Source organism: Streptosporangium sp. NPDC002524 (assembly GCF_040295985.1).
In the GTDB taxonomy this organism is placed as follows: domain Bacteria; phylum Actinomycetota; class Actinomycetes; order Streptosporangiales; family Streptosporangiaceae; genus Streptosporangium.
The window spans coordinates 56749-113674 of the sequence record NZ_JBEOWK010000027.1; the positions used below are offsets into that span (position 1 = coordinate 56749).

General features: G+C 71.9%; 51 protein-coding genes (2 of these 51 running past the window's edge). 18 read left to right on the top strand and 33 right to left on the bottom strand.

Going from position 1 to position 56926, the window contains the following annotated elements:
- Positions 1–53, top strand: partial view of a helix-turn-helix domain-containing protein gene (locus ABT053_RS35020; RefSeq protein WP_350975089.1) — the end only. Its footprint begins 331 nt before the window's first position; only the last 53 of its 384 coding nucleotides appear in the window; the start codon falls outside the window, past its left edge; it ends in the stop codon at positions 51–53.
- A 292-nt stretch (positions 54–345) separates the two neighbouring features.
- On the opposite strand, the gene ABT053_RS35025 is transcribed toward ABT053_RS35020, so the two are convergent.
- From ABT053_RS35025 to ABT053_RS35040, 4 genes are all read right to left on the bottom strand, one after another.
- Positions 346–786, bottom strand: a complete 441-nt coding sequence (locus ABT053_RS35025) for a hypothetical protein (protein WP_350975090.1) — start codon at positions 784–786, stop codon at positions 346–348.
- A 140-nt stretch (positions 787–926) separates the two neighbouring features.
- A complete protein-coding gene (locus tag ABT053_RS35030) occupies positions 927–1085 on the bottom strand; it encodes a hypothetical protein (protein ID WP_350975091.1) in 159 nt (52 codons plus the stop codon).
- Between the two features lie 125 nt (positions 1086–1210).
- The gene (locus ABT053_RS35035) at positions 1211–2233 is read right to left on the bottom strand and encodes a zinc-dependent alcohol dehydrogenase family protein (protein WP_350975093.1); all 1023 of its coding nucleotides are present in this window, start codon (positions 2231–2233) and stop codon (positions 1211–1213) included.
- Positions 2234–2245: 12 nt separating this feature from the next.
- Complete coding sequence (locus ABT053_RS35040; RefSeq protein ID WP_350975095.1) at positions 2246–2401, bottom strand: cupin domain-containing protein; 156 nt, start codon at positions 2399–2401, stop codon at positions 2246–2248.
- Between the two features lie 1041 nt (positions 2402–3442).
- Between ABT053_RS35040 and ABT053_RS35045 the strand changes: the two genes are divergently transcribed.
- The gene (locus ABT053_RS35045) at positions 3443–3907 is read left to right on the top strand and encodes a hypothetical protein (protein ID WP_350975096.1); all 465 of its coding nucleotides are present in this window, start codon (positions 3443–3445) and stop codon (positions 3905–3907) included.
- Positions 3904–6489 carry a M48 family metalloprotease gene (locus ABT053_RS35050; RefSeq protein ID WP_350975098.1) on the top strand — a complete coding sequence of 862 codons (2586 nt, stop codon included), beginning with the start codon at positions 3904–3906 and terminating at the stop codon, positions 6487–6489. Before ABT053_RS35045 ends, ABT053_RS35050 begins: the two co-directional genes overlap by 4 nt.
- Positions 6490–6671: 182 nt before the next feature.
- On the opposite strand, the gene ABT053_RS35055 is transcribed toward ABT053_RS35050, so the two are convergent.
- Positions 6672–7226, bottom strand: a complete 555-nt coding sequence (locus ABT053_RS35055; protein ID WP_350975099.1) for a GNAT family N-acetyltransferase — start codon at positions 7224–7226, stop codon at positions 6672–6674.
- A 181-nt stretch (positions 7227–7407) separates the two neighbouring features.
- Positions 7408–8637 (bottom strand): isochorismate synthase, encoded by a 1230-nt coding sequence (locus ABT053_RS35060; protein WP_502991944.1) that lies wholly within the window; start codon positions 8635–8637, stop codon positions 7408–7410.
- Positions 8638–8816: 179 nt separating this feature from the next.
- On the opposite strand from ABT053_RS35060, the gene ABT053_RS35065 reads away from it, so the two are divergent.
- The gene (locus tag ABT053_RS35065) at positions 8817–9725 is read left to right on the top strand and encodes a GDSL-type esterase/lipase family protein (protein WP_350975102.1); all 909 of its coding nucleotides are present in this window, start codon (positions 8817–8819) and stop codon (positions 9723–9725) included.
- 30 nt (positions 9726–9755) lie between these two features.
- On the opposite strand, the gene ABT053_RS35070 is transcribed toward ABT053_RS35065, so the two are convergent.
- The 5 genes from ABT053_RS35070 to ABT053_RS35090 all read right to left on the bottom strand — a co-directional run bounded on the left by ABT053_RS35070 (position 9756) and on the right by ABT053_RS35090 (position 14399).
- On the bottom strand, positions 9756–10361 hold the full coding sequence (locus tag ABT053_RS35070; protein ID WP_350975192.1) for a response regulator: 606 nt from the start codon (positions 10359–10361) through the stop codon (positions 9756–9758).
- 20 nt (positions 10362–10381) lie between these two features.
- Positions 10382–11539, bottom strand: coding sequence for a sensor histidine kinase (locus ABT053_RS35075; RefSeq protein ID WP_350975104.1), 1158 nt, complete (start codon positions 11537–11539; stop codon positions 10382–10384).
- Between the two features lie 70 nt (positions 11540–11609).
- Entirely contained in the window at positions 11610–12335 is a 726-nt protein-coding gene (locus ABT053_RS35080) for an ABC transporter permease (protein ID WP_350975106.1), read from the bottom strand.
- A complete protein-coding gene (locus ABT053_RS35085; RefSeq protein ID WP_350975108.1) occupies positions 12335–13321 on the bottom strand; it encodes an ABC transporter ATP-binding protein in 987 nt (328 codons plus the stop codon). Before ABT053_RS35085 ends, ABT053_RS35080 begins: the two co-directional genes overlap by 1 nt.
- Positions 13322–13655: 334 nt before the next feature.
- Positions 13656–14399 carry an alpha/beta hydrolase gene (locus ABT053_RS35090; RefSeq protein WP_350975109.1) on the bottom strand — a complete coding sequence of 248 codons (744 nt, stop codon included), beginning with the start codon at positions 14397–14399 and terminating at the stop codon, positions 13656–13658.
- A gap of 80 nt (positions 14400–14479) precedes the next feature.
- On the opposite strand from ABT053_RS35090, the gene ABT053_RS35095 reads away from it, so the two are divergent.
- The 3 genes from ABT053_RS35095 (at position 14480) to ABT053_RS35105 (ending at position 18008) form a co-directional block, all read left to right on the top strand.
- Positions 14480–15439 (top strand): helix-turn-helix transcriptional regulator, encoded by a 960-nt coding sequence (locus ABT053_RS35095; protein WP_350975110.1) that lies wholly within the window; start codon positions 14480–14482, stop codon positions 15437–15439.
- 194 nt (positions 15440–15633) lie between these two features.
- Positions 15634–16437, top strand: a complete 804-nt coding sequence (locus ABT053_RS35100) for an inositol monophosphatase family protein (protein WP_350975111.1) — start codon at positions 15634–15636, stop codon at positions 16435–16437.
- A gap of 332 nt (positions 16438–16769) precedes the next feature.
- Positions 16770–18008: a glycosyltransferase 87 family protein gene (locus tag ABT053_RS35105; RefSeq protein WP_350975112.1), complete on the top strand. Its 1239-nt coding sequence runs from the start codon at positions 16770–16772 to the stop codon at positions 18006–18008.
- A gap of 221 nt (positions 18009–18229) precedes the next feature.
- On the opposite strand, the gene ABT053_RS35110 is transcribed toward ABT053_RS35105, so the two are convergent.
- Complete coding sequence (locus ABT053_RS35110) at positions 18230–18355, bottom strand: MFS transporter small subunit (RefSeq protein ID WP_350975114.1); 126 nt, start codon at positions 18353–18355, stop codon at positions 18230–18232.
- A complete protein-coding gene (locus ABT053_RS35115; protein WP_350975116.1) occupies positions 18355–19884 on the bottom strand; it encodes an L-lactate MFS transporter in 1530 nt (509 codons plus the stop codon). Before ABT053_RS35115 ends, ABT053_RS35110 begins: the two co-directional genes overlap by 1 nt.
- Before the next feature lie 345 nt (positions 19885–20229).
- Here ABT053_RS35115 and ABT053_RS35120 point away from each other — a divergent pair, with 345 nt between their 5' ends.
- On the top strand, positions 20230–20628 hold the full coding sequence (locus tag ABT053_RS35120) for a VOC family protein (RefSeq protein WP_350975118.1): 399 nt from the start codon (positions 20230–20232) through the stop codon (positions 20626–20628).
- A gap of 143 nt (positions 20629–20771) precedes the next feature.
- Here the strand turns inward: ABT053_RS35120 and ABT053_RS35125 are convergent, their stop codons facing one another.
- Together ABT053_RS35125 and ABT053_RS35130 are read right to left on the bottom strand one after the other, a co-directional pair.
- Positions 20772–21626: an alpha/beta fold hydrolase gene (locus ABT053_RS35125; protein ID WP_350975120.1), complete on the bottom strand. Its 855-nt coding sequence runs from the start codon at positions 21624–21626 to the stop codon at positions 20772–20774.
- Positions 21623–22186, bottom strand: a complete 564-nt coding sequence (locus tag ABT053_RS35130; RefSeq protein ID WP_350975121.1) for a hypothetical protein — start codon at positions 22184–22186, stop codon at positions 21623–21625. Before ABT053_RS35130 ends, ABT053_RS35125 begins: the two co-directional genes overlap by 4 nt.
- On the opposite strand from ABT053_RS35130, the gene ABT053_RS35135 reads away from it, so the two are divergent.
- On the top strand, positions 22163–23101 hold the full coding sequence (locus ABT053_RS35135) for a sigma-70 family RNA polymerase sigma factor (protein WP_502991946.1): 939 nt from the start codon (positions 22163–22165) through the stop codon (positions 23099–23101). The genes ABT053_RS35130 and ABT053_RS35135 overlap by 24 nt on opposite strands.
- Before the next feature lie 217 nt (positions 23102–23318).
- Here ABT053_RS35135 and ABT053_RS35140 read toward each other — a convergent pair whose 3' ends face one another.
- From ABT053_RS35140 to ABT053_RS35165, 6 genes are all read right to left on the bottom strand, one after another.
- The gene (locus ABT053_RS35140) at positions 23319–23609 is read right to left on the bottom strand and encodes a DUF1905 domain-containing protein (protein WP_350975124.1); all 291 of its coding nucleotides are present in this window, start codon (positions 23607–23609) and stop codon (positions 23319–23321) included.
- Between the two features lie 462 nt (positions 23610–24071).
- A complete protein-coding gene (locus ABT053_RS35145; protein WP_350975125.1) occupies positions 24072–25904 on the bottom strand; it encodes an ABC transporter ATP-binding protein in 1833 nt (610 codons plus the stop codon).
- Positions 25905–26109: 205 nt separating this feature from the next.
- Entirely contained in the window at positions 26110–28245 is a 2136-nt protein-coding gene (locus tag ABT053_RS35150; RefSeq protein WP_350975127.1) for an ABC transporter ATP-binding protein, read from the bottom strand.
- A 195-nt stretch (positions 28246–28440) separates the two neighbouring features.
- Positions 28441–31752 carry a S41 family peptidase gene (locus ABT053_RS35155; RefSeq protein ID WP_350975129.1) on the bottom strand — a complete coding sequence of 1104 codons (3312 nt, stop codon included), beginning with the start codon at positions 31750–31752 and terminating at the stop codon, positions 28441–28443.
- Positions 31753–31822: 70 nt separating this feature from the next.
- Positions 31823–32002, bottom strand: a complete 180-nt coding sequence (locus tag ABT053_RS35160; RefSeq protein WP_350975131.1) for a hypothetical protein — start codon at positions 32000–32002, stop codon at positions 31823–31825.
- A 134-nt stretch (positions 32003–32136) separates the two neighbouring features.
- Positions 32137–33003, bottom strand: a complete 867-nt coding sequence (locus ABT053_RS35165) for a helix-turn-helix transcriptional regulator (protein WP_350975132.1) — start codon at positions 33001–33003, stop codon at positions 32137–32139.
- 159 nt (positions 33004–33162) lie between these two features.
- On the opposite strand from ABT053_RS35165, the gene ABT053_RS35170 reads away from it, so the two are divergent.
- Complete coding sequence (locus ABT053_RS35170; RefSeq protein WP_350975134.1) at positions 33163–34164, top strand: aldo/keto reductase; 1002 nt, start codon at positions 33163–33165, stop codon at positions 34162–34164.
- A gap of 317 nt (positions 34165–34481) precedes the next feature.
- Here the strand turns inward: ABT053_RS35170 and ABT053_RS35175 are convergent, their stop codons facing one another.
- On the bottom strand, positions 34482–34934 hold the full coding sequence (locus ABT053_RS35175) for a hypothetical protein (protein WP_350975136.1): 453 nt from the start codon (positions 34932–34934) through the stop codon (positions 34482–34484).
- A 307-nt stretch (positions 34935–35241) separates the two neighbouring features.
- Between ABT053_RS35175 and ABT053_RS35180 the strand changes: the two genes are divergently transcribed.
- Positions 35242–35529 carry a DUF3040 domain-containing protein gene (locus tag ABT053_RS35180; protein WP_350975138.1) on the top strand — a complete coding sequence of 96 codons (288 nt, stop codon included), beginning with the start codon at positions 35242–35244 and terminating at the stop codon, positions 35527–35529.
- Between the two features lie 126 nt (positions 35530–35655).
- On the opposite strand, the gene ABT053_RS35185 is transcribed toward ABT053_RS35180, so the two are convergent.
- The 3 genes from ABT053_RS35185 to ABT053_RS35195 all read right to left on the bottom strand — a co-directional run bounded on the left by ABT053_RS35185 (position 35656) and on the right by ABT053_RS35195 (position 39274).
- On the bottom strand, positions 35656–36486 hold the full coding sequence (locus ABT053_RS35185) for a F0F1 ATP synthase subunit A (protein WP_350975139.1): 831 nt from the start codon (positions 36484–36486) through the stop codon (positions 35656–35658).
- A gap of 433 nt (positions 36487–36919) precedes the next feature.
- Entirely contained in the window at positions 36920–38551 is a 1632-nt protein-coding gene (locus ABT053_RS35190; protein WP_350975141.1) for a penicillin-binding transpeptidase domain-containing protein, read from the bottom strand.
- 72 nt (positions 38552–38623) lie between these two features.
- The gene (locus tag ABT053_RS35195) at positions 38624–39274 is read right to left on the bottom strand and encodes a lysophospholipid acyltransferase family protein (RefSeq protein ID WP_350975143.1); all 651 of its coding nucleotides are present in this window, start codon (positions 39272–39274) and stop codon (positions 38624–38626) included.
- A 979-nt stretch (positions 39275–40253) separates the two neighbouring features.
- Here ABT053_RS35195 and ABT053_RS35200 point away from each other — a divergent pair.
- The 3 genes from ABT053_RS35200 to ABT053_RS35210 all read left to right on the top strand — a co-directional run bounded on the left by ABT053_RS35200 (position 40254) and on the right by ABT053_RS35210 (position 43894).
- The gene (locus ABT053_RS35200) at positions 40254–41717 is read left to right on the top strand and encodes a sugar ABC transporter ATP-binding protein (protein ID WP_350975194.1); all 1464 of its coding nucleotides are present in this window, start codon (positions 40254–40256) and stop codon (positions 41715–41717) included.
- A 97-nt stretch (positions 41718–41814) separates the two neighbouring features.
- Positions 41815–42837: an ABC transporter permease gene (locus ABT053_RS35205; protein ID WP_350975144.1), complete on the top strand. Its 1023-nt coding sequence runs from the start codon at positions 41815–41817 to the stop codon at positions 42835–42837.
- On the top strand, positions 42827–43894 hold the full coding sequence (locus ABT053_RS35210) for an ABC transporter permease (protein ID WP_350975146.1): 1068 nt from the start codon (positions 42827–42829) through the stop codon (positions 43892–43894). The genes ABT053_RS35205 and ABT053_RS35210 overlap by 11 nt, the downstream gene beginning before the upstream one ends.
- A gap of 8 nt (positions 43895–43902) precedes the next feature.
- Here the strand turns inward: ABT053_RS35210 and ABT053_RS35215 are convergent, their stop codons facing one another.
- The 5 genes from ABT053_RS35215 to ABT053_RS35235 all read right to left on the bottom strand — a co-directional run bounded on the left by ABT053_RS35215 (position 43903) and on the right by ABT053_RS35235 (position 47968).
- A complete protein-coding gene (locus ABT053_RS35215; protein ID WP_350975148.1) occupies positions 43903–44604 on the bottom strand; it encodes a hypothetical protein in 702 nt (233 codons plus the stop codon).
- Between the two features lie 4 nt (positions 44605–44608).
- The gene (locus ABT053_RS35220; protein WP_350975150.1) at positions 44609–44989 is read right to left on the bottom strand and encodes a DUF302 domain-containing protein; all 381 of its coding nucleotides are present in this window, start codon (positions 44987–44989) and stop codon (positions 44609–44611) included.
- Positions 44990–45268: 279 nt separating this feature from the next.
- Positions 45269–46549, bottom strand: a complete 1281-nt coding sequence (locus ABT053_RS35225) for an Nramp family divalent metal transporter (RefSeq protein WP_350975152.1) — start codon at positions 46547–46549, stop codon at positions 45269–45271.
- Positions 46550–46935: 386 nt separating this feature from the next.
- Entirely contained in the window at positions 46936–47355 is a 420-nt protein-coding gene (locus tag ABT053_RS35230) for a GNAT family N-acetyltransferase (protein ID WP_350975154.1), read from the bottom strand.
- Positions 47356–47413: 58 nt separating this feature from the next.
- A complete protein-coding gene (locus tag ABT053_RS35235; protein WP_350975156.1) occupies positions 47414–47968 on the bottom strand; it encodes a hypothetical protein in 555 nt (184 codons plus the stop codon).
- Positions 47969–48490: 522 nt separating this feature from the next.
- On the opposite strand from ABT053_RS35235, the gene ABT053_RS35240 reads away from it, so the two are divergent.
- Positions 48491–49288 (top strand): GNAT family N-acetyltransferase, encoded by a 798-nt coding sequence (locus ABT053_RS35240; protein WP_350975157.1) that lies wholly within the window; start codon positions 48491–48493, stop codon positions 49286–49288.
- A gap of 126 nt (positions 49289–49414) precedes the next feature.
- On the opposite strand, the gene ABT053_RS35245 is transcribed toward ABT053_RS35240, so the two are convergent.
- A complete protein-coding gene (locus ABT053_RS35245; RefSeq protein WP_350975159.1) occupies positions 49415–50092 on the bottom strand; it encodes a zinc-binding dehydrogenase in 678 nt (225 codons plus the stop codon).
- Positions 50093–50358: 266 nt separating this feature from the next.
- Between ABT053_RS35245 and ABT053_RS35250 the strand changes: the two genes are divergently transcribed.
- Together ABT053_RS35250 and ABT053_RS35255 are read left to right on the top strand one after the other, a co-directional pair.
- Entirely contained in the window at positions 50359–51471 is a 1113-nt protein-coding gene (locus ABT053_RS35250; protein ID WP_350975161.1) for a winged helix DNA-binding domain-containing protein, read from the top strand.
- A gap of 593 nt (positions 51472–52064) precedes the next feature.
- Positions 52065–54815, top strand: coding sequence for a glycosyl hydrolase family 95 catalytic domain-containing protein (locus tag ABT053_RS35255; protein ID WP_350975163.1), 2751 nt, complete (start codon positions 52065–52067; stop codon positions 54813–54815).
- Between the two features lie 76 nt (positions 54816–54891).
- On the opposite strand, the gene ABT053_RS35260 is transcribed toward ABT053_RS35255, so the two are convergent.
- Positions 54892–55458 carry a TetR/AcrR family transcriptional regulator gene (locus ABT053_RS35260; protein ID WP_350975164.1) on the bottom strand — a complete coding sequence of 189 codons (567 nt, stop codon included), beginning with the start codon at positions 55456–55458 and terminating at the stop codon, positions 54892–54894.
- On the bottom strand, positions 55451–56296 hold the full coding sequence (locus ABT053_RS35265) for an alpha/beta fold hydrolase (protein WP_350975165.1): 846 nt from the start codon (positions 56294–56296) through the stop codon (positions 55451–55453). Before ABT053_RS35265 ends, ABT053_RS35260 begins: the two co-directional genes overlap by 8 nt.
- Positions 56297–56603: 307 nt before the next feature.
- On the opposite strand from ABT053_RS35265, the gene ABT053_RS35270 reads away from it, so the two are divergent.
- Positions 56604–56926, top strand: partial view of a LysE family translocator gene (locus ABT053_RS35270; RefSeq protein ID WP_350975167.1) — the 5' portion only. The gene runs 322 nt beyond the window's last position; 323 of the gene's 645 nt are visible here — the first part of the coding sequence; it begins with the start codon at positions 56604–56606; its stop codon lies off the right edge, out of view.

Consider the following 56926-nt stretch of genomic DNA (forward strand, 5'->3'; position numbering starts at 1 on the left):
CGCACGACCCGGGTGTGGCCGCGGGCCGTGTCGCCGTGGACGGGGATGATTGATCACGGTTTCGTGCTCGCGCAGCAGCCGTGTTTAAAGACGCGGCACTCGCGATGGCGCTGCCTCGCATACCACCCGGAGACCCCCGCACCCGGAGACCCCCGCACCTGGAGGGCCCTGCACCCGGAGGCGCGCGATGAGGCCCCGGGGGAGCCGCGTGCGACGGTGCCCACTCTTCGTGCTCCCGGACATGGCCCGGTTCTGTGAGAGCCGGGCCATGTCCGGGCGTGGCACCCCTCCGGCCTGCCGAAGCAGGCCGGAGGGGTGCCACGCGAGAACGACGGGAACGGCGGATCAGGCGACGGCCCCGATCCGGTAGCGGCCGCCACCGCCGCAGCAGAACTCGTAGTCCCGGGTCACGTCCCCGCCGATGGTCTGGCCGCCGATGGTGTCGTTGGGGTCGAGGTCGTCGTACTCCATGAGGCGCAGCTGGGCGCCGACGGGGACGCACTTGTCGACCTCGACCCGCTGGCCCGCGGCCACCGACACGTAAGCCGCGCCGGCCGGCCAGATCTTCACGCCGTTGCTCGTGAGGAACACCTCGTCACGGCCGCTCTCGCTGATCGCGAGGGCCCGGAGGCCGTCAAGGAACACGCCGCTGCCGCAGGTGAGCAGGGCGGCGTTCTCCAAGGCCGAACGCTCGTCGGCGGCCGCCGACGGCGTTCCGGTGAACGCGAGACCTCCGGCCACCGTGGCCGCGGCCGCGAGCTTCGACAGTTTCCGCCAAGTGCGCATGTTGGATCCTCTCTGAAACCGGGATTGCCTATGCCAACCGTCGCGCGTTCCGCGGTGCCGATCGAGGACAGCCGGAGGACATTCACCGGCCAGAGCACGGGGACCCTGCGGTCGTCGAGATCAACCGGAGGCCGGCCTGGTCAGGCCGCGCCCCGGCCCAGCCGGTGCCGTACGAAGTTCGGATGGGGATCGCCGACATCGATGCCGTTCTCATCGAGGGCGTTGGCGATGTGGAAGCGGCCCGTGCCGAGGACGAACTCCACAGCGATGGTGCCGCCCGCCACGTCATGACGCGACAACGGACGCCACTCGAGCAGAGCGACCTCGCGGAGTTCCTGGCCGACGAACGACTCGAGGCGCTCGTCCGCGTCGGACCACGCCGGTGTCTGCTCGACGTCCTCGCCGAGGCCACCGCCGAATTCGGTTACGGCTGCAGGAGCACCTTGACGGCGCGGCGCTCGTCCATGGCCCGGTATGCCTCGGCCGCCTGCGCCAGCGGGAGGGTCAGGTCGAAGACCTCGCCCGGGTCGATCTCGCGGTTACAGATCAGCTCGATCAGCTCGGGCAGGTACTCGCGCACGGGCGCGGGCCCGCCGTGCAGGTGGACCAGGGAGAAGAACAACTCGTCACCCGGCAGGGAGACGTCGTGGGAGACGCCGACGAAGCCCAGGTGCCCGCCGGGGCGGGTGGAGCCGATGGCCTGCGTCATCGATTCCTGGGTGCCGACCGCCTCCACGACGCTGTGCGCGCCGAGGCCGTCGGTCAGCTCTTTGATCCTGGCCACGCCCTCGTCGCCGCGCTCGGTGACGATGTCGGTGGCGCCGAACCGGCGGGCGAGTTCCTGGCGCGGCGCGTGCCGGCTCATCGCGATGACGCGCTCGGCGCCGAGCCGTCTGGCGGCCAGCACCGCGCACAACCCGACCGCGCCGTCACCGATCACGGCCACCGTCCCTCCCGGCCGAGCCTGGGCGGCGACGGCGCCGAACCAGCCGGTGCCCAGCACGTCGGAGGCGGTGAGCAGGCTCGGGATCAGGTCCGCGTCCGGCATGCCGGGGGTGGCGACCAGCGTGCCGTCGGCCAGCGGGATCCGGGCCCGTTCGGCCTGCGTGCCGATCGACCCCATCGGCACCCGGTGGACGCACCCGCTCTGGTAGCCCGACCGGCAGATCTCGCAGGTGTTGTCCGAGGCCCAGAACGAGCCGACCACGAACTGGCCCGGCTCGATCGTGGTGACCTCGCCGCCGACCTCCTCCACGACTCCGACGTACTCGTGCCCCATCGGGGCCGGCCCGTCGAGTTCTTCCACGCCCCGATAGGGCCACAGGTCCGACCCGCACACGCAGGCCGCCGTCACGCGGATGATCGCGTCCGTGGGCTCGGCGATCACCGGATCCGGCCGTTCCTCGACGCGTACGTCGCCGGGGGCGTGCAGCACTACTCCACGCATGTGGATCTCCTTTCAGGAAGGGGCGATGGTGCGCGCGGCCCCGTACCGGGCGTCGCCGACGTGCTCCGGCCAGGTGGTTCCGCCGCCCTCCCGCGGCGCCGGGCGGGCCATGAAGCGATCGGGGGCCGTGCCGTGCCGGTGCTTCTCGCCCCGGTAGATCACATCCACCGGACGTCCCCGGTGAACATCCCGGCCGGGGCCTCGCCGGTGGGCGGCCGGGTGATCGGCTGCATCCTGGACCCCTCTTCGACGATCCTCCTCAGCCGCGTGGCGGCGGCCGCTCCTCAGTCGCCCTGTTTCCTGTCGCGGGGCGGCCATTGCGCCTTCGACAGAAGATGACCCGCGCCACGGCGTTCCTTTACCGGGCGGGCCGCCGGTCGCGACCTCACGCTCGACCGCGAGGCGACGGATCCGCGCGCCGGTCCCCGGCTGAACTCGGCCGTCTACACCGCCGCACCCGATACAGCTCTGTGCCTGCTTGCGAGCCGGGCTGCCACCCTCGACCCCGCTTCCCGCCTCCCCTGGCAGGACACACCCCACCAAGCCCTGTCCCGGTTCGATGCCGAGGTGTGATCACCCCATCACCTACTAAACACCCCAGGGGATGACCTACTTCTCAAAAGCCCTTTAAGGCCATAATTATGAGTCAATCATCATTTAACGTAATCAACGGCAAGTGCTCTTCCCTTCCTTTCTCGGGATCGTTTAAATGGAGGCCCATCCCCTCTATGGGTATCGGCAGACCCTTATGCGCATCCGGTCGGCGGTTCTCGCCGTACTTCCGACGTCCTCCCTGATCATTGCCGCTCGGGCGACCACGGTGACCCGTAATTCGGACAATATCCGTAGCGATGTTTCGGCCGCGATAAACGTGGCGAACGCTTGCCGGGCTCGTGACCGGCGGAAATTCCTCACCGGAAAGTGCCGGCCGCCGCGGTGCCGTACAGCGCGGTGGCCCAGGGCGCGCCCACCTTCGAGCGCGGAGACGTCGCGGAGCCCCGCGCCGCCCTGTCCCGCGCCGTCCCGCCCTGCCCCGCCCTGCCCTGCCCTGCCCCGCGCCGCCCAGCCCAGCACCGCTTGGGCGACCGCGCTCCGTGGACCGACGTCGGCGGCCACGGGTCCGCCGCGCGGTGGACCTCCTTCCCAACCGCGGCGCCGAGAGAGGCGTACGCGGATGCCCGCCCACCTCGTGATCCGAGACGGAGAGCTGTGACCACCTCCTCGACCGGCGAGCGCCGCGCGCTGGTGCGCGCGCTCGTCGCGGAGTTCGCTCCCGAAGAGCTGCCCGACTTCGACACCATGACGGCCGCCTACTTCGCCGCACCGGCCGCCGCCCGGCGGGCCCGGCGCACCCGGGACGAACCCGGCGCGTTCGGCATCGACCTCGGCGATCCCACCTTCACCAACCTGATGTGGGGCGTGATCGGCGGCTTGACCACCGAGGCGATCGTGCTGGGAGTGCGCGGCGGCCGCGCGCGGCTCAGGCGGTGGTTCGGGAGCAGGCCCACGCCCGGCCCCCAAGACCCGCTGCCGGAGGCGCCGCCGGACAGCGGGCAGGCCGCGCGCGCCGAGATCGCCGACGTCCTGAAGCGGGCCGGGCGTGCCGACGCGGACGAGATCTCCGAGCGGGTGGTCGACCGGTGGTCGCGCCGGGACTGGACTCCTCCGGCATGACGACGGCTGTGCGCTCGCGCCGGGTCAATCCCTTCCTCCTTCCGGCCGCGACGACGTCACGGTTCGTCCTGCTGGTCACGATCATGCTGGCGGCCGCGGGCACCTCGGCGGACCTTGTCGCCGGCGGGCCGTCGCGATGGCTCGAGCCCTACATCGCCTGCGACCGGGCGGCCGACGCCGCGGCGTCGGCCGGAGGATCGGCCGACGCGCTGGCCGTGACGTACATGGACTGCCTGCGCGGCGTCGGGCTCGACCGCGCCCTGGTCGGGCTGTGCGCCATGGCGCTGGTGGCGGTCGCCGTCGGCGCGCTCTACTTCGCGCGCCCCCGGCTGACCATCAGGCGGCAGCACCTCGTGCCCGCCGACCCCGTCGTCCACGCCGAACTGTACGAGGCGGTCGCCAGGGCCGGGCTGCCCGGCCGGCAGCCGGCACTGCTGCTGGACGTCAACCGCAGGTCCTCCGGTGGCCGCGCCTTCGGGCACGTCGGCCGTCGCTACGTGCGGATCAACATCGGCACGCTCCACCAGGCCAGGCGCAGCGGCGACCGGGAGGAACTCGACGCCCTCGTCGCCCACGAGCTGGCGCACCTGCGCAACCGCGACCTGGACCTGACGAACCTCACACTGGCGACGTGCTGGGTGTTCGGCGGGCTGGTCGCCCTGCCCGTCCTGGTGTACACCGCGCTGTTCCAGCAGGACCGGCTGGTGGACCTGGGGCTGCGCACGCTGGGCACCGCCGTGGTGATCGCCGCGCTCACCACGGCGGTGCTGCGGCTGCGGGAGCACTACGCCGACGTGCGCGTGACCACGCCCGCCGACGACCCGCCGGGCGACGACCCGCTCGGCGGCGGCCCGCTCGGCGACGACTCGCCCGGCAGGCGCCCGCGCCGGCTACGGCCGCTGGCGCGGCACCCGTCCGACCAGGAGAGGGCGGAGATCGTCCGTGACCCCGGTGTGCTGATGCGCTGGATGCCCGCCGAGACGTTCGGCGCGGGGATCGCCGCCGGGCTCGGCACCTGCCACCTGTTCGAGACCACCCGGCTGTGGCTGGACGGGGTGGGCAACTGGGAGCGCACCGCACTGCAGCTGGCCGGGCTGGTGTACGGGGTGCCCGTCGCCGCCATCCTGGTGGCCGGGGCCTACCGGGCGGCGCTGCTCGCGCTGGCGGAAGGGCGGCGGCCACCGCGCGGTGGCCTGGCCGCGTGCGCCCTGGCGGCGGGCGTCATGGTCGGCCTGGTGGCCGCGCCGTCCAGGATGAGCCGGCCGTGGGCGGAGAGCGCCGCGGCCTCGCCCGGGGCCGCCCTGATCATGGCGGCCGTCCTGCTCGCGCTGTGCCTGTTGTTCTGCCGCTGGCTGGCGGCGACCGCGACGTCCTGGCTGCCGGTGGCCCGGGCCCGCACGCTGACACCGGTGTACCTGGGCGCCCTGGGGCCCGCCGCCCTCGCCTTCGGCCTCTGGCTCGGCGCCTGGATCGAGATGACCGTCATGGCGCTGGACACCCGGAACGTCGTGAACGGCCTCAGCGCGCTTTTCGCCGAGTTCTTCGACGCCGCGCTGCTCACCGGGCTCCTGGGCGCCCTGCTCTACCCGCTCGCCTCCTGGCTGAGGTATCGCGGTGACGAACCGGCCCGCGCGCTCCACCTGGACACGGACGTCGCGGCCGGTCTCCCCGCGGTCAGGATCCGGCCCCTGGTCGCGCTCGCGCCCGCGGGCCTGGTCCTGCTCGCGAGTGCGATCGTGGAGGCCGTCACCCCCCTGCCGGCGGTCTCCGCCCTGATCGCGGGCGCGGCCGACGGCACGACCGGCACGCAGTACGACGCGCTCCTCATGCGACTGGCCGCACTGGTCGGAGTCCTCGTCGGGGTGACGTTCATCGCGGCCGTCGTGGTGGCGGTGGCGGTCGGCGGGCGGGCCATGCTGGGCCCCTCGCACGCCGTGCTCGCCGCTCTGTCCAGCGCCGCCGCCGCGATCGGGGTGTTGGTGGCGCCGGTCGCGGTGGAGGTGTGCGCCACCACCCCCGGATGCGGTGCGATCACGCCGGCCAGGCAGGTCGGGATCGTGCTGCTGGTCATCCTGGCGATCGGCGTCCCGGTGAGCCTGGCGGGCGCGGGGCTCGTGGGCGCGGCGGGCGGCGTCGTCAGGATGGTCCGCCGGCGCGAGGTTTCCGTGGCCCCGCCACGACCACCCCGGCACTGGCTGCGCAGGGTGGCGGCGGGGGTGGCGGGCGTCTCGGTCGCGATGTGGCTGGTCTTCGCCGTGCTCTCCTGGCTGGGGCAGAACGGGTTCCTCGACGACTCCTCCGGCTCACCGACGACGAGCGCCGCGTCGAAGGTCCCGCCACCCGGTCCGGCGGGCGCCCGCACCGCCCGCGCCGCCTGCCCCGCGGTACGGACCCTGACCGTGCCGTCCATGGTGCGCGAGGACTACCGCCTCAACTGGGCGATCGACTTCGCGCGGATGGCGGAGAGCGATCGGCCCTTCCTGGTGGCCGTCGGCCGCGCCGGCTACCCGCGAAGCCGCGACCACCACGGGGAGATCGTCCACCTCACCCGTGCGGTCGGCCAGTACTGCGTACGGACGTGACCGGTGCCGCCCGGGGCCGGGCGCCCGGCGGTGCCGCCGTGGGCTTCACCGCCATGGGCTTTCACCGCCGTGGGCGGGCGCGGGCGGTGCGGGGACGGCCTCGGGTGCGGACCGGGTGCCCACCGCCGGAGCCGGAATCCCGGAGTCCCGGAGCCGGAGTCCCGGAATCCCCGGGGCCGGAGTCAGGAGCGGAGCGGGTCCTTGTCGGCGGGGGAGAGGTCGCTGGGCCAGAGGCGGTAGACGTTGAGGCGCGTCTCGTAGTACTTGTCCGTCTCCCCGACCCACTGCATGCCGATGCGCTTGGCCGTTCCCGCGCCGCGGTCGTTGTTCACCCGGACGACCGCGACGAGCTCGTGGGCGCCGATGGAGAACGCCCACCCGGCCAGGGCGCGGCCCGCCTCGGTCGCGTAGCCGTTCCCCCAGGCGTCGGGGGCGAGCTGCCAGCCGATCTCGATGTCCTCCTCGTCCGGCGGCAGGTACCTCAGGGAGAGGCCGCCGACGACCCGCTGGTCGGAGTTGCGGACGATCGCCCAGCGGCCCAGCGGGGGTGTCAGGGTGCTGCGGCTGCGGGTCCAGGACTCCAGGGTGGCGCGCATCGCCTGCTCGCCGTCGAGCCGCGTCATCGCGGGGGACAGCCACCGGGTGACCTCGGGGACGCCGTAGATGCCGAGGGCCTCGGCGGTGTCGTCGGGACTCCAGTCACGCACCGTGAGGCGAGTGGTGGTCAGTAGTGCCATGTTTTCCTCTCCCTGACGAGTTGGCCGGCCGTGCGGCGACGAGAGGACGCCGATCTAGAGGAAATATCGTTTTCTTGCCGGAAATGTCCGATGTATTGCCCTTGTGAGGGTACGCCCATTATCCGGCCGACGACCAGACCGGGCGGGAACCGCCTGGTCGGGGGCGTGCCCGTACGGAGGGTCAGCCCTCCAGGGCGTACTGCATCACGCGGAGCTTGGCCTGGGCCTCCGCGAGCTCGGAGGCGGGGTCGGAGTCGCCCATGATGCCGCAACCGGCGAACAGGCGGGCCCTGGGGCCCTCGATCTGGGCGCAGCGCAGCGCGATGCCCCACTCTCCGTCACCCCGCGCGTCGATCCAGCCGACCGGTCCGGCGTACCCGGCCCGGTCCATGCCCTCCAGCTCCCGGATGACGCCGAGCGCCGCCCCGGTCGGGGTGCCGCCGACGGCGGCGGTCGGGTGCATGGCCGCCACCACGTCCAGGACCGAGGCCCCGTCCGACAGCCGCCCGCTCACCGGGCTGGCCAGGTGCTGGACGTTGGAGAGCACCAGGAGCTCGGGCTCCTCGGGGATCTTCAGCTCGGCGCAGAGCGGGTCGAGCGCCTCGCGCACCGAGGCGACCGCGCAGGCGTGCTCGTGGCGGTTCTTCTCCGAGGTGAACAGGGCCGTGCCGCGCGCCATGTCGTCGGCCTGGTCGACGCCCCGCGGGATCGTACCGGCCAGCACCAGGGACTCGATGGTCTCCCCGGTGCGCCGGACCAGCAGCTCGGGGGTGGCGCCGACCAGCCCCGCGCAGGAGAAGGTGTAGCACTCCGGGTAGCGGTCGGCCAGGCGGGCCAGCAGCAGCCGGACGTCGATCGGCCGCTCCGCGACGGCGGTCAGGTCGCGGGCCAGCACGGTCTTCTCCAGGTGGCCCGCCCTGATCCGCCGGACGGCCCTGGCCACGGCGTGCTCCCACTCGGGGGCGGTCAGGCTGCCGTCGCCGTACCGGATCCTGCCCGGGGCGCGGAGCGGGGTGACCGCGTCGAGCCGCCGTTCGCCGACGGTGGTCAGCCAGGCGCGGCCGTCGCGGCGGGCCAGGATGGTCCGGGGGACGACGAGGACCGAGCCGGGTGCCTCCGGGTCGAAGGTGAACGAGCCGAAGGCGACGGGCCCCGAGCCGGGCGCCGTCACGTCGTCGTCGACGCGCGCCTCGCCGAAGAGGTCAGACAGCCGGTCGCGGGCCCAGTCGAAACGCCGGGGGCCGGGCGGCACGGCCAGGCGGATGGCCTCGCCCCAGGCGACCAGGCCCTCCCCGTGCCTGACCCAGGCGTAGGGGGCGGTCTCCGGCAGGCGCGCGAACAGGTCGCCGGGGTCGTCGACGGGGGTGGTCGTCACCGCGAGAGGACGGGTTGATCCGAGCGCTACACTCACCCCCGCCACTCTATGCGGGAAACTGAACGTGTTCGACGGTGGTTCTCCCGTCAGCACACGCGCCACGCGGTGTCAAGAAAACCAAGGTACTCGGTCAACGGGCCGTACTGTCCTGGCCTGCGGTGATACATCCGAAGCAGACGCGATCTCTCAGCGGAGGTGTCATGCTTCGCACGACTGTGACAGCACTCACAGGACTGGCCGCCCTCGCGACCGCCTGGACGGTCCCGGCCGGAGCCGCCCGGACGGAGCAACCCTGGCGGCCGGTGGTCATGGCCGCGCTCGGCGACTCCATCAGCGCGGGTTTCAACGCCTGCGGCTGGTACCTCACCTGCGTCTCGCGCTCCTGGTCCACCGGTGACCACCAGAGCGTCCGGAGCCAGTACGCGAGGTTGCGCGCCCTGGACACGGCGATCACCGGGCACAACGTGAACCTCGCCGTCCCCGGCTCCACCAGCGCCGACCTCGCCGGGCAGGTGACCCGGGCGGTCGGCAGGCGCGCCGACTACGTGACGGTGCTGATCGGCGCCCAGGACGCCTGCGTGTCCGAGGAACGGCTGATGACCCCGGTGGCCGTCTACGAGAGGCGGGTGGCCGAGGCCCTGGCGCTGTTCCGGGCCGGGCGGCCCGGCGGCCGGGTGTTCGTGGCGAGCGTCCCCGACATCAAGCGGCTGTGGCAGATCGGCAAGGGCAACCCGGTGGCGCGCGGCTTCTGGGCGGTAGGCCGGATCTGCCCCACCATGCTGGCGCGGCCCACCTCGACCTCGGCGGCCGACCGGGCGCGCCGCGACCGGGTGCGCGCCCGGGTGGCCGGCTACAACGCCGCGCTCGCCAGGGTCTGCGCGGCGTACGGCCCCGCCTGCCGGTTCGACGGCAACGAGGTGTTCAGGCAGCGGTTCACGGTCGGCCACCTCAGCCCGTGGGACTTCTTCCACCCCAACGCCGCGGGCCAGAAGCTGATCGCGGAGAAGACCTACGCGATGATGCGCGACTGGCTCACCGAGACCGAGACCGGGACCGGGACCGGGACCGAGGACGCCGCGGCACCCGTCCCCGCCCCCCTCCCGGCCCCCGCGCCCGTCCTCTGACTCCGTGCTCGTTACGGGACCCCGCGCCGCTCAGAGCCAGCCGTTGTGGCGGGCGGCGCGGGCGGCCTCGATGCGGTTGCGGGTGCCGGTCTTGCCGATCGCGGCGGACAGGTAGTTGCGTACCGTGCTCTCCGACAGGTGCAGCCGCCGGGAGATGTCGGAGATCGTCGCGCCGTCGGCCCCCGCGGCCAGCACGTCCCGCTCGCGGTCGGTGAGCGGGCTGGCACCGGCGCTCAGCGCGGCGGCGGCCAGCGCGGGGTCGATCACCTTCTCGCCCGCCAGGACCCGGCGGATCGCCGCGGCGAGCTCCTCCACGGGGCCGTCCTTGACCAGGAACCCCGCGGCGCCCGCCTCCATCGCCCGCCGCAGGTAGCCGGGCCTGCCGAACGTGGTCAGGATCAGCACCCGGCAGCCCGGCAGCCCGTCCCGCAGCCCGGCCGCGGCCTCCAGGCCGCTGCTCCCGGGCATCTCGACGTCCAGCAGGGCGACGTCGGGGCGCGCGGTGAGCGCCGCGGGCACGACCTCGTCGCCCCGGGTGACCGTGGCGACGACCTCGATGTCGTCCTCCAGGTCGAGGAGCAGGGCGAGCGCGCTGCGCATCATGCCCTGGTCCTCCGCCAGCAGCACCCTGATCACGGGAGTGCCCATGGGAGCGGTCACGGGAGCGTCACCCTCAGCAGGAAGCCGTCGCGGTCGCGGGTCTCCAGCGTCCCGCCGAGCGCGACGACCCGCTCGGTCAGGCCGCGCAGGCCGTTGCCCAGGGGCCTCCCGCCGCGCCCCCGGCCGTCGTCGCGGATCTCCAGCATCGTCCCCTCCAGGGTGATCTCGCAGGTGCGGGCGGCGCTGTGGCGGACCACGTTGGTCACCCCCTCCCGTACGGCCCAGCCCAGCAGGGCGTCGGCCTCCGGTGCCAGCCGGTCCTCGGTGACGGCGACGGTGGCGGCGATGTCCGCGTCGGCCAGGACCGTGCGCGCCGAGGCCAGCTCGGCGGCGAGCCCCCGGCCACGGTAGCCGGTGACCGCGGCCCGTACCTCGGTCAGCGCCTCCCTGCCGACGGCCTCGATGTCGGCGGCCTGCCGCGCCGCCGCCTCGCCGTCGCGGAGGGCCAGCCGCCGTACGGCCTCCGCCTTGACCACCATCACCGACAGGGTGTGCCCGAGCAGGTCGTGCAGGTCGCGGGAGAACCGCAGCCGCTCCTCGGCCACCGCGACGCGGGCCAGCTCCTCGCGGGTCTCCTGGAGCTCGTCGATCACGGAGAACAGCTTCATCACGATGCTGACCACCAGGCCGCCGATGGCCGTCCCCCACGTGGCCAGGGAGATGCTCGTCCAGCTCGCTCCCGCGCGCCACATCACCACGACCAGTACGAGCGTCAGCGTCGTGAGGAGGGGGTAGACGGACCTGCCGCGCAGCACGGCCCCGCAGGCGATGGTCATCAGCGGCGCGAGGTAGAACCAGTTGTGCGCGAACCCCGCCAGCAGCAGGAAGGCCACCACCAGCAGCGCGGCCAGCGCCACGATCGCCGCGCCCCGCCGGTCGCGGAAGGACAGCCCGATGCACAGCACGTACAGGGCGGCGAAGGCGGCGATGCCCAGCGCGGCGGGCAGCACCGGTCGCACGTGCCCCGCCGCGAGGTCGCTGATCGGAGGGTAGACGATCAGCAGCCACGGATAGAAGGCGAGCTCACCCGGGCCTCCCGCCCGCCGGCGCCTTCCCGGCCTTCCCCGCGTGGCCCTCTCCGGTTCTCCCCGGCCCGCCGGCTCCGGTACGTCAGGCTCCGTCGCCTCCGGCACCCCGGGGTCTGCCCGCCTCACCTGTCGCGTCTCCCGCGGCCCCTCCGGTTTCCCGCTCACCCGGCCACTCCTATCACGCGGTTCGTCCCACTCATCCCACGCGCCCGGACCGGCGGTAACCGTACACCGCCAGGATGCCGAAGGCGACCAGCCAGCCGGTCAGCGTCAGCGCCGTGGCCACCCCGGGCGCCTCCCCGAAGGCGACCTTCCGCGACAGGTCGGCGTAGCCGAAGCTCGGCGTCCACTCCGCGACGGCCCGCAACCAGGAGGGGAAGGCCTCCGTGGGCAGCCACAGCCCTCCGATGATCGCCATCGACATGTTGGCCGCGATGTTGAGCACGGAGGCGGTCTGGCCGCTGAACAGGTAGCCGAAGGCCAGGCCGAGCAGGGTGAAGGGCAGCGAGCCCGCCCAGAGCAGGAGCACGATCGAGATCCACTGCCAGGCCTCCATCCGTACCCCGTTGAGCAGCGCCGCCGCCAGGGACACGCCGATGATCACGGGAAGCACCACGAGCATGCCGGTGGCCGCCTTGCCCGCGACCACCCGCACCGGGGCCAGCGGGACGATCCGCAGCTGCCGCAACCAGCCCGCCGACCTGTCCTCGGCGATGCCGCCGCCGTTGTTGAAGGCCGAGCCGATCGCGCCGAAGGCGGCCATGTTGACCATCACGTAGAGGGCGGCCATGACGCGGTCGTCGCCCGTCACGCCGAGGTTGGTGAAGAGGAGGTACATCGTCACGGGCATCGCGAAACCCATGATCACGTACGCCGGGTCGCGGAGGGTCCTGGTGACCTCCAGGCGGATGTAGCCGAGCATCACACCTCCACCTCCGTCAGCGCCGCCGCCGATCCGGATACCGGCCCCGATGCCGGCCGGGGTGCCGGTCCCGCCGGCCCCGCCGGTTCTGTCAGTTCCGTCAGTTCTGTCAGCGCGATGAAGGCGTCCTCGAGCGCGGCGGGGACGACCTCGATGTCTCGTACGGCTCCCGCCGCCGCCAGGGCCATGACGGTGGCGTCGGCGTCGCGGGTACGCAGGTGGGCCCGGCCGCCCCGGATCTCGGCGGAGACGACCCCGGGCAGGCGTTCCAGCGGGGCGGCGTGCCCGGCGGCGGTGACGCTGACCGTGGACAGCGCGACGAGGCGCTTGATCTCCCTGCTGGTGCCGTCGGCCGCGATCCGGCCCCGATCGATCACCACCACCCGGTCGGCGTACTCGTCGGCCTCCTCCAGATAGTGGGTGGAGAACAGGATCGTCTTGCCGCGCGCGGCGAAGGCGCGCATGCTCTCCCAGAACTCCCGCCTGGCCCGCACGTCCAGCGCCGCGGTCGGCTCGTCCAGCAGGATCAGGTCGGGGTCCCCGGCCAGCGCCAGCGCGAAGCGGACCCGTTGCGCCTGGCCGCCCGACAGCCGTTCCATCCTGCGGCCGGCCAGTCCTTCCAGCCCGGCGGTGGCCAGCACCTCCTCCAGCGGGAGCGGCGACCGGTAGGTCCCGGAGACGAAGCCGACCAGCTCGCGGACCGTGGTCCGGGGGACGAGGCCGCCCTCCTGGGGCATCGCGGCCAGCCGCCCGCTCCGGATCGCGTTCTCGGGGGAGTCCCCGAAGACGCGCACCGTCCCGGAGCCGGGGGCCAGCAGCCCGAGCAGCAGCCCGATCGTGGTCGATTTCCCCGCGCCGTTGGGGCCGAGCAGGGCGACGGTCTGCCCGGCCGGGATGTCGAGGCTGAGGCCGTCCACGGCGCGCACCGCCCCGAAACGCTTGGTCACGTCCCTGAGAGACACCGCGTCGTTCGCGTCATTCGTCATGCGGACGACGCTACGGAGAGCGCGTCATCCGAGGCAGATGCATTGATCCGGAACCACCCATGACAAATGTCCTGCCGTCCCCGTCCCCGTCCCCGTCCCCGCCTCCGTCCCTGTCCCCGCGACGCCACCGCCGCCGCGACGCCCCGCCCTCCGATCCGCCGGAGTCCTCTCGGACCGAGGCTCCGGCCCGTGAGGACTCCGCGGTGCCCCGAACCCCTCGGCTCGCGAGGACTCGGCAGCGCCCCGAACCCTTCGGTCAATCAGGAGTTCGAACCCTTTGGTCGCGGGGGCCGCGCGGAGCCATGCCCCCCTCAGCCCGCCGGCGCGGCCGGCCTCAGCCCGCCAGCGCGGCCAGCGCGGCGGCGGTCTCCTCCGGCTTGGAGAACATCGGCCAGTGCCCGGTCGGCACCGCGGCGAAGCTCCACTCGGGCCCCGCGAGCTCCGCGAAGAACGGGTGACCCGAGGCGATCATGGCGTGCACCTGCTCCAGCGGGAACGAGCACGTGACGAGCGTCTTGGGCAGCGAGGCCGCGCCACCCTTGAGCATCAGGGGCTGGGTCAGCGTCCCGTACGGCTGCGGGGTCGCGCGGGAGGTGAACCACTCGCGCTCGGCCTCGCCCAGTCCCTCCAGGCTGGCCCCGGCCCGCTCGTGCTCCTCCCACGAGGGGAGCGGGTAGCTCGCCCCGCCTCCCTCGGCGACCCGTCCTTCGATGAACGCCCGCCAGTCGGGCTCGGTGAGGTCCAGCTGGGTCATGCCGTCGGCCGGCGGCCCGCTCTCGACGTAGACGACCCGGGCGACGCGCTCGGGAATCCGGTCGGCCGCGCCGGTGACCGGGGCCCCCGCCCCGCTGTGGGCGACGAGGATCACCTCGGTCAGGTCCGCGAAGACAATGGTGTTGACGATGTCCTGGATGTGGGTTTCCAGGTCGACCTCGGGACCCGCCAGGTGCACCCGGTCGCCGAGGCCGGTGAGCGTGACCGGGTGGACGTCGTGCCCGGCCTCGCGCAGCGGTCCGGTGACCTTCTCCCAGGCCCATCCACCGAGCCAGAAACCGGGGACCAGGACATATGCGCTCATCGTTTCTCTCCTCTGTTCGCCTGGTTTCACCCTAGAATCGAATCCGGACAGTATCGGTCCTGATTTTGAAGGGAATTCCGATGACCGCCGCCCGGGTGCTCGCGCTGCTGGAGCTGTTGCAGGCCGCCCCCGGCCTGACCGGCCCCGATCTCGCCGCGAGGCTGGAGGTGGACGAGCGCACGGTCCGCCGCTATGCGGTGAGGCTGTCGGAGCTCGGCGTGCCGGTCCAGGCCGAACGCGGCCGCCACGGCGGTTACCGCCTGCTGCCCGGCTACAAGCTCCCGCCGCTCATGCTCACCGACGACGAGGCCACCGCCGTGGTGCTGGGGCTGCTGGCCGGGCGGCGGACCGGGCTGGCTGTGGGGGAGGCCGCGACCGAGAGCGCGCTGGCCAAGATCCAGCGGGTGCTCCCGCGCCCGCTGCGCGAGCGCGTCGACGCGGTGTCGGAGACGCTGGGCCACACCGGGAGCGCGGCGCCGAGGGTGAGCACCCCGAGGGCCGGACCGCTGCTCGCCCTCGCCGACGCCGCCCGGCGCCGGGTCACCGTCCGGCTGGCCTACCGCTCCTGGCGCGGCGACGCCTCCGAGCGCGATCTGGACCCGTACGGCATCGTCTTCCACTCCGGCCGCTGGTACGTCGCCGGGCTCGACCACGGCAGCGGGGAGATCAGGACGTTCCGGGTGGACCGGGTGGCGGACGCCGTCCCCACCGAGCGAGGCTTCCTGGTGCCCGGCGGCTTCGACCCGGTGGCCCACGTGGTCGGGTCACTGTCGGCGGTGCCGTACCGGCACGAGGTCAGGGTGCTGCTGGAGACCACTCTGGAGGAGGCCGCCGCGCGGATCCCGGCCGCCACGGCGACGCTGGCCGAGACCTCCGGCGGGGTGCTGCTGGTCACCAGGGCCGAGCGGCTGGACGGGATGGCCCAGATGCTCGCCGGGCTCGGCTGGCCGTTCGCCGTGATCACTCCCGCCGAGCTGCGCGACGAGGTCAGGGCCCTCGCCGCCCGCCTCGTCGCCTCCGCCGACGTCACCCCGCCCTGACCTCGCTCTGACCCCGCTCTGCCCCCGCCCTCGCCGGCGTCTCGACCACGGGATCAGAGCGGGCGCCTGCGGCCGACAGTCACGCGTGGGCCTCGTGCTTCCCGCTCACGGCGAGTCGTGAAGTGGCCGGACAGGGGCCATGCGCTCGTCGATCCCGCCGATCAAGCAGCGGAGATCGCGCCTATCCTGTCCACATGCCGATCACGGACGAGGAAGTGGCTCTCGCGGCAGCGCGAGCAGGAGCCGCTGTGGTGAGAGCCATGTACGGTACGTCGCTGGAGCGCTTCGAGAAAACCGCGACTGACTTCGCCACCTCCGCCGACCTCGAAGCGGAGAGCGCCATCCTCGGCGTCGTTCGCGCCGCCCGGCCGGACGACGCCGTGACGGGCGAGGAGAGCGGACGCACCGGCTCGGCCGGAGCGGAGCGCATGTGGCTGGTCGACCCCCTGTGCGGCACGCTGAACTACGCCGCGCGCAACACGCTGGTCGCGGTGAACGTCGCCCTGCGCGTCGGCCCGGACATCACGGTGGCCGCCTCCGCCGACCCCTTCGCCGAAGAGGTGTTCTGGACGGACGGCGAGCGCGCCTACGTCCGCCGCGACGGCGAGGACGAGGAACTCGTGCCCTCGGCCGGGTCGCGACTGGTGGACGTCAACCTCGACCCGCCGTTCCCGAACGAGCCGGGTTTCCGGGCGGTCCGGTTGCTCGCCGACCCCGGGTTCGCCGAGCGCTTCCACGCGCGCGTCCTGTCCACCACCTTGGCGCTGGCCTGGGTCGCCGCCGGACGGCGGGCCGCGTACGTCACCGACGGGAACCTGCGGGACAACGTGCACTTCGCCGCCGGGATCGCGTTGTGCCAGGCCGCCGGGTGCGTGGTGACGGGCATCCACGGTCAGCCACCGCACACCGGCGTGGGCGGGCTCGTCGCGGCGGCCGACCACGAGACGCACGCCGCACTGCTCGAGATGATCGGCGATGGGTCCCCCGCGACTCCGTGACCACCGGATCGCGAAGATCACGGCATGACACCTCGGCGGATCGGATGCCGGTGATCGTCGGATCGAAGGCGGGGCGCCGCTCACGACGATGCGCGCCGCCGAGGGCCCGGTGATCTGCGAGGCACCGACAGATGGCCGGGTGGTCTGCGAGGCGTCGGCAGATGGCCGGGTGGTCTGCGAGGCACCGGTAGACGGCCGGGTGATCTGCGAGACGTCGGTAGACAGCCGGGTGGTCTGCGAGGCGCCGGCGAACGGGCGGCGCGGGCGAGGCGCGACAAGGTTTGGACAAGCCCGCGTGGCTAGCGTGCACCGTAGCCAAGTCGGGAGCCGCCATGTCCTCTTCGGTGTCAGCCGGTCCGCGAATTCGTTCGGTCGGAAAAGGCGGCGGCTCTTTCCAGATAGCGTGCGGATTGCTGATCGCGTTGAGCGGCGCGCTGACGGCCTTCGCCTTCAACACGGTCTACGCGAGAGGCTGGATCGATCTGGAGGTCTACCGGGAAGGCGGGGCGGCGGTACTGCAGCGTACCTCCGTCTACAACTTGATCATAGGTGACAATTGGCTGAAGTTCACCTATTCGCCGTTCGCGGCGATGCTGTTCACGCCTCTCGCCCTGGTCGGAATGGAGATCGCCGTCGCCTTCTGGGTGCTGATCTCCATACTCGCCCTTGAGGTGGTGATATGGATTCTCGTCGGCCGTACCGCGGTGAAGCACGGTGGCCGACGGGCGACTCGCACGTTGCTGGTCGTCGTCGCGATACTTCCCCTGTACCCGGTGACGCTGACGCTGTGGAACGGGCAGATAGGCATCCTTCTGCTGCTGGCCATAGTCGTGGACCTGACGCACGGCAAAGAGAAGTGGCACGGCATCGGGACGGGCATCGCCGCCGGTATCAAACTCACCCCGCTGATATTCATCCCCTATCTTCTCGTCACGCGTCGTTTCCGGGCCGCCCTCATGACCGGCCTCGGTTTTCTCGGTACGGTGGCCCTCGGATTCCTGCTGCTGCCCGCCGATTCGCGTGATTACTGGGGCGGCGCGTTCTTCGACACGCAACGGGTGGTCGCCGAGCAGAGCGTGAATTTCTTCAACCAGTCGCTTCGCGGCGTGCTCATGCTCATGCCCGCCTCCTGGCCCACCGTGCCTCTCTGGCTCGCCCTGGGCGCGGTGGTCGGCGCGGGCGGACTCCTGGTCGCCGCGCGGACCGCGAAGAAGGCGGGCGAACTCGCCGGAATCACCGCCTGCGCCATCGTGGGGCTGCTCGTCTCACCCGTTTCCTGGCCGCACCACTGGATCTGGTGCGTACCGCTCCTGGTGCTCTGGGCGCAGCGCGCTCAGCGCGTGGACGCTCCGCTCGAGAAGGCGGGCGTGGGGCTCCTGTGGTTCGTCTTCCTCCTGCCGGGATACATCACCCTGGCGACAATTTTTGTGTATCCATCCCACGTGGGAATGTGGCTGGCGTGGTTGATGGGGAGTTATCCGCTCAGTGGACTGCTGACGTTGCTGGCGCTTGCCATTTACTTCGGCCGGAGCGATTGGCGGCCGAGAAAGCGTGGGGCGGGCGACGGCTAGAGGCCTTCGGCGGTCAGGGGCATATGGCCTGACCTCGGTGCGGGTCGGCGGCCGGTTGTCGCGAAGTCCAGCCGATGGTCGCGGCCTGTCCGGCTTCTTGGCGGCATGAACGACCGGGATCGGGCGGCGAATGGTGTCCCGGCAGGTGCCCGCGTCATAGGGCCGTCGGCGGCGACCGGTCCAGGAATCAGAACCAGGATTCAGGAGTCAGGAATCAGGAGTCACCCGAAGAGCTGGGTGAGTTTCTGGAACAGCTCGTAGACGCCGTACGCGAAGGGAAGGCCGACCCAGGTCCAGGCCAGGATCATCAGAGGGGTGTTCCCGGCGGGGGAGCGGTCGTTCGCCATCACGCGTCGCCTCCTCGTTCGTGCCGAATTTCGTGGTGTGCGGCATCCTCGCGGTGTAAAGGATTCTCGCGCTGGACGGAATCCTCGTGCTGGACGGAATTCTCGTGCTGGACGGAATCCTCGCGCCGGACGGAATTCTCGTGCCGGACGGGATTCTCGTGGTGAGCGGGTTTTTCGTGGTGCACGGGATTCACCGGGCGGATCAGCTCGTTGGCCAGGAAGCCGATCGCGAGCAGCCCGATCATGATGTACAGGGAGGTCGTGTAGAGCTCTGGCCCCGACCGGCCCGCGGCCTTCTGCGAGTCGGCGATGGCGTTGACGATCAGGGGCCCGAGGACACCGGCGGTGGACCAGGCCGTCAGCAGCCTGCCGTGGATGGCCCCCACCTGGTACGTCCCGAACAGGTCCTTCAGATAGGCCGGTACGGTGGCGAACCCTCCCCCGTAGAAGGACAGGATGCCGAGCGCGCAGAGGATGAACAGGAACTTGTGGGAGTCCCCGGCCAGGGCGATCGCCAGGTAGAAGAGGGCGCCCACGCCGAGATAGACGCGGTACATGTTCTTGCGGCCGATCAGGTCCGAGGTCGAGGACCACACGAAGCGCCCCGCCATGTTCGCCAGGGACAGCAGGGCCACGAAGCCCGCCGCCGCGGCGGTCGTGACCGGCACGCTGGTGTTCGCGAAGAAATCCTTGATCATCGGCGCGGCCTTCTCCAGGATGCCGATGCCCGCGGTGACGTTGAAGCACAGCACGACCCACAGGAGCCAGAACTGCGGCGTGCGGATCGCGTTGCGCGCGGAGACGTCGGCGGCGGTGACCAGCGGGCGGGCGGCGGCCTTCGCCGGTTCCCAGCCCCGTGGCCGCCAGCCCTCCGGCGGGACCCTGATCAGGAGCACGCCCATCGACATGAAGGCCGCGTAGACCAGGCCGTGCACCAGGAAGGTCGTGGCGATCCCGCCGGTGCCGGTGCCGAACGTCTCGAGCATCTGGTTGGACCACGGTGAGGCGATGAGGGCGCCTCCGCCGAATCCCATGATGGCGATGCCCGTGGCCATGCCCGGCCGGTCGGGGAACCACTTGATCAGCGTGGACACCGGCGAGATGTAGCCGATGCCGAGACCGATCCCGCCCACGAAGCCGTACCCCAGCACGACCAGCCAGTACTGCCTCGTCGCCACGCCGAGCGCGGAGATCAGGAAGCCCAGGGAGAAGCAGACCATGGAGACGGACATCGCCCAGCGCGGGCCGTTGCGCTCGACCAGCGTTCCCCCGAACGCGGCCGACAGGCCGAGCATGACGATGCCCACCTGGAAGGGCAGGGCGCTGGCCGTGCCGGAAAGGTGGAGCGCCGACTCCAGGGGCGGCTTGAAGACGCTCCACGCGTACGCCTGGCCGATGGCGAGGTGCACGGAGAGCGCCGCAGGGGGGATCAGCCAGCGGCTCCAGGTGGGTGGCGCCACCGTACGCGCGCGGCTGAAGAAACCAGAGGAGACGGTAAATGCGGGGGTTTTTACCTGTTCGTCCGGCATGCAGATACCGTATTCCGTAGCCCGCCCTTCGTCGAGAGTGGCTGGTGGGGCAATTGAAACGATTTGATGGGGATGTGCCCGGCGCCCCGATCGTCGTCGGGTGAGGATCGGGATGCCGGACCTGCGGGAGAACACGACCCTGCCCGGCTCCCGGGGCGTCCGACAGGGGAGAACGTCATGGACCTCGTCCACCGATGCATCGTGTTTGACTTATATAAGTTAATCCTGAAATAGTTGTCGAGCGCATGTTCGAGGCTTCGGCGAGCCCGGGGCCTTCAGTGAGCAGGCCGCCCCCGTCACCGAGGGCGCCCTCGTCCTTCACATTTCCTGCCAGGAGTTCACCCGATGTCGCAGAAGATCACTACTTTCCTGATGTTCCAGGACAACAACGCCGAAGAGGCGATCACCTTCTACACGTCGCTGTTCGACGACGCCAAGGTCCTCGCCATCGCCCGCTACGGCTCCGAGGGGCCCGGCCCGGAGGGCAGCGTGCAGCACGCCACGTTCACGCTGGCGGGCGGGGAGTACATGGCCATCGACAGCCATGTGCGGCACGCCTTCGGCTTCACCCCGTCGGTCTCGCTGTACGTGCAGTGCGAGTCGGACGCGGAGATCGAGCGCCTGTACGCGGCCCTGTCGGAGAACGGCGAGCCGCTGATGCCGCTCGGCTCCTACGGCTTCAGCAAGCGCTTCGGCTGGACCAACGACCGCTTCGGCGTCTCCTGGCAGCTGAACCTCGCCTGATCCCCGCCCCGCTCCCGCCGTGACGGATCCCGGCCCCCGCAGGCGGGATCCGTCACGTGCGAGCACGCGGCCGTGCGGCCCCGCGCGTTCCTGTACGTCCCCATCGCCTCGTACGTTCCCGTACGTGCTCACAATTTCGGCGCTCAGTTCTCCGGCAGGACCCCGTTCTCCCGCAGGACCTCGCGCAGCCGCAGGACGAATCCGGCGGGGTCGTCGGCGAAGGCGATGTGGCCGCCGGGGAAGTATGTCGGCTTCGTGCCGAGCGCCGCGGCGAGTGCGGTCGACGTGTGGTCGCAGAGCTGACCGGCCGACTCCTCCCCGATACCGACCACGACGCCCGGCCCGGCACGCAGGGCGGCGATGTCGGGCTGCCAGTGGGTGGTCCCGCGCATCTCGTGCAGGAACCAGAAACGCTCGTCCGCGGCCTGCTGCGGATCGGGCTCGGCCGGCGCCTCCGCGGGAGCGCCGGCGGACTCGTCGAACTCGGGCAGCGGGAGGTTGGCGTTGATCATGAACTTGACCCAGGCGCCCGCGACGTCGCCGGAGGCGTAGGTGGCGATGATGTCCTCGACCGCGGCGTCGTGCGCCTCGGAGTCGTCGAGCAGGCGGCTCACCGGGGGTTCGTGCGCGATCACGGTGCGCACCTGCTCGGGGTGGGCGATGGCGAGCGCCAGTGCGGTGACGGCGCCGCCGCTGGAACCGAAGACCGTCGCGGGACCGGCACCGAGGTGGGTCAGGAGCCGGGAAAGATCGTCGGCGCGCAGCTGCGGGGTCGAGTCCTGGCCGGGTTCGTCGAGGGAACTGCGGTTGACGCCCCGCGGGTCGGTGGTGAGCACGGTGTGGTCGTCGGCGAGCAGGGCGGCCAGCGGCGCGAAGTGCTCGGCGTGCATCGGGGCGCCGACGAGCACCACGAGGGGCCCCTGGCCCCGTACCTCGTAGTAGAGCGTGGCGTCGGGGACCTTGAGGTGATCGGTGGTGACGATCGTCGTGGGGTTCATGGCAACCTCCTGGAACGGTTTGGAGCGGTGGTGTGGTGCCCGGTCGACCCGGTCGAAAGGAAGACCGCCGACGTGAGGCAGAATCGTCGTTCGTGAGGGATATTTCTTCGCGGTCCGTGGACAGGGCGACGCCAGGCACCGGGGACACCGGCCCGGTCCGGGCGCGCGGCGGTGACGACGACCTGACCCGGGCGCGCGACGGGGACGCGGGCATGGCGCGGGAGCATGACGCGGACATGAACTCCTTCCAGGCGCGTGGCGGTGACGACGACTTGACTCGGGCGGGGGGCGGTGACGACGACCTGATCCGGGCGCGTGACGGTGACGACGGCCTGATCCGGGCGCGTGACGGTGACGATGATCTGATTCGGGCGAGTGGCGGGGACAACGGCCTGACCCGAGCGGGTAGCGGGGACGATGATCCGATCCGGGCGCGTGATGGTGACGACGGCCTGACTCGGGCTGGTGGCGGGAATGACGATCTGATCCGGGCGCGTGGCGGGGACGATGCCGCGTTCACCCGTCTCGTGGAGCCGTTGCGCCGCGAGCTGCACGCCCACTGTTACCGCATGCTCGGCTCCACCCACGACGCCGACGACGCGCTGCAGGACGCCCTGCTGCGGGCCTGGCGGGGAATCGCGCGCTTCGAGGGCCGCAGCTCGTTGCGCTCGTGGCTCTACACCGTGGCCACCCGCACCTGTCTGGACATCGTCACCACCCGGGGCAGGCGGGCGCTGCCCGTCGACCTCGGTCCCTCCAGCGACCACGCCGTGCTCGGCGACGCTCCGCTGAACGACGTCGCCTGGCTGGGCCCCTACCCCGACACGGGCCTCACCGACGGCCCGGCCGGACCGGGCGCGCGCTACGAGCAGCGCGAAGCCGTCGAGCTCGCCTTCGTCGCGGCCCTGCAGCACCTGCCGGGCAACCAGCGGGCCGCGCTGCTGCTGTTCGAGGTCCTCGGCTTCTCCGCCGCCGAGATCGCCACCACGATGGACACCACCACCACGTCGGTGAACAGCGCCCTGGCGCGGGCGCGCAAGGTCGTCGCGGACAAGGCCTTCCCCCGCACCCAGCAGCTCACGCTGCGGAAGATCGGCGACGCCCGCGTACGGGAGATCGTCGCCGGTTACTCCTCCGCGCTGGAACGCGGGGACGCCGACGCCCTGGTCGCGCTGCTGACCGAGGACGTCACCTGGTCGATGCCGCCGATGGCCCACTGGTACCGAGGCCTGGAGGCCGTCACCGACTTCGCCGTGCGGATCCCCCTGACCACCTGCGGAAGCTGGCGGCACCTCCCGGCCACCGCGAACGGCCAGCCCGCGGTGGGCTCCTACCGCTGGAACGAGGACGCCGCCGCCCACCTCGCCTGGTCGATCGACGTGTTCACCCTGCGCGACGATCGGATCGCCGAGGTCACCTCGTTCATCGGCTCCGATCATTTCGCCCCCCTCGGGCTGCCGGCCTCGCTGTCCTGAGCCGTCCTGAGTCGTCCAGTGCTGTCCTGGGCCGTCCTTGACCGCTCTGAGCCGCCCTGATCCGGGAGCGCGCCCGATCCTCGCGCCTCGGTACGGTTGCCGGGACGACGGGCACCCGGCCGGCGCCGTGCGACCTCGGCCGGGCCCGCCGCCGACGCGCCACGGGGCCCGGCCGCCTCTCCCGGATTCCGCGGGCGCACCGGCCCGCCCGGCCGGCTCAGCTGAACCGCTGATCCAGGTGGAACGTCACCTCGGCGCCGGCCTGGCTCTTCCCGATGAGCTTGCACAGCGCGGCCCTGATGGGAAGCCAGTGCGGGCCGTTGCCCGACGGCATGAGGGTGGCGGTGAACGGGTGGCCGTCGATCGTCCCGCCGACCTTCACCGCCCGCCTCGTCCCGAGGATCTCGGCGGAGCTCGGCACGGTCACGAAGGTGGCGAACGCCCCGTCCTTCTCGATCGGCGCGGTGAAGGTGTGGTCGAGCGGTAGCACGGGCTTCTGGTCGGGCATCGTCGTCTCCTGAAGTCGTCTGAGTGCGTCGGAACGCGTCTGGGATGCGTCTGGAATCCGTCTGAGGTGGTCTGGGGCCGTCTGCCGGTGGCGTGTCACCACCTGATTGGCAGGTTCGGCGCCGGTTGAAGAGGTGACTCCGGCGATGGGACGGAATCGTCGCCCGTGAGCGAGAATCCTCCGCGAACCCTGGACGCAGCGGCGGGACGACGGACCGCGCCCGTCGCCGTCGTGCCACCCGGACCCCATGCACGTCCCACAGCCCCGAACGTCCCACAGCCCCGAACGTCCCGCAGTTCCGTAGGTCCCGCAGTTCCGCACGTCGCTGTTCGGCGACGTCGTGATCCGTGATCCGGTGATCACCTCGTACGAGATGCCGCAGGCCGGGCCGCGTGCCCGGCTCCGGGAGCGGGCGGTGATCGACGGATCACCGCCCGTTCGCCACCCGGTTCGCCCGCCACGTTACTCCGCGCCCGGCGTGCCGGTGCCCGGCGGCTCCCCGGCCTCGGTGACGCGTTCCTCGCTCCACAGCCGCCGCATCTCCGGGCAGCTCTCCAGCAGCTCGCCGAGCGGGCCCTGACCGGCGACCCGGCCGCGGTCGAGGACGACGACCTGGTCGGCCCGCTCCAGCGCCGCCTGCCGGTGGGAGACCACCAGCAGCGTTCCCGGGCCGCGCCCGTCGCGGGCGGCGTCGGCGATCCGGTCCCAGAGCAGCCTCTCGGTCTCCACGTCCAGGGCCGACGACAGGTCGTCGACGACGAGCAGGTCCGGTGCCCTGACCAGCGCCCGCGCCGCGGTCGCCCGCTGCGCCTGGCCGCCGGACAGCCGTACGCCACGGGGGCCGACGATCGTGTCCAGGCCCTCCGGCATCCCGGCCAGGTCCTTCTCGAACGCCGCCAGCTCCAGCGCCAGGCCGAGCCGGGCGTCGTCCGCGGACCGGCCCAGGAGCAGGTTCTCCCGCAGTGACTCGGAGAACAACCGGGGGACCTGGCTCGCGTACGCCGCGCGGCCGGGGACCATGAACGTCCCCGGGTCGTCGACGGGCCTGCCGTTCCAGGTGATCGTCCCGGCGTCCAGCGGCACCAGGCCGAGCAGGGCGCGTACCAGCGTCGTCTTGCCCGAGCCGACGGCGCCGGTGATCACCGTGAACGACCCCCGGGCCACCCGCAGGTCGACCGCCCGCACGCCGCGCCCGCTCCCGCCGTGGCGCACGGTCAGCCCGCGCGCCTCGACGACCTGGAGCGCGTCGCCGTGGTCCGGTGGCGACGTCGTGGCAGGCGGGGGCTCCCGGTGGAACCAGACGTCGTCGCCACGTGACAGGTCGTCGGCGTCCTCGTACGGTGCCATCAGCCGGGTGAGCCGTTCGGTGGCGACCGCGCCCTGGGGCAGGCGGTGGAGGATCGCGCCGATGGTGCGCGGCAGCGCCGTCAGCCAGCCGACATAGGTGGTGAACAGCGCGAGGTCGCCCACCGTGAAGTCGCCGCGGCGCATCGCCGACGCGCACAGGAGCAGCACGAGACCGATGCCGATCTCGACGGTCGCGCCGGTCGTGGCGTCCAGCATGTCGGTCGCGAGCCGGTCCTTGACGGCGGCGTCGCGCCGCCCGCGGTTGTGCTCGCGCAGCCGCTCCAGCACCGCGTCCTCGGCCCCGGCGGTCTTGATCGCCAGCACGCCGCCGAAGGTCTCGCCGATGTGGGCCGTGACGGCCGCGCCGAGCACCCTGGCACGGTGGTGCAGCCGCCGGATCACGTCGTTCAGCAACCGGCTCAGCACGCCTACCGCGATCATCGGCACCACCAGCACCAGGGTGATGACGGGGTCGACGGAAGCCATGATCACCAGGGCGGCGCCGCCGAAGAGGGCCGAACCGGCCAGCGGGACGCTCTCGTCGGTGAGGTTGACCAGGTCGCTCACGTCGTCGCGGAAGCGGGCGACCGCCTCGCCCGGCGAGTGCGGCAGCCGGGTCGCGGCGGGCCCGCGCGCGGTGAGGATCGAGCGCAACACGTTGGCCCGCAGGAGGGTCGCGGCGGCGCACCACCAGTAGACCCCGTAGGACCACGCGACGAAGAGCACCAGGCCGCGGACCACCTCCACGCCCACGAACGCCGCGCACAGCCACAGCGACTGCTCCAGGCTCGCTGCACGCTGCCCGCCGATCTGGTCGAAGAGCCGCTGCAGCACCAGCCCGCCGGCGAGCGGGATGACGCTGACCGGCATCCACAGCAGGGCGCCGATCAGGTAACGGCGCAGGTCGAAGCGAACGAGCCGGGTGGCCACCAGCACCACGGGCCTCATCGGACCACCTCCGGGGCATCCGGGGTCACGGGTCTCGCCGGACTCCCCAGGGCGTCTGGCATTGTCGGCCTCGTCGAGCTTCCCGAGGTGTCCGGCGTCGTGGGCCTCGTCGGATTCCTTGGGGCGTCCGGCCTCGTCGAAGTTTCCGAGGTGTTCAGATTCGTGGACCTCGTCGGCCCAGCCGAGGTGTCCGGTGTCGCGGGCCTCATCGGGCCACCCCCGCGATGTCCAGCATCCGGGCGTAGCGGCTTCGTGGGTCCGCGACGAGATCCTCGCGGCGGCCGTACTCGACGACCCTGCCCCGGTCGATGACGGCGATCTTGTCCACCCGGGACAGGGAGGAGAGCCGGTGCGCGATGAGCACGCCGGTCCGGCCGGTGAGCAGCCGGTCGACGCTCTCCTCGACGTGTCGTTCGGTGGCCGGATCGAGGCGGCTGGACGCCTCGTCCAGCACGACGAGCCCGGGGTCGGCCAGGAACGCCCGCGCGAACGCGAGCAGCTGGGCCTCCCCGGCCGAGACCCCGCTCCCCGGCCCTCCTCCCGAACCGCCTCCCGGGCCGTTCCCCGGCCCTCCTCCCGGACCACCTTCCAGGCCGCTCCCCGGACCCTCGCCCGGACCACCTCCCGGGCCGCTCTCCGGGGCGGGGCTCGGATCGCCCCCGGGATCGGGCCTCGGATCGCTCCCCGGGCCGGGCCCCGGATCGGGCCTTGGATCGAGCCCCGGGCCGCTTCCCGAACCGCCGCCCAGCTGGGTGTCGAGCCCGTAGGGCAGGGAGGCGAGCCAGTCGCCGAGGCCGACACCGGCGAGGACGGCGCGCAGCCGGTCGTCGTCGGCGAGTGGCCTGAAGAGGGTGAGGTTGTCCCTGACGCTGGCCGCGAAGAGCTGCACGTCCTGGGTGACCACGCACATCCGCCCGCGTATCGACGCGGGATCGACGTCCCGCAGGTCCAGCCCGCCGACCCGGACGGTGCCCTCGGTCGGGTCGTACAGGCGCAGCACCATCCGGGCGACGGTCGTCTTGCCGCTGCCCGTACGGCCCACCAGGCCGAGCGTCTCGCCCGGCGCCAGCGTGATCGTGACGTCCGACAGGACCGGCTCGTCGTCGTCGGCGTACGCGAAACCCACGCCCTCGAGACGCAGGCCGAGCGGTCCGGAGGCTGGCAGCGGGAGCGGGTCGGCGGGCGCGGGGAGCGTGCGCCGCTCGGCCAGCAGGTCGCCGATGCGCGCGATGCCGGCCAGCGCCGACTGGTACTGCCTCAGCTGGTCGATCAGCCGCTCGAACGGGGCGCGCACCATCTGCGTGTACTGGAAGAGCAGCACGGCGGTGCCGACCGTGAGCGTCCCGGACTCCCGGGTCCAGGCGGCGAGGCCGAGCACGATCGCCGTACCGGCCGCGAACGCCACCGTCGTCCCCGCGAGGATGCCGGTCCCGATCCGCGCGTCGCGGAACTCCGCGCGGTACAGGGTCGCGGAGGCCCGGTGGAAGCGGTTCACGGAGTGCTCCCCGGCGCCGTTGGCCCGGATGTCCTCCACCCCGGCGAGCCGTTCCTCCAGACCGCCGAGGAGCGCCGCCATCTCCACCCGCGAACGGGTGGCCGACGGCACGGCGAGCCGCTGCGCGCGAGCCATGCCGAACCCGACCAGCACGCAGTACGCCAGCAGCACGCCGCCGAGCCGCGCGTCGACGGTGAACACGACGACGACCACCCCGGCGAGGAGCAGGAGACCGGCCACGACGTCCAGCAGGAAGGCGACGACGAACTCGGCCACCGCGACCACGTCGCCGTCCACCCGTTCGATCATCTCGCCGGGCGTCCGGCGGCCGTGGTAGGCCATGTCGAGGCCGAGGGCGTGCTCGGCGAGCCGCTCCCGGAGACGGTTCGTGCCGTCCCAGGCGAGACGGCTCGCGAGCCAGGCGGTGACCATGCGGGCGGCCTGCCCGGCGACGGCGAGCACGAGGTAGCCGAGGGCGATCAGCGTGAGGTGCCGGGTGCCCGCCCCGCCGATCGCGTCGTCGACGAAGCGGCGGGTGATCTGGGGCGCCGCGAGCGGCAGCGCCGTCGCGGCGGCGATGGCGGCGGCGAGGGCCACGGCGGAGCGGCGTCCGGGGCGGAGGTGGCGCAGGACGGCGCGCCGGGCGGAGCCGCGCGTGGAGGTGCCATGGGTGGAGCCGCGCGTGGAGGTGTCACGGATGGAGCCGCGGGCGGAGGCGTCACGGGCGGAACTCCGGGCGGAGGCGCCGGTCTCGCCGGTGACCCGGGCGGTGCGGAGCAGCCTTCCGGCCAGGCCCCTCCTAGCGGCGTCTCCGCGTGCCGGAGTCCTCGGGGTGGGTGTTCTCACTAAGCGTCATGTCCTTTGGGTGGGTGAGAATTACCTGCTGGGGGGACATGAACGCTCTGCGCATTTCCTTCTCCTCGATCGATCGGCAGTCGCCAGAAGTCCAGCAGAGGCCCACCCGCGAGGGCAACCGATTTTGATCCGAGCCGCCCACCCGGCCCACCGGCACCCCGTACCGCCGCAAAGACACTCAGAAGATCACGTGGAAGGGGGCGGGAACCCGAGGGGAAACTGGCGGGGCGGCAGGCGTGGCACCACGAGCCGGGGCCTGGCCGCCGCGTTGGGGGTGTGCGGCGGCTGGAGGACCAGGCGTTCCTTGGCGGCCTCGATCGCCCGGTCCAGCTGGGTGTCCACCCCCGCCGCGTAGTCCTGCGGGGTGATGTCGACCTCGATGTCGGGGTCGGTGCCGTAGTTCTCCACCCGCCAGCCCACGTCGTCGAAGGCGAAGGAGAACTCCGGCTGGGTGGTGACCGTGCCGTCGGCCAGGTGGTGCCGGGGCCAGATGCCGATCACCCCGCCCCAGGTGCGCTTGCCGATCAGGGGACCCAGGCGCAGCAGCTTGAAGGTGTGGCTGAAGATGTCGCCGTCGGAGCCCGCCCACTCGTTCGTGATGGCCACCATCGGCCCGCGCGGCGACTCGTCTGGGTAGGGCTCGGGCACGCCCCAGCGCGGGAAGTCGTAGCCCAGGCGGCGCCGGGCCAGCTTCTCCAGCAGCAGCGCCGACACGTGGCCGCCGCCGTTGAAGCGGACGTCCACCACGAGGGCCTCGCGGTCGTACTCGGCGAGGAAGCCCCGGTGGAACTCGGCGTAGCCCTCCGGGCCCATGTCCGGGATGTGCAGGTAGCCGATCCGGCCGCCGCCAAGCTCGTGGCAGCGGGCCCGGTTGGACTCCACCCAGTCGCGGTAGCGGCCCGGCTGCTCGTCGCCGATGGCCCGCACGGTGACGGTCCGCCTGTCGTCCCCGCGCCGGATCGTCAGCTGCACCTCCTGGTCGGCCTGGTTGACCAGCAGCTCGTCCGGGCTCGCCTCCGCGCCGACGGGCTGGCCGTTCACGGCGAGCACCGCGTCACCCGGCCGTACGTCCACCCCGAGGCGGTTGAGCGGCGAGGTCGCCTCGGGGTCCCACCGGTCGCCGCCGACGATCCTCGCGATCCGGTAGACGCCGTCCGCGAAGGCCCAGTCGACGCCCAGCTTGCCCTGCCGGTAGTGCGGCCTGGACCGGTAGGCGCCGCCGCTCTCGTAGGCGTGCGAGGTGCCCAGCTCGCCGAGCAGCTCCCACAGCAGGTCGGAGAACTCGCCCCGGGTGGTGACCCGGTCGACCAGCGGCAGGTAGCGCCGGTAGACGCCGTTCCAGTCGAGCCCGGCCATGTCCTCGGTCCAGAAGTTCTCCCGCTGCAGCCGCCAGGCCTCCCTGAACATCTGCCGCCACTCCGCCTCGGGCCGGATGGACACCTTCACCCTGGACAGGTCCACCCACCCGCTCGTACGGCCGGGGGCGTCGTCGTCCTCGGGCTCCTCGCCCGCCTTGACCATCCGCAGCCGCTTGCCCGACTGGTAGAGCAGCGTGGTCCCGTCGCGGCCGAGCGCGAACTCCGACACGTCCCCGACCAGGGTCTCCTGCTTCTGCTTGGCGAAGTCGTAGACGTGCAGGGTGCCGTCGGAGGAGTCGGCGTAGTCGTCGCCCAGGCTGCCCTCGACGGGGAAGGTCAGGTAGACGGCCTTGCCCTTGATCCCGGCGATGGCGTCGTAGCGTCCCTCGGGGACGGGGAAGACGACGACCCGGTCCTGGATGCCGTCCAGGTCGATGACCACCTCGGGCGGCCCGTCGTCCTCGCCCTCGTTCTCGCCGTCGTCACCGTCACCGTCACCGCCGCCGTCACCGTCGTCATCGTCATCGTCGTCCCCGAGCGGCCGGGGCACGGGGACGAAGGGCGAGGCGACGTCGGCGCGGAGCGCGATCGCGTAGGGGCGGGAGCCCAGGGGGAAGCCCAGGTCGAAGTGGAGCTCGTCGTAGACCGGGTTGAAGACGCGCCGGCCGATGAAGTACAGGTAGTCGCCGCCCGGGTCGAAGGCCGGGCGGGCGTCCCACAGCACCGGCCGGGTGGCGAGGAACGTCTCGCCCGTCTCGACCCGGCACAGCTTCACCGCCGTCGTCTGCGCGGTGTCGCGGCAGGCGTACGCCAGCCAGCGGCCGTCGGGGGACCAGGCCAGGTCCTCGATCGCGCCGAACCTGCTGGAGTCGATCACCCGGCCCCGCGCCCGCCCCTCCTCACCCGTACGGCCGGAGACACGGCCGGGGACCTCGCCGGACGCGCCGTCGGGCGCGTCGCCGGGCGCGAGGTCGACCAGGATCAGCTCGTTGCGGTGGTTGGCCACCGCGACCAGGTCGGCCGTGGGGGAGACCTCCAGCTCGATGGCGCGGCCGGTGTCGAGGTGGTCGAGCCTGGCGGGCTCGGTGCCGCCGTCGGCGGTGAGCACCGTCAGCACCTCGCGGTCGCCCTCGTCGCTGGCCGCGGCCACCAGCCGCTCACCGTCGTTGAGCCAGTTCAGCAGCCGGTACCGCACCCCGTACAGCGCCCCGTGCTGGCGCACCGGACCCTCCCAGGTGGCGAAGGAGAACGCCTTGCCCCGGGTGGTGACGGCCAGGCCGACGCCGTCGGGACTGAGGGTCGCGCTCTCCAGGAAGTCCTCGGCCGGGGCGAACCGGCGGTTGCGCTGGGTGCGCGAACTGCGCAGCCGCACCTCGATCGGGCGTGACTCCCCGTCCTCCACCAGGTACAGCTCGGCCCCGGCGTGGTAGACCAGCCTGCGGCCGTCGCCCGACAGGTTGCGGGCGTAGTAGTCGGCGTGGTCGGAATGCCTGAGCAGGTCGCCGCCGTCAGCGTCGCAGGAGTAGACGTTTCCGACCCCCTCGTGGTCGGAGATGAAGTAGACCCGGTCGCCGGTCCAGCAGGGCGACGCGAGGTTGCCGGGCAGCGCGGTGAGCCGCCGGAACCGCCCGTCCTCGCCGGTCTCGATCCACAGGTCGCCCATGGTGCCGCCCCGGTAGCGCTTCCAGCGGGCGGGGTCGGCGGTGTTGCGGCCGAGCACGATCCGCGGGCCGTACGAGATGGTGTTGGCCGGGCCGTACGGCAGGCGCTCGGGCACCCCGCCGGGCTCCACCCGGTGCAGCCAGTTGCGGCCGTCGAAGGGCTGGCCCTGGTCGCTGGCGTAGACGATGCCGCCTCGGGGGTCCCAGCCGGTGACGCTGGAGCGCGCCCCGTGGTAGGTCACCCGCTGCGCCGCGCCGCCGTCGGCGGGCATCACGTAGACCTCCTCCGGCCCCTCCTCGCGGCCGACGAAGGCGAGCAGGTCGCCGTCGGGGGAGAAGCGGGGGTATCCCGCCTCGGCCACCCCGGCGGTGAGCCGGAAGGCCCGCCCGCCGCCGGCGGTGACCATCCACAGGTCGTCCTCGGCGGCGAAGACGACAATGTCCCCGAAGATCGTGGGAAATCGCAGGTAGGCGGGCATCGTGTCACTCCATGATCGGGTGACCGGGTTTCGGCCCGGTCACCCGATCATGATTTCACGCCCTCGGCGGCTAAATGGGCCGCCCGCCCTGGTGGGCGGGTCCCGTCTCCGGCACCCTGGCCTCGGGCTGCCCGGACTGTTTCTTCGCCTCCTTGGCCGACCGTGTCGCCTTGATCGCGGCCTTCTTGCTCTTCCCGGAGGCCTTCGCGGCCTTGTTCTTGGAATCCTTGGTGTCCTTGGAGTCCGTCATGGTTTCCCCCGTTGTACTTGATGGACGATGCCGTTGATTAGGCATTCAAAGAGGTTTAATACCCTTTGCTGGCTTCAGTCATCCACGATCCGTGGCGGATTGGACACATATTGTGACCGGTCGGCGCGGTGAACCTAGGGGGTGTCGGTCGGCACGCCGAAGCCCTGCGCCCCGACCACCGAGAGCAGCTCCAGCTGCTGCGCGCCCTCGCTGCCCACCGGGGCGGTGAAGATGAGCAGCCGCTGCGCCTCGTTCTCCGCCACGAGGATCTGGCAGTCGAGCTCGATGACGCCGAGCAGGGGATGGACGATCCGCTTGTGGTCGCTCCTGCGCACGGCGACCTCGTGCGCGTCCCACAGCGCCGCGAACTCCGCGCTGGACGAGCGCAGGGAGGAGATCATGGCGTCCGCCCGGGGATCCCGGCCGCGGCGTACGACCGCGGAACGCAGGTCGGCGACGAGCACCCGGCTCTGCTGGTCGTGGTCGGCGGGCGGGTAGACGGCCCTGGCCGAGGCGTCGGTGAACCACCGCCAGACGAAGCTGCGCGCCGGGCCGGTGAAGCGGGTGTGGTCTCCCAGCAGCGCGATCGCGAGGCGGTTCTGGCTGAGGACCTCGCCGAGGTCGGTGATCACCTGGGCCGGGGTGTCGTCGAGGCGGTCCAGGATCCGGAGCAGCCCGGGGCTGACGTGGTCGGACGGCGCGTGCCGGGGCGGGGCGACGTGCCCGGCCAGGCGGAACAGGTGGTCGCGTTCGTCGGTCGTCAGCCGCAGCGCCCGCGCCAGCGAGGTCACGATCTGCTGGGACGGTTGCGGCGCCCGCCGCTGTTCCAGCCGGTTGTAGTAGTCGGTCGACATCTGCGCGAGCGCCGCGACCTCCTCCCTGCGCAGCCCGGGTGCCCGCCTGCGCGTCCCCATGGGGAGGCCGACGTCACCCGGCCGCAGGGTCTCGCGGCGGCGGCGCAGGAAGTCGGCCAGCTGCTCCCTGTCCATGGCCCTGTCCATGGGGACAGTGTGCCCGCGCCCGCGTCGCGCATCCAGGGAGCGCCGATCCCATGATGGCCGGTCCCGGGGACGAGCCGTCTCTTCCAGCGCGCGGGCCGGGGCGGCACGCTCGGAACGCGGCGCCGGCCAGTCGGCGCCCGGAACGACGAGGGAAGAACAATGCAGACTCGCACGCTCGGCAGGACCGGCCCCACCGTCTCCGCGATCGGCCTGGGCGCCATGGGAATGTCGGACCTGTACGGCCCGGCGGACGAGACCGAGAGCGTCGCCACCATCCACGCGGCCCTCGACGCCGGGGTGAACCTGATCGACACGGCCGATTTCTACGGCATTGGCCACAACGAGCTCCTCATCGGCAGGGCGCTCAAGGAGCGTTCCCGCGAGGACGTCGTGATCAGCGTCAAGTTCGGCGCGCGGCGCGACCCGGCCGGGGGCTTCACGCTCACGGGGGCCGACGTCGGTGCGGCGGCGGTCAAGGACCGCCTGGCCTACACCCTGCGCAGGCTGGGCACCGACCACATCGACATCTACCGCCCCGCCCGCGTCACCCCGGACATCCCTGTCGAGGAGACCGTCGGCGCCATCGCCGAGATGGTCGAGGCCGGGTACGTCCGCCACATCGGCCTGTCGGAGGTCGGTGCCGAGACCCTGCGCCGGGCGGCGGCCACCCACCCCATCGGCGACCTGCAGATCGAGTACTCGCTGCTGTCGCGCGGGATCGAGGAGGCCATCCTGCCTGCCGCCCGCGAGCTGGGCGTCGGCGTCACCGCGTACGGCGTGCTCTCGCGCGGACTGCTGTCCGGCCACTGGAGCCCGGAGCGCGAGCTCACCACGCACGACTTCCGCACCATCAGCCCCCGTTTCCAGGGCGAGAACCTGGAGGCCAACCTCAGGCTCGTGGACGCCCTGCGTGGTGTGGCCGCGACCGTCGGCGCCACGGTCGCCCAGGTCGCCATCGCCTGGGTGGCCTCCCGGGGCGACGACATCGTCCCCCTGGTCGGCGCGCGCGACCGCGAGCGGCTGGCCGAGTCCCTCGGCGCGACCGGCGTCACGCTGGGCGCGGACGACCTCGCCAGGATCGAGGAGGCGATCCCGGACGGAGCGGCCTCCGGCGGTCGCTACGCGGACTTCCTGCTCGCCGGCATGGACAGCGAGAAGTAGTCCTCCCGCGCCCCGCGACGGGGCACCGCCGGTTCCCGCATCCGGTGGCGAACCTGGCCTCTCTCCGGACTCGGGCCTGTCTCCGGACCCTGGTCTGTTTCGGGACCTGAGCCTGTCTCCTTTCGGGACCTGAGCCTGTCTCCGGACTCGGGCCTGTCTCCGGACCTGGGCCTGTTTCGGCACCCGGGCCTGGGCCTGGTTCCGGACCTGGGCGCGCACCCGCGCCCGGATCTGTCACCTTCATGCCCCCTTGTCTCCGGGGTTCTCGCCTTCGGGATTCTCGCCCTCGAGGCTCTAAGGCTCTCGTCCTCGGGGTCTCAGCCTTCGAGGTCTCCCGCGAGAGCCCGCGCGGCCGCCGCGTCGCGCTCGCTCATGCCCTCGTAGCCGCTGTGCCGGCGCTGCTCGGCCTGGTCGTCGATCCATCGGCCGTGCGCCTCCCACGCGGCCTGCTTGCTCGTGCCCAGGGCCGCGCCGATCTGCGACCACGACGCACCCACGGCCCGCGCGGACCGTACGGCGAGCTGGCGCCCGTAGCCCGCCTTGCGCGCGACCACCTCCCCGAGCGCGAGGAGCTCCAGGGCCTCGTCGCGGGTGAGGGACGGCACCTCGGGATCGGCGGGGTCGTCGGGGTCGTCGGGGTCGTCGGGATGCTCCCCGCCGGTGGCGTCGCCCGCCGCCGGAGCCAGGGCGTCGCGCACGCGGAGCTCGTCGTAGCGGGCGGCGGCGGTCAGGAGTGTGAAGTCGCCTTCGAGGCTGTCTGGCGTGAACATGCCCCCAGCTTTTCGTCAAGCGGGCTTGACGTCAAGAGGGCTTGACGATGTGTCGCCGCCAGTGCTCCCGGCCTCCGGGGCGGTACGAAAGGGAAGGTCCGGGGCGGTGGAATGTCGAGATCGCGGAGAAGGCTGGGAATCGCCCGACACCGCGCCGGAGCCGCACCGGCCCCCGTGCGAGGGCATGATCGCGTGCTCGGATTGCGTCCGTGAAAAGAAGAGGTAAATCGAAGCCCTCGGAAAGGATAATGATCTTCACGATTGGGCAGAACGTCGGCACACGGCTTGCGTTCCGGGGAGGTGATGCATGGCCTGGTCGCAAGACGAGGAGCGCATGCTGCTGCAGATCGAGCGCCACCTCATCGACGAGGATCCACGACTCGCCGCGCGGCTGGAGTCGTTCAACGAGCGTGTCCAGCGCAAGGAGGGCGGCGCCCGCGGGCGTGGCAACACGAAGGGGCGAGGGCGGTCCTCCAGACGTCTCCGCCGCTCCACGGTCATCATCACGTTCAGCTGGTTGCTGATCGCGACACTGATCATCACGCTTCTCGTCATGGTCCTGCGTCACGAGGCGGTCGCCGCTCTCCCGCTGTGAGCGCGGTCGCCACGTCACCCCGCACCGCGTTCGCCAAGGTGCGGGGCGTGTGGGGATCCGGCACGGCCGGGGTGCCCCGGGGCCCGGTGCCGGTCATACCGGGCGTGCGGGGTGGCGGCGTGCCGGTCAGTGCTCGGGGTTGAGCGCGTTGCCGATGAACATCGCGGTCAGCAGCGTGAACAGGAACGCCTGCAGAAACTGGACGAACATCTCCAGGGCCGTGATGAGGATCGCCATCAGCACACCGGCCACCCCGACCGGCACGCCCAGCACGGTGGGATGCTCGAACAGGAACCAGAAGCCGACCATGCTGAAGAACGCCAGGATGAGATGGCCCGCGAACATGTTGGCGGCCAGCCGCAGCATGTGCGCGAACAGCGAGGTCACGAAGGTGTAGAGCAGCTCCAGCGGGATGACCAGCACGTACGCCAGGGCGGGCAGCCCGCGCGGGATCAGTCCGCGGACATAGCCCGCGACGCCGTACCGCGTGACGCCGAGATAGAGCTTCAGGACGTAGACGCTCACGGCGATCACCGCGGGGAAGGCCAGGAACGAGGAGACGGGGAGCTGGACGAGCGGGACCACGCCCATCAGGTTCCAGATCCAGACCAGGAAGAAGACGCTGAGCAGCAGTCCCATCCACCGGTCGGTGTCCTTGCCGAGAAACGGGCGGGCCGCGTGGTCGCGGACGAACACGTAGCCCAGCTCGACCACGTTCTGCAGGCCGCGCGGCACGACCTTGGGATTGGCGAAGGCCGCCCAGCAGACACCGCAGACCAGGGCCGCGGCCAGGACGGCCATCAGGATCGGTTTGGTCAGCCAGTACGGCGCGCCCGCCCACAGCGGGGGGAAGTCGAACAGCTCCAGGCCGGGCGCCTGGAACCCGGGCGAGCCGGGCGACCCGGGTGACGCGACCGACGCGACCGGCCCGGGTGAAGCGGCCGACGCTGTCGACATGGCCGATGCGAGCGTCGCGGCCGATGTGAGTGATTCGGGTGATGAGGTGATCAGGATCGTCATGAGGCGGTCCCAACGGCAGGGGGATACTTTGTGAAGGCTTTCACATGACCCCGCGAACGCGACAATACCTCGCAGGTAAAGATCAACTTCGAGGCGAAGGGGTGACGCTTCGGCACCGCCCCCGAGGCTCTCTCGCGAGTCACTCCGGGAGGAACCCCTGCCCTCCCGGGAAGAGCGCGTCGGCCGAGGGCGTCGCCGACTGAGAGCGCTGTCAGCCGGGAGCGATGTCCGGGGAGGACAGCGTCAGCCCAGAAAATCGTCGGCCGAGAACGCTGTTCCGAGAAAGGGGCCGTCAGGGAAAGGGGCCGTCAGGGAAAGGTGCCGTCGGTCGAAAGCGCCGCTGGTCGAAGCGCCACCCCCGGAGGCGTCGTCAGCCGAGGGCGCGCAGGAAGTCGGCGGCGACCGGGGCGGCGACCGCGCCGCCGCCCGAGCCCTCCTCGACGATCACCGCGAAGGCCACCTCGCCGCGGAAGCCGATGAACCAGGCGTGGGTCTTCAGGTCGTCCTGCCCGCCGTACTCGGCGGTCCCCGTCTTGCCGCGGGTCCCCGCGGGCAGGCCCGCGTCCTTGGCGGTGCCCTTGGTGACGACCGCGGACATCATCCGGTGCATGTTCGACATGACGGCCTCGGGGAGGGCCTGCGGCTGCGTCTTCTGCTCGATCGAGGGGACCAGGGTCGGCGGGCGCCAGGTGCCGTCGGCCAGCGCGGCGGCGACCGAGGCCATCATCAGCGGGCTGGCGGTGATCCGTCCCTGGCCGAACGACTCCGCGGCCAGCTCCGCGTCGCTCTCGGCCCTGGGGAAGCTGCCCTTGGCGGCCGTGACGCCGATGTCGAGCGGCTTGTTGAAACCGAACAGCTCCGCGGTGCTCAGCAGCTTGTCGGCGCTCAGCCGTTCCTTGGTCAGCGGGGCGAAGGTGGTGTTGCAGGAGTAGGCGAACGAGTCGGACAGCGACACCGAGCCGTAGGCGGCGTGGTGGGAGTTGCGGATCGGCAGGCCGCCGACCGTGACGTCCTTGGGACAGGTGACCCGGTCGCCGGGGCTCATCCCCTCCGCCAGCAGCCCCACGGCGGTGACCGCCTTGAAGGTCGAGCCGGGAGGGTAGTTGCCGTCCAGGGCCCGGTTGAAGCCGCCCTGGTTGTTCACCACCGCGAGGATCTCGCCGGACGAGGGCCTGATCGCGACCAGGGCGGCGGTCTTCTTCAGGTCGCGGACGGCCTCGACCGCGGCCCGCTGGACCCGCATGTCCAGGGTGGTCTCCAGGGCCTCGCCGGTCTTGCCCTCGACCGTGCCGAGCGTCTTGACCGTCTTCTTGTCCGGGCCGACGAGCTCGATCTCGGTGTCGGGGGTGCCGGCCAGGCGCTCCTGGAAGGTGTGCTGCAACCCGCTCGCGCCGACCGCGTCACCCACCTTGTAGGGCACGCCCAGCTTCGCGACGCTCTTCGCCGTGGCCTTCTCCAGGTAGCCGACGAGCTGCTGCACCGAGCCGCCCACGTCGGCGCCGTCGATGCGGTCGCCGTCGGCCGAGGTGATCGCGGCCCGCTCGGGCCACTTCGTCTTCAGCGCGAAGGCGGTGGTCGCGGTGAGGTCGGGGTGGACGGCCTTGGGCGACCACTTGACCCGCCAGTGCCGGTCGACGACCGCGAGGTCGACGTCGCCGGAGTAACTCCACTCGCCGACGTCCTTGAGCTTGAGCGTGGCGGTGTAGGAGGCCTGCCCCGTGCCGTCCCCGGTCTCGCGCACCCCGTCGAGCCGCACCGTCGTGCCCTCCACCGCGAGGGCCTTGCGCATGTTGTCGTACGCCGCGGGGAACGCCGGGTCCGGTGTCCCCAGCTCGGCGCGCATGCCCGCCAGGTTGCCGCTCTGCCAGGCGCTGACGAACCGCTGCGCGGTCTCCTGAGGGGTCCCCCTGGTGTGCAGGTACCACCAGGCGCCGCCCCCGGCGGCCCCCGCCACCAGGACGACGGCTGCCGATGTGATCGCGATCGTCTTGCCCCGTGCCACCCGAACCCCCCAGTTCTCTTTTCCCCAGGGCCGCAGCCTAGCGTGACTAACGCGACATATGCTGACAAATGATCATTTGGCCTGTGTGCGACTGGGGGCGTAGCTCGTCACGTACTCCTGGCCGGACAGCTCCTGGATCGCGAACATGATCTCGTCGGTCACGCTGCGCCGGTCGCGCGCGCTCGTCTCCGAGCCGCTGAAGGTCATCGGCTTGCCGATGCGTACGCTCACCCGGCCGAGCCTGGGCCTCGTGGCCCCGATCGGGAGCACCTCGCCGGTGCCCTCCATCGCCACCGGGATCACCGGCGCGCCGGTGGCCAGGGCCAGCCAGGCGACGCCGACCTTGCCCCGGTAGAGGCGGCCGTCGGGGGAGCGGGTGCCCTCCGGGTAGATGCCGAACAGCTCGCCCTTCCTGAGCACCTCCGCCGCCGCGTCGAGCATGTCCTGGGCCGAGGTGGGGCTCTGCCGGTCGATGCTGATCTGGCCGGTGGCGCGCATCCACATCGCGGTGACGGGGTTGCCGGTGAAGTATTCGGACTTGGCGACGAAGCGCACCTGGCGCTTGAGCACCAGCGGCAGGAAGGTCGAGTCGAGGACCGACAGGTGGTTGGAGGCCATGATGGCCGGACCCGTGACGGGAACGTGCTCGTGCCCGGTGACCGAGGTCGGCCAGAGCAGGTGCAGGATCGGGCCGCCGACGATCTTGGTCAGGCGATAGAGCACGGACTCTCCTCATGAGACGGGTTACCCAACACTAGGTGGTGGCCCGGCGGGCGGCGGTTGTACGCACCCGCACAAGGAGAGCCCTCAGGTTTGTAGGCCTCCTCCATCGCCACCGCTCTTTTCCGGGGCGAGTCCGGTGAAAAACCCCACCGGTCACGGAGGAAAAGAAACGCCCCGCGGGCCTGAGGGGCTCGCGGGGCGTGACGTTTGGTGCCGATGTGGCGGTCGCCTCCTCGGCGAGAGGCACAACACGGCTCCAGCCGAACGGTATTCCGTGAAGGCGGTAATTTGCGGCCCGGGGGACACAAACCACATCGGCACGATCACTCTAACGGACGTCTGCCGCTGGTTATTCCGATTTGAGGTCACCGGCGTGTCCGACGGGGCCGCCTGACCGGGAGATCCCCAGGTCACGACCCCCGCGGATACTCTCGGAGAACCGCCGGCCGATGCCACGGACACCGGCCCGGCGGGGTCGCCGGGCCTGACGGACGGGGGTGGAGCATGCGGGGGAGCCCGACGCGGCGTGCGAGGACGAGGCCGGAGCCGACATCGCGAACGCGAGACCGGGGCCGGCGCTGTAAAAGCGAGATCGCGGGCCACGGCGCCGGGAGGCATGCGTCCGGGGGAGGGGGACCAGGGTGCCCGTGACCTCCCGGGCCGTCACGGCCGTCACGGCCGTCACGACCGCCCCAGTGCCCGAGGCTTGATTAAAACGTGTTACTCGATCCAGGCGAGACCTTCTCCGAGGACGGCCCCCGGCTCGGTCCCGCCCCACCTGCGAGATGGCGTAACGCATTGGAAACGAGGCTTTCACCCCCCATTGACAAGGGAGACGGCCGGGATTAGCGTCCGCTCATTCTACTAAAACGTTTTTAGGCCACGAAAGAGGTGGGGTGCGGTGACCGTACCGGACGAGGGAGAGGCGCCGCTCCGGCCGCCCTCCGGCGAGCCCCCTCCGGTCCTGGCGCTGGCCGGGGTGAGCAAGGCGTTCGGCGCCGTACAGGCGCTGCGCGACGTCTCCCTCGACCTGTACGCGGGAGAGGCGCACGCGCTCGCCGGGGAGAACGGCGCGGGCAAGTCCACCCTGGTGAAGATCCTGGCGGGGGTGCACCGCCCGGACACCGGGCGGGTCCTGCTCGACGGCGAGCCGGTGGAGTTCGCCACCCCCGCCGACGCCCAGCGGGCGGGGGTGGCGGTGATCTACCAGGAGCCCACGATGTTCCCCGACCTGTCGGTCGCCGAGAACATCTTCATCGGCCGCCAGCCCAGGAGCACGCTCGGCCGGATCGACCGCGGGGCCATGCGCGCCCGCGCCGCGGAGCTGTTCGCCGGGCTCGGCGTCGCCCTCGACCCCGAGCAGCCGGCCCGCGGCCTGTCCATCGCCGACCAGCAGCTCGTCGAGATCGCCAAGGCGCTGTCGCGGGACGCGCGGGTGCTGATCATGGACGAGCCCACCGCGGCGCTGTCGGGCAACGAGGTGACCCGGCTGTTCAACGTGGTCAGGACGCTGCGCGAGCAGGGGTGCGCGGTCCTGTTCATCTCGCACCGCCTGGACGAGATCTTCGAACTCTGCCAGCGGGTCACCACGCTGCGCGACGGCGCCTGGATCGCCGGTGAGCCGGTCGAGGGCCTGACGCACGAGCACCTGATCCGCCGGATGGTCGGCCGAGACCTCGGCACCCTCTACCCCAAGCAGGAGACCGAGGTCGGCGAGGTGGCGCTCAAGGTCGGGCGGCTCACCCGGGAGGGCGTGTTCACCGACGTCTCCTTCGAGGTACGGCGCGGCGAGATCGTGGCCCTCGCCGGGCTGGTCGGGGCGGGACGCAGCGAGGTCGCCCGCGCGATCTTCGGCGTGGACCGCTGGGACGCCGGGACCGTCGAGGTGAACGGGAGGCGGCTGCCCGCCGCGTCCCCGACCGCCGCCATGTCCGCGGGCCTCGCCCTCGTCCCCGAGGACCGGCGCCAGCAGGGCCTGGTGATGGACCACTCCATCGAGCGCAACATCGGGATCACCGGCCTGCGGGCGCTGCGCCGCGGCCCGGTGATCTCCCGCGCCGCCGAGCGCGACCGGGCCCGCGACTGGGCGATCCGGCTCCAGCTCAAGTTCAACCGGCTGTCGGACACGGTCAACGTGCTCTCCGGCGGCAACCAGCAGAAGGTCGTGCTGGGCAAGTGGCTCTCCACCGAACCCGACGTGCTCATCGTCGACGAGCCCACCCGGGGCATCGACGTGGGCACCAAGGCCGAGGTGCACCGGCTGCTGTCCCAGCTGGCCGCCGACGGACTCGCCGTACTGATGATCTCCTCCGACCTGCCCGAGGTGCTCGGCATGGCCGACCGGGTCCTGGTCATGCAGGAGGGGCGGCTCGTCGCCGAGATCCCGCGCGAGCGGGCCACGGAGGAGAGTGTCATGTCGGCGGCGACGGGGAGGGCCTCGTGATCGGGCGGAACGAGAGCCTCCGAGGACGGCGGAGCACGGGCGCGACCGGGCGCGCCGGGGGGTACGTCCAGGGCGTGCGACCGGCTGAGGAGGGCGCATGAGCGCCGTCACCGCCGGGCGGAGCGCCCGCGGCCTGGTGGACCTGGTGTTCCGGGCCCGCGAGCTGAGCATCGTGGCGGCGCTCGCCGTCCTGGTCGCGGTGACCGCGAGCACCAACGGCAACTTCCTGTCCGGGCAGGGCCTGACCGACATCTTCCTCAACGCCTCCATCCTGGTGCTGCTCGCCGTCGGCCAGTCCGTCGTCGTCATCACCCGCAACATCGACCTGTCCGCCGGCTCGGTCGTCGGCCTGGTGGCCTTCACCGTCGGCGACCTCCTCTCCGCCGACCACGGCAGGGGCATCGTCTTCGCGGTCGTGCTGGGCGTCGCGATCGGCGCGCTCTGCGGCATGGTCAACGGCCTGCTGGTCAGCTTCGGCCGGGTACCGGCCCTGGTGGTGACCCTCGGCACGCTGTACGTGATCCAGGGCGTCGACCACTACATCGCCCACGGGCGGCAGATCAACGCCGTCGACCTGCCCCCGGCGCTGCTGTCCCTGGGCAACGGCTCGGTGCTCGGGGTGCCGTACCTGCCGATCATCGCCGTCGTGGTGATGCTGGCCGTCGGCTACTACCTGCGCTCCTACGCCTCGGGCCGCGACTTCTACGCCATCGGCTCCAGCCCGGAGGCCGCGAGCCTGGCGGGCGTGCCGGTACGGCGGCGCGTGATGGGGGCCTACCTCTTCAGCGGCGCGCTCGCGGGCCTGGCCGGGGTGCTCTGGCTGTCGCGGTTCGGCACCGTGGTCGCCGACGCGGCCAACGGCTGGGAACTCCAGGTGGTCAGCGCCGTCGTGGTCGGCGGGGTCGCGATCACCGGCGGCGTCGGCACCGTGTACGGCGCGGCGCTCGGCGCGCTGCTGCTCACCACCATCACCAGCGCGCTGGTCGTGCTCAAGGTCAACCCGTTCTGGCAGCAGGCCATCACCGGGGCGCTGCTGCTCCTGGCGATCAGCGTCGACCGGCTGCTCGCGCTGCGGGTCGCGCGGGTACTGCGGAGGAGGAACTCCCGACATGGCTCCTGACGTGACGACCGCGAAGCCCGAGGCGGCGACCGCGCCGCCCGCCGGCGGGCCGGGACGCGGCTCGCTCGGCCGCCTGCTGCGCTGGGACGTGTTCGTCGGCCTGCTGCTGGTGCTCGTCTTCATCGGCGGCTCGGCCGGATCCCCCGGGTTCGCCAGTGTCGGCAACCTGTCGTTCGCGCTCGGCGACCTGGGGGAGATCGCGCTCATCGCGCTGGCCATGACCATGCTGGTGGTGGCCGCCGAGGTGGACCTGTCGGTGGCGTCGGTGCTGGGCCTGTCCAGCGCGCTGGTCGGCTCGCTCTGGGACGCGGGCTGGGCGATCGAGACGATCATCCCGCTGGTGGTCGTGGTGGGCGCGGTGTGCGGGCTGGTCAACGGCCTCCTGGTGACCCGGCTGGGGCTGCCCTCGCTCGCCGTCACCATCGGCACGCTCGCGCTCTACCGCGGCCTCGCCTACGTGGTGCTGGGCGACAGGGCGATCGCGGAGTTCCCCGCGCAGTTCACGGAGCTGGCGGTGGGCGACGTGCCGGGGACGCCGATCCCGTACCCGGTGGCGCTGTTCGTCCTGCTGGCCGCGGTCACCGCCGTGGTGCTGCACGCCACCGGCTTCGGCCGCTCGCTGTTCGCGATCGGCGCGCAGGAGGAGGCGGCGCGGTTCGCCGGAATCCGGGTCAGGCGGATCAAGCTGATCCTGTTCGTGCTCTCGGGCACCGTCGCCGCCTTCGCCGGAGTGATCTTCACCCTGCGGTACGGCAGCGCCCGCGCCGACAACGGCATCGGGCTGGAACTGGCCGTCATCGCCGCGGTGCTCCTCGGCGGCGTCGACTTCGACGGGGGCAGGGGCACCCTCGGCGGAGTGATCGCCGGGGTGCTGCTCATCGGCCTGCTGCGCAACCTGCTCATGCTCAACGACGTGGCGACCGAGATCCAGTCGATCGTCACCGGGCTGCTCCTGATCATCTCGGTGATCACCCCGCGTCTCGTCACCGCGGTGGCGCGGCGCAGGCACGCCAGGGCCGTACGGGAGGCGTCACCTCAGCGGGCCGACACCTCGTGAGAGAGGCGTCACCTCAGCAGGCCGACACCTCGTGAGATGACCAGCACCGAGAGGATGAGCGCCGACACCGACTCCACGGCCATCAGGAGCTTCGCCCGTACCGACAGCGGCATGGTGTCGGTGGGGCTGAACGCGGAGGAGTTCGTCACCGACACGTAGAGGTAGTCGGCGAAGCCGGGGGTCCACCCCGACCTCGCCGACGACCGGGCGGCCACCTCGGAGATGGCGTCGTGGTCCTCGTCCTGGGGGAAGCGGAAGTCGGCCACCGGCAGGGTGCCGCCCCTCGCCTGGGTGCGCCGCACGGGTCCGCCCCGGTCGAGCTCCCAGAAGGCCAGCCCGAAGATGATGATGTTGGTCACCCACACCTGCCCGGCGGCGATCAGCAGCTGCTTGCCCTCCCTGACCTCCCCGGACACCAGCTCGATGATGAGCAGGACCAGCGACGCCCCGTTGGTCACCGCGATGACCAGGACGAGGGCGATGGACAGCCGCCTCATCAGCAGGTTCTCCCGGACCATCCGCCGGGGGTTGATCGCTATCAGGGGCACCAGCAGCAGCAGTTCCAGCGCGGGGATGACGAATCGCGGGCCGACGATGAGCTTGCCCGGCAGTGCCGCGTACAGCGCCGCGGCGACCACGACCGCGCACGCGGCGGGGAGGCGGGGCTCGCCCGGGTGCCCGCGCCGCTCCGATCGCTGCCTGGCGTTCACGCCGTCAGGAGCCGCTCGCCGCGGAGGCGAGGAGCGCGACCCCGCGCAGCGGCGCCACCTGCTCCTCGGTGAGGCCGTGCCGCTCCTGGAGCTCGGCGACGTCGCCGTGGCTGACCAGGGTACGGCCGGACTCGTCCTGCCAGACGAGGATCTTCAGGGGCAGGTCGAGGGCGAGCAGCGGCGCGGCGACCATCAGCGGGGTGCCCGTCGCGGGGTCGCCGAAGATCACCAGCTTGGTGGGCCGCATGCTCAGCCCGGCCTCCTCGGCGGCCACGTCGTGCTCGACGACGGTGAAGAGCGTCAGCCCCCTGCCCGCGATCAGTTCTTCGAGCCGGTCGAGCGTCTCGGCGACGGAACCGGTCGAGACGCGGGTGACGGTGTTCATCGGGTACCTCCGGTGCGAGGAGCCCCGCGCTCCGGCCCTGCCGGACCTGGTGGAACGGACGGGGACGGGCGGGAACGGGCAGGGACGACGGGGACGGGGACGACGGGAAACGCGGTGTCGCGCGTGAGGCCGGGTTCCGTCGCCGGAACCCGCGGCCGGGGCTTTTCGGAACAGGGCGGGATTCTTCGTTTGAAATCTTCGGAGTTTCCAGAATCCTCGGAGTTTCCAGAGTTCCCGGAATCCCCGGAATCCCCGGAATCCCCGGAATCCCCGGAATTCTCAGAAGAGGAAGGTCAGCGGCAGGCAGCATCCGAGGAGGGCGACCGCGGCGCCCGCGCAGGCCGCGATCCGCGTGGTCAGCGGATCGTTGACCAGGGGGCCCATCACCGACCGGTCGCGGCAGAAGTGGACGAGCAGGAACAGCGCGACGGGCACGCCGAGCGAGATGACCACCTGGCTCACGATCAGCAGGCCGGTCAGCGGCGCGCCGAGCACCAGGGCGAGGACGGCCGGTGTCATCGTGACGACGCGCCGCAGCTGGATCGGCACCCGGAGGTTCAGGAAGCCCCGCATCACCACGTCTCCCGCCAGGGTGCCCACCCCGCAGGACGAGACTCCCGACGACAGGAGCATGACGGCGAACGCGAGGGCGGCGGCACCGCCGACCCGGTTCAGCAGCTCCTCGTGGGCGGCGAACAGGTCACCGGTCCAGGACCCGCCCGCGGCCGTTCCCAGCCCGGCGCCGAGGGCGATCATCGACACGTTGACGACCGTGGCGGTGCCGAGCCCGAGCAGGCAGTCGATCCGCAGCGCCCGGCGGACGAGCGCGGGCCGCCGCCACGCCGCGCCGTCCGGCCATCCCCGTCCCTGCACCAGCGCGGAGTGCAGGTAGATGGCGTGCGGCATCACGGTGGCGCCGACGATCCCCATGGCGAGGATCAGCGAGCCGCCGCCGTCCAGGCGGGGGATCAGCCCGCCGGCCAGCTCGGTGACGGACTGACGGCCCACCGCGACGACGTCGTAGACGACACCCGCGCCGACGAGCAGGAGGCTCGCGGCGCTGACGAGCTCGAACCGGCGCGTCCGGCCGTGCCGCCGCAGCTGCAGCATGAGCAGCGCCACCACCGCGGTGACCACCGCCGACACCGCGGGCGGCATCCCGAAGAGCAACTGCATCCCGATGGCCGCGCCGACGAACTCGGCCAGATCCGTGGCCAGGACGACCACCTCGGCCTGGAGCCACAGCAGGAGGCTGCCGCGGCGGGAGAAACGCTCCCGGCACAGCCGGGGCAGGCTCTTGCCGGTCGCCATGCCGAGCTTCGCCGCCTGGAACTGCACGAGGAGCGCGACGAGGCTGGCCAGCACGACCACCCACACGAGCAGGTAGCCCGACGTCGCCCCGGCGGTCAGGTTGGTGGCCACGTTGCCGGGATCCACGTACGCGATCGCCGCGACGAACGCCGGTCCCAGGATCGGAGCCGCCCGCGAACCGCCCGGCCGCGCGGGAGTCCGGGACAGTTGAGCGGGCGGGGGCAGGGTCAGCGTGTCGTCGTCGTTCATCCGTGCCTCCCGGCGCGTCGTGCCCGCCGTCACCTGTGTTCGGCGGGCGTTCACCGGCGAGCGGGCGTCGGGCTCCACGAGCCCCGCGAGCTCCGCTTCGGCAGTGCGAGACCGCGCGAAATCCCGTGTCGGCCAGTGAATTACCGGAAAATGTGAATTGGCGGCATATCGCAGCCTCGGTGCCGCAAACCAAGGATTACTCAGCCAAAGAATGAAGACAAGCGGCCGAGGTCTGGCCGGGGCAAATAAATAGCATGCCTCGGGAATCCACCTCTTATATTCTCAAAAGGCGGTAAGTCGCATAAATGGCGATGGTCGAGGAAGGGCCGGTCGATCTCCACCCGGAGCGCCCGGGTCCGGAGCCCTTCGGACCGGGTCTCCGGCGGTCATCCCAGTGGCTTGACCCAGCGGGACCACTGGGGCTGTGGCGCGTAGCCCGCGGCGCCCCAGGCGTGGTGGGCCTGCTCGTTGTCGTGCAGCACCATCGCGTCGGCCCGGAACGCGCCGAATGCCGCGAAGCGCTCCTCGGCCGCCCGGATCAGCGCGGTCCCCACTCCCCGCCTCCGGAGGGCGGGATCCACGGCGAGCCGGTAGAGGTGGGCTCGCCAGCCGTCCCAGCCCGCGAGCAGCGTGCCGGCCATCCTCCCGTCGACCTCGGCGATGAGGACGGCCTCGGAGTCCCGTTCGAGCAGCGCGACCACCTTGGCCGGATCGTCGTGCCTGTCGGTCCCCTCGGCGGCCACCAGCCAGAAGGCGAGCAACGCCTCGACGTCCTCGATCCGCCCGTGCCGGATGTTCACGTCCACGGACGGGAAGTTATCAGCCCGCCGGGGGAGGGGGCCGGAAGGGCCCCGCCCCGGGCGGTCAGGCGGACGCGCCCAGGGACGGCATCGGCTCGGGCAGGGGCTCCGGCTCCTCCCGGGGGAGGGGCTCGGCGCGGGGGAGGGGCTCCGGCTCGGCCCGGGGGAGTGGCTCGGTCCGGGGGAGGGGCTCCGCCGTCTCCGAGCCCACCGCGATGGCCGACCGGGGGGTGCGCTCGCGCACGTCCTCGCCGCGGATCGCCATCACGGCGGGCGGGCTGCCCAGGTCGCCGTACCGGGCGGCGACGGCGGCGGTGATCGCCCGGCCCGCGTCGGCGACCGTCTCCTTCGCCGAACCCGGGGGGTGAGCGGCCGACAGGTGGCCCAGCAGCGCCGCGAACCGCAGCTCCTCGGCCGCCGTGCCGGAAGACCCGTCGTCGGACGGCGGCAGTGGCCGGTCCAGCCAGAACACCCCGCCGCGCAGGAGCGCCGGGTAGGTCACCTCGCCCCGCTGGAGCGTGAGCACGGAGTCGACCAGTAACCGCCCGAACTCCTTCAGGTCGGTATCGGGTGGCAGATCGGTCGTGACCAGCAACGAAACCCTCAGCGCGTCAACCATGAGCGGCTATCCCTCCTTGAGGGGCTCATAGTAGGCGTCGCCACCGACAGTTACGGCGCGCCCGGTGGAACGTGTCGGAATCAGAGCCCGGCCGAGGTGCCGAGAAGACCTCACCGCTCGGGACGAGCGCGACAAGCTCGACAAGCGCGACGGGTCTGCCGGGGCGGTCGCGCGTGGCGCGGCGGGGGGCTTCCGCGCCGCCCCGCCGGGGAGCCGGGATCACGCCCGGCAGGGACCTCCCGCGGACCGGACAGGCGAGGGTCTCTCGCGGGCCGGACGGGCGGAGTCTCTCGCGGGCCGGACGGCAGGGGTCTCTCGCGGCCTCGCCGGGGACGAACCGGAGAGGGGACGAACAGGAGAGGAGGGGAAGACGGGTGCGCCCGGCTCGCGCGCTGTGCGGACCATGCCCGCCGCTTGTGAATCTACGTTGTAAAGGCGCCGGGGCGAGACGGGAGACTCCGGGTCGTGTCTAGGTCCATAACGCCATGTCGGAGGCGATGAGTGTGTGATTGGCTGTTCGCAATGGACATCTCATCGCGGGCTTCCGCCTACCTCGCGGCATATGACGAGCAGCTCCGGGCCAGGCCGATGCCGGGCCGTACGGCCGAGCGGATCGGGCCGCTGCTGAGGACCGTGTCGAACGGCCACGGCCAGGGCTTCCTGACGTACCGTAACCTGGGCGGCCTGGCGGGCGCCGAGCTGGACGCCTTCATCGCGCGCCAGCGAGACTTCTTCACCCGGGTCGGGCGCGAGGTCGAGTGGAAGTACCACGGCTACGACCTGCCCGCCGACCTGCCCGAACGGCTCGTGGCGGCCGGGTTCGAGCCGCGGGAACGGGAGACGGTGTTCGTCGGCGAGGCCGGTGAGCTGGCCGGTGCCAAGGCGGCGCCCGCCGGGGTGCGGCTGCGCGAGGCGGCGGGGCGGGACGACCTGGAGCGCATCCGCGAGCTGGAGGAGACGGTCTGGGACGCGGACCACGGCTGGCTGCCCGGCATGCTGGAGCGCGACCTCGCAGGTCCGGGGGACCCGTGCGCGGTGGTGATCGCCGAGGCGGGCGGGCAGGTGGTGTGCGCGGCGTGGGCGCGTTTCCACGAGGGCACCGACTTCGTCTCGCTGTGGGGCGGTTCGACCCTGAAGGAGTGGCGGGGCAGGGGCGTCTACCGGGCGATGGTGTCGTACCGGGCGGAGCTGGCGGTGGCGCGGGGTTTCCCCCTGGTGCAGGTGGACGCCTCCGACGCCAGCCGCCCGATCCTCGCCAGGCTGGGCCTGGAGGCGATCACGACGACGACGCCGTACGTGTGGGTGCCGCCGACGCTCTGATCACCGGGGAGGGGGCGGCGCGACGCGCTCGGTGAGCCGGTCGCGGAGGCGGGTCAGCCTGCCGATGCGGTCGTCGAGTGCCGCGAGGCGCTCCCGGGCCGTCCGCATGACGGCGGCCTGGAGCTGTTACCCGCCGACGTTGTCGAAGCAGACGTCGACGCCGCCCGGCGCGGCCTCCCGCAGCCTGTCGGCGATCGGCCCGTCGTGGCGGTCGAAGGCGGCGTCGAAGCCGAGGGTGCCGACCAGCCAGGCGGCCTTGGCGGGGGATCCCGCGCTGCCGACGACGCGACCGGCGCCCTTGAGCCGGGCGATCTGACCGGCCATGACGCCGACCGGCCCGGCGGCACCGGAGACGAAGACGGTGTCGCCCTCCCGCAGCCCGGCCGCCTCCACCAGCCCGACGTAGGCGGTGTCCGCCTGGGCCAGGTGGACGAGGGGGGCGAGGGAGTCGGGGCCGTCCGGCAGTTCCCCGAACTCGGACGCGCCGGCGAGGACATGGTCGCGCCAGCCGTGGCGGTGCGCGACCAGGGTGCCCGGCGGGGGCGTGCCCGGCCCTCCGCCCGCGACGACCTCTCCGATCGCGGGTCCCCACATGACCTCGCCCGGACGGTAGGACGGCAGGGGAAGGCCGGTCCCGGTCATGAGCGTGCGCATGACGGCGCGCATGGCGAGGTAGCGGTTGCGTACGAGCACCTGTCCCGGTCCCGGCGGGGGAAGCGGGGTGTCGACCAGCCGGAAGTGCTCGGGACCCGGACGGCCCGCGGGGCGGCGGGTGAGGTGGATCTCGCGTGCGGTGATGGTCATCGGTGTCTCCCGTGGAGCCGTTCGTGGCGGTGGTCGGGAGGCTAGATGTTGACCTTTGCGTGAAGGTCAAGCACCTTGGATACTCTGGCGCGGACCCGGAAGCGGACACCACGGTCCCGTAAGCGAACGGCACAGTCCCGGAAGCGGACACCACGGTGTTCACCACGCCACGCACGCCACGTCACATAACGCCACATCACGCACGCCACGTCGCGCCGCTCGCGTCGCGGTGTCGTGGCTCGCCCACGAGACACGAGAGGACACGCATGCCCGAGGTGCTCAGCAGGCGCGCGCTCAACCGGGCCACCCTGGAGCGGCAGCTGCTGCTGGCCCGCGCGGAGCTGCCCGCGCTGGAGGCGGTCCGTCACCTGTACGGCATGCAGGCCCAGGCGCCGAATCCTCCCTACATCGGGCTGTGGACCCGCCTGTCGGGGTTCGCCGCCGACGACCTCGCCCGGCTGATCAACGAGCGCCTGGTGGTGCGGCTGTCGCTGATGCGCTCCACCATCCACCTCGTCACCGCCGACGACTGCATGGCGCTGCGCCCGCTGCTGGGGCCGATGTTGGCCCGGGGCCTGCGGGGGACGGCGCACGGCAAGGGCCTGGCGGACGTGGACCTGGACGAGCTCGCCGCCGTGGGACGGAAGCTGGTGGAGGAGCGCCCGCTGACCTTCCGCGAGCTCGGCGCGCTGCTGCGGGAGCGGTGGCCGCAGGCTCCCGCCGCCGACCTGGTCGCCGGGGTACGCAACACACTGGCGCTGGTCCAGGTCCCGCCGAGGGGGATCTGGGGGGTGGGCGGGCAGGCCGCCCACACCACCGCGGAGGCGTGGTTGGGCCGTTCCCAGGACGAGCGGCCCGGCCGGGTCGCGGCGGAGGAGGCGATCCGCCGCTATCTCGCCGCCTACGGTCCCGCCACGGTGATGGACGCCCAGCAGTGGTCGGGCATGACCCGCCTGGGGGACGTCTTCCGCGAGATGGACCTGCGGGTCTTCGTGACCGAGGACGGCGCGGAGCTGTTCGACCTGCCGGAGGCGTCGCGCCCCGACCCCGGGACCCCCGCCCCGGTGCGCTACCTGTCGGAGTTCGACAACACGCTGCTGTCGTTCGCCCAGCGGACCAGGACCCGGATCACCGAGGAGGAGTACCGGGGGCGGATCTTCACCATCAACGGCATCATCAAGGCGACGGTGCTGGTCGACGGTTTCGTACGGGGCATGTGGAAGGTGACGGGGAAACGGGGCGAGGCGATCCTGGAGGTCGAGCTCTTCGCGCCGGTGAGCGAGGGGGAGCGGGCGGAGCTGGAGGTGGAGGGGGCGCGCATGCTCGACTTCATCGCCCCGGTGGCGACGTCTCGCGACATCCGTTTCCGGGAGGCTTGAGCGACTTACGTCGCCTCCGTCAGGTGTGGCGCGGACCGGGAGTGCGCGGCCTCCCGGGGAGGTGGCCGGTCGGCGGGGTCAACGGGAACCGGACGCGCCACGACGGCCCGGGCGGATGGCCGCACCGTCCATCGCGAAGAGCCGTCGCGGTAACGGGGACGGCTCAGGATGGATCGCGCCGGCCCGGTCCTCCCGGTTTCTCGCGGGTGGCGACAAGGGCCGGACGTCCACGTAGCATGTCGGCCCGGCCTGCCGGACGGTCTCATCGCCGGGATCTGACCCGTGATCCCCGGCCCGGCACACTCCCCGGCTTCCTTGCTCGGCGAGGGCGTGGAGGGTGCGAAGACCCGGCGCGAGGGTGCGAAGACCCGTCACCTCGTTCCGCGGACCCTCCGGCTCGCCTTAACTCCGGGGCTTCGGGGGCTGTGGGTTGGGGAGCAGGGGCCGGAGTGCGTGATGAATCTGTAACAGCGACCTGCCTTCAGAAATCCGCCGGTAACACCCTACCCTTCGAGATAACGTTATCTCGACCGGTCCAATCAGGCCGGAAGAGGTCTTTTGCCTGCTCAGGCAGGGGTAGAAAGGCACCCCCCATGCGAAACACGCGAGGCATCCTGGCGGCCGCCGTCACGGCGACGGCGCTCACCGGCTCGCTGGTCACGGCGCCTCCCGCCGCGGCCGCGATCCCGACCGCCGAGGAGCGGTGGAACGAGATCCAGTCACTCGCCGGCCCGGTCAAGGGCCGCTGGACCAACCAGGGCTACGCCGGCTCGGTCAACAGCACCATGCCCGACACGGCCCTGCTCGGAAACGGCGACGTCGGTGTGACCTCCGGCGGCGGCGACGGCTACAAGACCTTCCACATCTCCAAGGGCAACTTCTGGACCGCCGCGCCCAGCCCCTCGCTGGTCGCCCTCGGCTCCGTGACGATCGCGCCCGACACCACCGTCACCGCCTCCAACCTGGCGCTCGGTGCCACCGCCACCTCCTCAAGCAACCACCCGGCCTTCCCGGCCGGCCGCGCGGTCAGCGGCGCCTGGGCGGCCGGCTACGAAGGCTGGGTCTCCGATGTCGGCAAGCCGCAGTGGCTCCGGCTCGACCTGGGCTCCGCGAAGACCTTCCGGCGCTACATCCTGCGCCACGACGCCGCGGCCCGTCCCGGCGAGACGGCCAACACCAGCAAGGACTGGACCCTTGAGGCCAGCACCGACGGCACCGCCTGGACCACGATCGACACCGTCGCGAACAACACCCTCGCGACGACCGACCGCGCCTTCCCGGAGGTGACCGCGCGCTACCTGCGCCTGAACCTGACCGAGCCGACACAGGGCACCACCCCCGACTCGATCGGCAATCCGCGGGCCCGCATCGGGCAGTTCGAGCTCTACGACGTCGAGGGCCCCACCACCCCGACCGGCCCCTTCCTGGAGGAGCAGAACATTCTCAAGGGTGACGTCGACACCTCGATGGTGATCAACGGCACCCCGGTGACCATGAGGACCTTCATGGGCGCCGACAGCAACCTGGTGGTCACCTCGATCACCTCACGGGGCACCGCGCCGGTCCGGCTGCGCGCGCAGACCGCCGCCGGGGCCCAGGGCGGCCGGAACATGCCCGTCGCCACCGGCGTGTCCGGTGACACCCAGTGGGCCACCCGGTCGACCCCCTCCGGCGGCGCCTGGGTCTCCCGCGCCTCACTGGCGACCCGCGTCATCGGCGGCACCCCGATCGGCGCCCCCTCGGCCGGCCGGACCACCTTCGAGCTGGCTCCCGGCGAGACCGTCGACATCGTGACCGCCGTCACCGGCGGCGGCGCGAACAACCCCGACCCCGGCCCCGCCGCGATCGACCTGGCCCGCGCCCAGAGCGCCGCCTCGGTCGACGCGCTCTACGCCGAGCACCTGGACTGGTGGAAGAACTACTGGCTGCGCTCGTACGTCGACCTCGACGACGACGTGCTGGAGAGGTTCTACTACAGCTCGCTGTACTTCCTGGGCTCCTCGCTCCGCGAGGGCAAGACCGCGTCCGGCCTGTACGGCATCTGGGCCACGTCGGACAACCCCCTGTGGGGCGGCGACATGCACATGAACTACAACTGGCAGGCCAACTACTACGGCGTCTACAGCGGCAACCGGCCGGAGCTGGCGCTGCCGTACTTCGACCTGGTGACCGACTACCTGCCGGAGGCGCGCGAGCGGGCCAGGACCGACCTGCGCGACGTCAAGCCCGACTACGTCGACAGCCGCTTCCCCTCCGGCGGCATGCCTTCCGGCGTGCTGTTCCCGGTGGGCATCGCGCCCTTCGGCGGGACCGTCGGCGACATCTACCACCAGCAGGTGGCGAACTCGCTGTTCGCGGTGACGCAGTACCTGTCGTACTGGGATTACACCCGGGACGAGGAGTGGCTGCGCCGGACCGGCTACCCGTTCATGAAGGAGGTCGCCGCCTTCTTCGAGAACTGGCTGGAGCGCGACGAGGCCACCGGCCGGTACTTCTCCATGGGCGGCCCCCACGAGGGCACCTGGGGCAAGAACTCCAGCGCCGACCTGGGCATGCTGAAGCGCCTGCTCACCACCCTGGAGGAGGCCAGCGTCCGCCTCGGCGCCGACGCCGACCGGCGCTGGGTGTGGGGCAAGATCCTGCGCAACCTCCCGCCCGCGCCCACCACCGTCCACAACGGCAAGACGGTGTACGCCCTGGGCGAGCCCGGCACCCTGGTCGGCCTCCCGGACATCCGCCCCGGTGACAACACCGTCAACCTGGAGTTCGTCCACCCGGGTGACCAGATCGGCATCGGCTCGCCCGAGATCGAGCGGCGGACCGCGATCGACACCATCACCGCGATGAACGCGTGGGGCCAGGACAACAGTTTCCCGAAGGTCTTCACCCAGGCCGCCCGGGTCGGCTACCCCGCCCAGACGATCATCGACCGTCTCAAGCAGCAGATCACCAGCAGGTCGGTGGCGAACCTGCGGATCGCCGACGGCTACCACGGCCTGGAGAAGGCCGGCGCGATCGAGGCGCTGAACAACATGCTGCTGCAGAGCTGGGACGGCCTGGTCCACGTCTTCCCGGTCTGGCCCGCGGGCAAGAGCGGCGCGTTCCACGACCTGCGCGAGAAGGGCGGCCTGGTCGTCAGCGCCAGGCGCACCGGTGACGCGGTGGAGTACATCACCGTGAAGAGCGAGCAGGGCGGCAGGTTCGAGGTCAAGAACCCGTGGACGGGGACGAAGGTCAACGTGTCGTCGGACGACGGGACGGTGAGCGACATCGGCGCGGGGAAGGCGATGCTGCGCGTCGTGGCGGAGAAGGGCGCGACCTACACCTTCACGCCCGCCCGGTGAGACCCGGATGACACCCGGATAACACGCGGATGACATCCGGATGAGAGGGGCCCGGCGCCGTCGGCGCCGGGCCTTTTCACCGAGTGGACGTCCTGGGCAGGCCGGAGACGACCATGGCGATCAGCATCTCGTAGCTGGTGTTCAGGTCCTCGTCCAGGCCGAACCCGCCGGCCGCCTCCAGGGAGGCGAAACCGTGCACGGCCGCGCGGACGCAGCGGGTGGTGTGGAGCGCCGCCGACCCCTCCAGCCCGTAGCCGCGCAGCACGGCGAGGATCACCTCCAGCAGGCGGGTCGCCGTGCCGACCAGGTCGGGGTCCTTCAGCGGGTTGTCGGGGAAGGCCGCGTAGCGGTGCGGGAAGTCGACCACGTAGCTTCGCCAGGCACGCATCAGGGCCGCCGTCGCCTCGTCGCGGCTCTTCCCCATGGCCGCGGTGCCGAGGCGCGCCGCCATGTCGTCCATCACGCGCAGGCCGACGAGCTTGCGCAGCTCGGGCAGGCCGCGGACGTGCTTGTACAGGGAGGGGGCGGCCACCCCGGTGCGGGCGGCCACCGCGGCCAGTGTCAGCGCGTCGGGGCCCTCCTCGTCGATCAGGGCCAGTGCCGCGTCCACCACCGCGCCGGAGGTCAGGCCCGCCCTAGGCACGGGCCGCTCCGGCCAGGAACCCCTCCAGGGCGGCGAAGGTGGCCTCGGGCAGCTCGGCGTGCGGGTAGTGGCCGGCTCCCTCGATCATCGCGACCCCGGTCGTGGCGGCGTACGGCCTCAGCACCTCCTCGGCCAGGCGGGCCTCCGCGGCGGGATCGGGGAAGTCGGGGTCCTTCGACCCCATGACGACCAGCGCCGGGCAGGTCATGCGGGGGGCGCAGTCGGTCCAGTGGCCCTCGGCGGGGGCGACCACCCCGGAGACGGCGGCCATCCTGCCCGGCTCGCGCAGCGTGGCCCTCAGCTCGCGCAGGTAGCCGGGGAGGTCGGCGGGCTTCGCGGTGGGATAGAGCGAGCGGTAGTACATCCCCCACAGGAGCGGGCTGGCCATGACGAGGTTCTGCGCCAGCCGGAGCATCAGGCCGAGCTGAGGCCGCCCGACGAAGGGCGCCAGCATGACCACGGCGCTCACCTCGCCCTCGGCCGCGGTCGCCGTGGTCCAGGCCACCGCCCCCGCGCTGGAGGAGCTGCCGACGAGGACGGCGGGACCGCCCAGGTGGCGGACCAGGGCCAGCAGGTCGGAGCCGACCGACCGAGGGCTGTAGTCGGGCCAGCCCGTGCTCGACTCGCCGTGGCCGCGCACGTCGACCGCGGCGACCCGGTAGCCCGCCTCCGCCAGCCGCGGCGCCAGGAACCGGAACACCTTGCGGGTGTCGCCCATGCCGTGCGCGCACACCACCAGCGGCCCGTCCTGCGGCCCGATGACCTCGTACGCCAGCCGCCCACCGGTTATCTCCAGGAACTCCGTACCCATCACGCGCACTCCTCGGCTATCGCTCATAGCCTCAAAGCTAAGGTGAATAGCTTTCGTCGTCAAGGGGCCGTCCGCAGGGAGAGTTCGCGGCCGGGTCGCTCCTTCGGGGCCGGCCTTCTCGCGGCTGAGGTCGGCTGAGGTTGCCGGAGGTCGCGGAGGTCGGCTTCGGCTGAGGTCTGCTGCTGAGGTCGGCTGAGTTCAGTGAAGGTCAGTGGAGTTCAAGGGGGGCGCGACGGGTGGTCGGCGTGGTGGTCGCGGTCCCGGCCGTCCCGTTCCAGGCCAATTTCCGTAATTGGCCGTTCTCTTGGCGCGGGAACTGCTCGATGATGTGCTCATGATCTCTGTCAGTGCTCTCGCGGGCATCGCCGCGGTCGCCCTCGGCCTGGTGCTCACCCCCGGGCCCAACATGGTCTACCTGGTCTCGCGGTCGGTGACGCAGGGGCGCCTGGCCGGCATGATCTCGCTGGCGGGCGTCGCGGTGGGCTTCCTGGTCTATCTGCTGGCGGCGGTGGCCGGGATCGCCGCGATCTTCGCGATGGTGCCCGCCGTCTACGTCGCGATCAAGCTCGCGGGCGCCGCGTACCTGCTGTGGCTGGCCTGGAAGACGATCCGGCCCGGTGCCCAGCCGATTTTCGCGCCCGGGGTCCTCCCCGCGGA

Coding starts and splice junctions, on each gene's coding strand:
- ABT053_RS35160 (WP_350975131.1), bottom strand. CDS start 32,002: ATGACGGACTCCAAGGACACCAAGGATTCCAAGAACAAGGCCGCGAAG.
- ABT053_RS35240 (WP_350975157.1), top strand. CDS start 48,491: ATGGACATCTCATCGCGGGCTTCCGCCTACCTCGCGGCATATGACGAG.
- ABT053_RS35110 (WP_350975114.1), bottom strand. CDS start 18,355: ATGGCGAACGACCGCTCCCCCGCCGGGAACACCCCTCTGATGATCCTG.
- ABT053_RS35175 (WP_350975136.1), bottom strand. CDS start 34,934: ATGTTCACGCCAGACAGCCTCGAAGGCGACTTCACACTCCTGACCGCC.
- ABT053_RS35100 (WP_350975111.1), top strand. CDS start 15,634: ATGCCGATCACGGACGAGGAAGTGGCTCTCGCGGCAGCGCGAGCAGGA.
- ABT053_RS35115 (WP_350975116.1), bottom strand. CDS start 19,884: ATGCCGGACGAACAGGTAAAAACCCCCGCATTTACCGTCTCCTCTGGT.
- ABT053_RS35180 (WP_350975138.1), top strand. CDS start 35,242: ATGGCCTGGTCGCAAGACGAGGAGCGCATGCTGCTGCAGATCGAGCGC.
- ABT053_RS35235 (WP_350975156.1), bottom strand. CDS start 47,968: ATGGTTGACGCGCTGAGGGTTTCGTTGCTGGTCACGACCGATCTGCCA.
- ABT053_RS35245 (WP_350975159.1), bottom strand. CDS start 50,092: ATGACCATCACCGCACGCGAGATCCACCTCACCCGCCGCCCCGCGGGC.
- ABT053_RS35255 (WP_350975163.1), top strand. CDS start 52,065: ATGCGAAACACGCGAGGCATCCTGGCGGCCGCCGTCACGGCGACGGCG.
- ABT053_RS35145 (WP_350975125.1), bottom strand. CDS start 25,904: ATGAGGCCCGTGGTGCTGGTGGCCACCCGGCTCGTTCGCTTCGACCTG.
- ABT053_RS35265 (WP_350975165.1), bottom strand. CDS start 56,296: ATGAGCGATAGCCGAGGAGTGCGCGTGATGGGTACGGAGTTCCTGGAG.
- ABT053_RS35090 (WP_350975109.1), bottom strand. CDS start 14,399: ATGAGCGCATATGTCCTGGTCCCCGGTTTCTGGCTCGGTGGATGGGCC.
- ABT053_RS35085 (WP_350975108.1), bottom strand. CDS start 13,321: ATGACGAATGACGCGAACGACGCGGTGTCTCTCAGGGACGTGACCAAG.
- ABT053_RS35050 (WP_350975098.1), top strand. CDS start 3,904: ATGACGACGGCTGTGCGCTCGCGCCGGGTCAATCCCTTCCTCCTTCCG.
- ABT053_RS35120 (WP_350975118.1), top strand. CDS start 20,230: ATGTCGCAGAAGATCACTACTTTCCTGATGTTCCAGGACAACAACGCC.
- ABT053_RS35095 (WP_350975110.1), top strand. CDS start 14,480: ATGACCGCCGCCCGGGTGCTCGCGCTGCTGGAGCTGTTGCAGGCCGCC.
- ABT053_RS35035 (WP_350975093.1), bottom strand. CDS start 2,233: ATGCGTGGAGTAGTGCTGCACGCCCCCGGCGACGTACGCGTCGAGGAA.
- ABT053_RS35125 (WP_350975120.1), bottom strand. CDS start 21,626: ATGAACCCCACGACGATCGTCACCACCGATCACCTCAAGGTCCCCGAC.
- ABT053_RS35210 (WP_350975146.1), top strand. CDS start 42,827: ATGGCTCCTGACGTGACGACCGCGAAGCCCGAGGCGGCGACCGCGCCG.
- ABT053_RS35225 (WP_350975152.1), bottom strand. CDS start 46,549: ATGAACGACGACGACACGCTGACCCTGCCCCCGCCCGCTCAACTGTCC.
- ABT053_RS35055 (WP_350975099.1), bottom strand. CDS start 7,226: ATGGCACTACTGACCACCACTCGCCTCACGGTGCGTGACTGGAGTCCC.
- ABT053_RS35025 (WP_350975090.1), bottom strand. CDS start 786: ATGCGCACTTGGCGGAAACTGTCGAAGCTCGCGGCCGCGGCCACGGTG.
- ABT053_RS35105 (WP_350975112.1), top strand. CDS start 16,770: ATGTCCTCTTCGGTGTCAGCCGGTCCGCGAATTCGTTCGGTCGGAAAA.
- ABT053_RS35080 (WP_350975106.1), bottom strand. CDS start 12,335: ATGCTCGGCTACATCCGCCTGGAGGTCACCAGGACCCTCCGCGACCCG.
- ABT053_RS35140 (WP_350975124.1), bottom strand. CDS start 23,609: ATGCCCGACCAGAAGCCCGTGCTACCGCTCGACCACACCTTCACCGCG.
- ABT053_RS35170 (WP_350975134.1), top strand. CDS start 33,163: ATGCAGACTCGCACGCTCGGCAGGACCGGCCCCACCGTCTCCGCGATC.
- ABT053_RS35220 (WP_350975150.1), bottom strand. CDS start 44,989: ATGAACACCGTCACCCGCGTCTCGACCGGTTCCGTCGCCGAGACGCTC.
- ABT053_RS35185 (WP_350975139.1), bottom strand. CDS start 36,486: ATGTCGACAGCGTCGGCCGCTTCACCCGGGCCGGTCGCGTCGGTCGCG.
- ABT053_RS35250 (WP_350975161.1), top strand. CDS start 50,359: ATGCCCGAGGTGCTCAGCAGGCGCGCGCTCAACCGGGCCACCCTGGAG.
- ABT053_RS35155 (WP_350975129.1), bottom strand. CDS start 31,752: ATGCCCGCCTACCTGCGATTTCCCACGATCTTCGGGGACATTGTCGTC.
- ABT053_RS35205 (WP_350975144.1), top strand. CDS start 41,815: ATGAGCGCCGTCACCGCCGGGCGGAGCGCCCGCGGCCTGGTGGACCTG.
- ABT053_RS35165 (WP_350975132.1), bottom strand. CDS start 33,003: ATGGACAGGGCCATGGACAGGGAGCAGCTGGCCGACTTCCTGCGCCGC.